A 50938-nucleotide genomic window follows, 5' to 3' on the forward strand; every position below is an offset into this window, starting at 1 on the left:
CGGGTGAACGGACCGCCGCCATGGTGCGGACGTCCTGACGCGTCAGGTCGGCGGTGCCGCCGACACGGGGGGCCTCACGTGATCCCGAACGTCACCCGATAGTCGCAGCGGCCCTTGCACGGCATCGTCGCCGAGTCGTCGAAGGCGTACGAATACGCGTACGGCGCGGCCTTCTTGAACACCTGGGTGTAGTCCGTGGGCCATTTCGACGGGATGCAGTTCTCCCGCCCGGCCCACTTGCCGCGGCAGCAGTAGGTGTCGCCGCCGAACGCGGTGCACGGGTTCTTGCAGGCCACCATCTGGCCGCCGACCTTGAGTTGCATCTTGCCCGGGCAGCTGACCGCCTTGGTGCAGGTGCCCTTGTAACAGCCGGAGGGACTGACGGGATCCTTGGTGCCGCCGCCCGAGATGTTGATGTACATCGGCAGGTTGTAGCCGTCGACCATGCTGACGTCGTAGAAGTCCATCCCGCCCCAGGCCGCGAGGGAGAACTCGCCGAGCGTGGTCGCAGAGCCCGTGCTGCCGGCGCACTGGAAGACGCCCCCGCAGTCGCCGGTCTGGCAGTGCCCCCGGCCGGCCGAGTTGAAGGAGCAGCCGGTGCGGCCCCAGAACCGGCCGCCCCACTTGTTCGGGACCTGCACCGAGACGGTCTGACCTGGGCGGAGCACCCACCCGGTCGCGGAGAGCGGATACTTGTCGCTCTTGTTGGAGGCGAGCCAGACCGTCTGGCTCAGGTTGTTGACGAACGTGAACAGCCGCTTGCCGGCCGCCGCCTTCGCCGTGGCGGACGACCGGCTCCCGCTCTGTTTCGCCGTCGCGGTGCGTGAGGCAGACGGCCGTGGCGAGCTGGTCGGCTTGTGGCTGGGGCGGGCGGTGCGCGACGGAGAGGCCGAGGGGTTCGCGGCCTCGTCCGCGGGGGCGGTCACCGGGGCGGACGACAGGCCGGCCGCCGACGCGGTCGTGTCGCTCTCACGCGGGGAGGAGGGCCAGACCAGGGCCACCACCGTCGCCACCACCACCGCCAGGACGAGGGCGTACGGCTGCCACGACCGTGCCATCCCCCTTCTGCTCCTCGTCGCCATCGTCACGCGCCCTTCCCTGTCCTCCGATGAGACCGGGAGCACCAGGCCTCTGAACGGGAGACCGGGGGCCGCAGACCCTGACAACGGAAACCGGCGAAGAAGTCCGGCGAATTTGTGTTATCCGCCGTCCGTCCGCCGGTCTCCTGTATAGAGAGAATGTCCTGGCTGTAGAGGATTGTCCCGGCCCGACGCACACGGGCGGCGCGGGGACGATGGACTGAGAGCGGAGTGCGATGCCCGGAACCGGCAGGGGCGGACCCGACACGGCGATGGTGGAGGCCGCGCGCGGCGGAGACCAGCGGGCGCTCGACGCTCTGGTCGCCGACTCCCTTCCGCTCGTCTACAACATCGTCGGCCGGGCCCTCAACGGGCACAACGACGTCGACGACGTCGTGCAGGAGACGCTGTTGCGGGTCGTCCGCGGGCTGCCCACCCTGCGCGACCCGGAGGCGTTCCGGTCCTGGCTGGTGGCCATCGCCGTCCGGCAGGTGCGCGACCGCGAGCAGGACCGGTCGGCCACCCAGAAGCGCCGTGCGGACCTCGACACCGCGGAGGAGATGCCCGATCCGGCCTCGGACTTCGCGGCCCTCACCATCCTCAGGCTCGGTCTCACCGACCAGCGCCGCGAAGTGGCCGAGGCGACGCGCTGGCTGGACCCCGACGACCGGGGCCTGCTCGCCCTGTGGTGGCTCGAGGAGACGGGAGAGCTCCGGCGTACCGACCTCGCGGGCGCCCTCGGCCTGTCCGGCCGGCACGCGGCCGTACGCGTCCAGCGCATGAAGGAGCAGATGCAACTCGCCCGCACCATCGTGCGGGCGCTGGGCTCCGGTTCCGGGTGCGCCGAACTGCGCGCGATGACGTGGAACTGGGACGGCGTGCCCAGCCCGCTCTGGCGCAAGCGTTTCGCCCGGCACGTGCGCGACTGCGCGGACTGCGGGCGGAGCGGTCAGGGCATGCTGCCCATCGACCGGCTGCTCGCCGGGATGCCGCTGTTGCCCGTGCCCGCGGGCTTCGTCCTGCAGCACCTCCAGGCCATCCCCCCCGCCGCCTCTGAGGCGGCCGCGCACGCCGCTTCGCACCTTCCCCCCGGGCGGAGCGGCGTGCACCGGGCTTCCCGCGCCTTACAGCAGGAGCGCCCACGTGGCGTGTTGTCCGCCCTGTCGCACGGTCCCGTCGCCGGCACGGCCGCCGTCGGAGCCGCCGCGATCGTCGCGGTGGGCGTGCTGGTGGCCGCCAACCTCTCCCCGCAGAAGCCGGCCGCCCAGGGTGTGGCGCCCCAGGCGGCCTCGACGGCGCTCCCGCCGAAGCCGCCGTCGCCTTCGGCGTCCGTCAAGGCTTCGCGCAAGCCGTCTCCCAAGCCCAGCAAGAAGGCCTCGCCCAAGGCGACCAAGCCGGCTCCGCCTCCTGCGGTCGTCGTGGCGAAGTCCGCGAAGAAGGGCGTGGGCGTGTGGGGCATGCCCGGTGTCAGCGCCTCTCTCAAGAAATCGGGAGCGAGCTGGTACTACACCTGGTCCACGACCCATGACGGGATCACGACCCCCGCGTCGGCGTCGTTCGTGCCGATGATCTGGGGGACCGACAGCGTCACCAGCCAGAACCTCGCCAAGGCCAAGGCCGCCGGGCCGTACCTGCTGGGGTTCAACGAGCCCGACATGGGCGGGCAGGCGAACATGACGCCCGAGAAGGCGCTGTCCCTCTGGCCGAAGCTCATGTCGGCGGGCAAGGTGCTCGGCAGCCCCGCCGTGGCGTACGGCGGGGACCGCGCGGGCGGCTGGCTCGACAAGTTCATGTCGGGGGCGAAGGCGAAGGGTTACCGCGTCGACTTCATCACGCTGCACTGGTACGGCGGCGACTTCAACACCGCGAACGCCACCAACCAGCTCAAGTCGTACATCCAGGCGGTGTACAAGCGCTACCACAAGCCGATCTGGCTGACGGAGTTCGCGCTCATCGACTTCTCGAACGGCACCCGGTTCCCGACGGACTCACAGCAGGCGGCCTTCGTCACCTCGTCCACGAAGATGCTGGCAGGCCTGCCGTACGTCCAGCGTTACGCGTGGTTCGGCCTGCCGGCCGACAAGAAGCCCGGCACGGGGCTGTTCACGACCACAGGCGCGGCCACGCCGGCGGGCCGTGCCTTCCAGGCGGCCCGCTGACGGTCGCCACCCAAAGGACAGGCGTGACCCGGATTCCGATCGAGGCTTCCGGGTCACGCCGAGGGATCGGCACGGGTCGCCGGGGCCCGCTCCGGTGCGATCAGGCGAAGTCCTCGGGGGCGAACGCCCTGGGCTCGACGAGGACCAGCCAGTTGCCCGTGTTGTCGCGCATGACCGCCTCGACGCCGTACGGCCTGTCGGACGGCTCCTGGAGGAACGTCACCCCCTTGGCGCTGAGCTCCTCGTAGGTCTTGCGGCAGTCGTCCACGGTCAGGCCGACGGCGTGCATCTGTCCCTTGCCGAGTTCTCCCCGGATGAAGTCGGCGGCCTCCGGGTCGAGGGGAGGGCCGGGGAGCATCAGCGTGATCTCGAGTTCGGGCTGATTGGGGTGCCCGATGGTGACCCAGCGGAAGCCCTCGCCCATGGTGATGTCGGTGCGGGCCTCGAAGCCGAGGTTGTCGACGTAGAAGTCGCGCGTCTTGTCCTGGTCGAGGCAGTAGATGGTGATGAGTGAGATGTTCGTGACCATGCGGCCAACGTAAGAGCCGCAGGTCGCCGGGGGCTTCTCTCAAATTGCGCGATCCGGACCGCCGCCGGGCGGTCCCGCTGTGCCGCGGGGATCCATCGGCCCGCGCATGAACAGGAAGCACCCGGGGATGTGCGGCCCGCCCCGGGCCGCCCATCGGTCGCGGTAGGCCGTGGGACTCTCGCCGACGAGTTGGCTGAAGCGGGAGGAGAAGGACCCGAGGCTGGCGAATCCCACCATCATGCACACCTCGGTCACCGTCAGGTTGGCCGAGCGCAGCAGGTCCTGGGCCCGCTCGATGCGGCGGCGGGTGAGATAGCGGATCGGGGTCTCGCCGTAGGCGGCCTCGAAGCAGCGGACCAGGTGGAACTTCGAGATCCCGGCGACCCGGGCGAGTTCGCTGAGATCGAGCGGCGCCTGGTAGTGCCGGTCCATGTGATCGCGTGCCCGCCGAAGGTGCGGCAGCAGGTCCATTCCCGGCTTCCCGGCCTTGGGCCTGCTCACGCCTGTCACGTGGACGAGCGTATGCGACCGCCGGCGACGGCGTCCCGCCCGTCTCGCAGACGAGGGGCATGTCCCTTGCCCAGGTCGTTCGCCGCGGCCGGTGCGCCGGGGCGTCGGCCCCACCGCAGGTCAGCGGTCGTATCGTTGGAGTTCCAAGTGTCTCGGGAAGGGAGTGGCGGCCGTGGGAGAGTTCTCCGTCGCGCACTGGCTGATCGTCGCCCTCGTGTTCGTGATGTTGTTCGGCGCCAAGAGGCTCCCCGACACCGCCCGGTCGCTGGGCCAGGCCCTCCGCCTGTTCAAGCAGGAGACCAGCCGGCTGGGGGACGACGACGACCCGGAGGCCCCGGCCGATCGGCGTCAGGATCCGCCCCAGGACGTGCTGTCTCAGCAGGTGTCGCCCCAGGTCGCGGCTTCTCATGATCCGCGTGCGGGATACGGCGTTGCGGGGCCGTCCTCCTCCGAAGTGCAGGAGGACCGGCTGCGGCCGGACGAGACCGTGTGACGCCGGGCCTCCACGAGCGTCTGTAACGAGATCCTCACCTGCGGGTTCCGGCCTGTGCGCCGGGGCCCGTACTCGCCTGCCCGGCGTCGGCGCAGGCCCGTGGCGACTGCTTCCGGGTCGTCGGCGATCCCCAACGAATCGGGCTGACTGACATAAGCAAACCCTGATATTTCAGGATCTGTCAGATTTCGCGACCTTCCGTCTGTCGAGCGGCTTCGTCCGAGACCAGGACCCCCCTCCTGGCCGGGGCCGCAGGCAGAAAGGCCAGGCTCGTGAAACGAGTCTTCGCCGGCATCGCCGCCGTCCTGTCCCTCATCGTCCTCAGCGTCACTCTCACCGCCGGGCCCGCGAGCGCCACCCCGCCCAACATCCCGTCCGCGAGCACGGCCGCCTCCCGGCTGGCCTCACTCACCGTCGCCGCCGAGTCCCACCAGTCGACCTACAACCGGGACCTGTTCCCGCACTGGATCACCGTTTCCGGGGCCTGCAACACCCGCGAGCAGGTGCTCAAGCGCGACGGCTCCGGCGTCGTGACCAACTCGAGCTGCGCCGCCACCTCCGGCACGTGGTACAGCCCGTACGACGGGGCGACCTGGCACGCGGCGGCGGACGTGGACATCGACCACATGGTCCCGCTGGCGGAGGCGTGGCGGTCGGGCGCCTGGGCGTGGACCACCGCGCAGCGCCAGGCGTACGCCAACGACCTGGGCGGCCCCGAACTCTGGGCCGTCACCGACAACGTCAACCAGTCCAAGGGCGACCAGGACCCCACGACGTGGAAGCCGTCGCTGACCTCGTTCTGGTGCACCTACTCGCGCGCCTGGATCCAGGTGAAGTACTACTACGGCCTTAGCGTGCAGAGCAGTGAGAAGACCGCTCTGACCACCATGCTCGGCTACTGCTGATCTCTGGTCACGGCTCGTACGGCTTCCGCGACGCGGGGCCGTACGAGCTCCGTAAGGCCGCCGGCGCAGGAGGTTCGGAGCTCCCGCGCCGGAGGAAGGAAGCGGCCATATCGCGTGGCGACCGGTCTGACCGCGTTTGGACTGGTCCTTACCAATCTGCCGGTAGCGTAGCTGCTGTTGCGAGAAAGGGGGCCTCGCGATGTCGGAGGCCTGTGACGTTGTGTACCGCCTGGTCGCCGCCATAAATGATCATGATCTTGACGCGGTGTTGCGCTGTTACAGCCCCACGGCCGCCGCTGTGGGCCCGCAGGGTGTGGCGGACGGCCCCGAGGAGATCGGTTTCTACCATTCACACGTCTGGGAGGGGTTTCCGGATCTCCGTCTCACCGTGTGGGAGGTGGTCCAGTCCGGGGATCTCGTGGTGCTGGAATCGACGGTCACGGGCACGAATCTGGGGTTCTTCCTCCTGCCGGGTGGCGGGGTGGCCGATTCCACCGGCAAGGGGATCAGCGTACGGTACTGCTGGGTCTTCACCGTCGAATCCGCCGCGATCGTCGCCCAGCGGGTCTACTACGACCAATTGGAGATGTACGCCCAGCTCGGCGCGCGCCTCGTTCTCGACGACCCGCCCCCGTACGACGCCGTGTGACGACCCCGCGCACGATCCCCGACCGACTTCCCCGTCCCCGGCGAACCCATGATCCACAGCCCCCCGTCCTTTGCGTGACTTATGTTCCCGCTGTGGTGTTAGCGGATGAAAGTGATGATGGGGTCGGGGATGCCGCAGTAACATCGGCCGATGCGATTCAGGCAGGGCGCGGTCCTCCTCGTCACACTTCTCCTGGTGATCGGCGTATGGGGCTGGGTGGCACTGCGGCCGGGCTCGTCCGCGACCACGCAGGCGGTCGCGGCCGGGGCTCCGAGCGCAGGCCCGAGCGCGACCCCCACCCGCAAGGCCTACCTGGATCCGCGGCCGACCCTCACGCGGGTCAAGCCCCGTCAGCCGCCGCCGAAGGCGGGCAATCCCAGCGGACGGGCCGCCGTGCCGGCCGAGGCGAGAGCGGTCGACAGTTCGCATCCGACGCGGGTCATCGGGAACGGCACCCCGGCAAGCTGTACGTCGAAGGCCGTCGTCGCGGCGGTCGCCGCGGGCGGTGTGATCACCTTCTCCTGTGGGCCCGATCCCGTGACCATCACGATGAGCGCCACGGCGAAGGTCCGGAACTCCAGCGCCCGGGTGGTCCTCGACGGGGGCGGCCTGGTGACGCTCAGCGGCGGCGGCAAGAGGCGGATCCTCTACATGAACACCTGCGACCAGGCGCAGCAGTGGACGACGTCGCACTGCGACGACCAGGAGCAGCCGCAGCTCACCGTCCAGAACCTGACGCTGGCCGACGGCAACGCCACGGGGCAGACGGTCGACGGGGGAGGAGGCGGGGCCCTGTTCGTGCGCGGCGGCCGGGTCAAGGTGGTGAACTCCCGGTTCGTCCGCAACCGGTGCGACGCCACGGGACCCGACCTCGGCGGGGCCGCCATCCGGGTGCTGGACCAGTCGCACGATCTGCCGGTCTACATCGTGGGCAGCACCTTCGGCGGGGCCTCGGGCCAGGGCGGGGTCTGCTCCAACGGCGGCGCGCTGAGCAGCATCGGGGTGTCGTGGGTCGTGCTCAACAGCGTCATGACGTACAACAGGGCGATCGGCAACGGCGCCAACCCCGCGCGCGGAGGCACTCCCGGCGGCGGCAGCGGAGGAGCCGTCTACACCGACGGCAACCGTTTCACGGTGCGGATCGCGGGCTCGGTCGTGCAGCACAACCAGGCGAGGGAGGGAGGCGGAGCCGTCTTCTTCGTCAGCAACGACCGCACCGGCACGATGAGCATCGAGGGCTCGAGCCTGCGCGACAATCCCAGTGCGGGGTTCGAGACCGCGGGTTTCCCCGGCATCTTCTTCCTGGGCGCGCGCAACCCGGCGGTGTCGTCCTCCACGCTCAGATGATTGGGCGACTGTATCCGTATATAGGCGTTTATCGGAAAAGCGGGATTTGTCGTTCTGGAGGTACTGATCCCCATGTTTGACGGGACATTGATCTCCGGAACGTGATGACCGCGACTGGTCACATCTAGCGTCGTCCTCGAACCGTCCATGACCTCGGGGGAGACAAATGCCGATCTGTACCGCCGTCCTCACCGCCGCGCTCCTGGCCGGACCCGCGGCCTCGCCCGCTGACCCGGTGCCTGCGGCGCACAAGAGCATCGCGAACAAGACCGCCAAACAGTTGCAGACGCCCGACAAGAACTCGGGCAAAAACGTGGCCCGTCATCCGGAGCACGAGCCTGCGGCCCCGCCTACGCAGGTGGACGACGACCCGGTCCAGGAGTCGAGCGCGTCGTCCGACTCGGGCGACTCGGACTCCGGGAGCGACGAGGCGTCCTTCCAGAAGTCGGAGTCCTGGTCCAGTGATCCCCACGCCGGCGGGGACTCGCAGGTGAGGGAGACGAGGGAGACGAGGAAGACGCGGAAGTCCGGGCACGGCCACCACAGGAAGAACGGCAAGAGGTCGTCGAGGCCGGAGGCCGTCGAGGGCTCCGAACCGAAGAGCGCGGTGGATGCTCCGGTTGCGCCGGCCGCAGGACCCGCGCATGATCCGGTGATCAAGCCTGCCCTCGCCCCGGCCGCCAAGCCCGAGGTGAAGCAGGCTGCGGTGGTGAAGCACGCCCCCGCCGCCAAGCCCGCGGTGGTCCCCGCGGTCAAGCAGGCTCCGGTGGTGAAGCACGCGCCGGTGGAGAAGCACGCGCCGGTGGTCAAGAACGCGCCGGTGGTGAAGCAGGCTCCCGTGATCAAGCCTGCCCTCGCCCCGGCCGCCAAGCCCGAGGTGAAGCAGGCTGCGGTGGTGAAGCACGCCCCCGCCGCCAAGCCCGCGGTGGTCCCCGCGGTCAAGCAGGCTCCGGTGGTCAAGCATGCCCCGGAGCCGAGGCCGGCGGTCGCACCGGCGGTCGAGACGCCGAAGTCGGCCGAGGCGCTCATGAAGAAGAAGATCGCCGGGCTGTCGAATGACACGGCCGAGCCCGAGGCGGGGCTGAGCCAGGACTCCAAGGAGGGCAAGGAGGTCCCTGCGGCCGACGCCGCCACGCTCGACATGCCGACGGCAGGCTCCAACCCGCGGGACGTCGTGATCAATCCCGCCGGGGTGCCCCTGCCCGTGAACCCATACGCCCTGCCGGCCATGCCCGGTCTGCAGCGTGCGGTCGCCAGGTCGTTCGGGCAGCACGGGCACCAGGGCCGCCACGTCGGCCTGCGTCACCCGGACCACAAGCGGGGCCACGGAGACGCGTGATCCTCGCTGTAGAGGGGGTGGGCCGGCTCCCGGCTCACCCCCTTCGTGTGTCCCGGGCCGCCGGCCAGCGGTCCAGGCGCGTGGTGGAGACCACCTCGGCGCGGTCGCCGGGGAGGACGACCTCCGCGACCTCGACCACGCGGCCCGTGGTGTCGATCGAGGTCTTGTGCACCACCAGCAGCGGCGTACCCGGCGTGAGGTCGAACAGGTGCGTCTCCGCCCGGCTTGGCCTCCGCACTGTCACCTCGTCGACCACGCGATCGATCTCCACGCCGATCGTGGACAGTTGGTGGTGCGTCCCTCCTGGCCAGGGCTCGTTCTCCGCGGACAGGAGGGCCGGATTGGCGGCGACGAGGTCGTACGGCAGCCAGGAGCGGACCAAGCTGAGCGGCGCGGCGTCCCCACGGCGCCCCGTCTTGTAGGTCCGCCGGAGCAGCCGCGTGCCCTCCGCGACGCCGAGGCGCGTCGCCAGGCCGGCCGTCGCGCGGGCGGTGTCGAACTCGATCTGGAACTCCAGATCATCCCTGGTCAGGCCGGTGTCACGCTCGGTCGCGCCGCTGCCGCGCCGCTCGCGCTCGGGCAGGAGGGCACGATCCTTCTCCCACTGGTATCGGTCCGATACCCGCCGGAGTCGTTGATGAGATTCCCCCATAAATCACCTTTTCCCCACATATCTCCGCGTATGTACGGCCAGGCCGATCGTGCGCATGTACGGCCAGGCCGGATCGTGCGCTCTCCGCGAAGCCGGCCGGTCGGCCCTGCTGAACACCGCGATGGAGGGTAAAACCGACAAAGAGGCCAAAAAGCGGCTTGTCGGGGGGCGGAGTCATGGATGGATGGTCGTTCCATGGGCAGCCGACGGCGATCGGCTCCGGAGACATGACGCTGGTCGCCGGTGGCTCGTTCTCCGTGTCCACCCGGAACGGGGACATCGTCCCGGGCGGCGCGCAGGGCGTCTACTACGCCGACACCCGGCTGTTGTCCCGGTGGGAACTGCGCATCGACGACGCCCCGGTCGAGGAGTTGCGCGTCCTGCCGTCCGAGCCGCACCACGCGACGTTCGTCGGCCGGGCCAGGCCGCGCCCGGGGCAGACCGAGAGCACCCTCCTCGTCATCAGGGACCGCTATGTCGGCGGCGGCCTGTGCGAGGACATCGTCGTGCGGAACCTGTCCGAGGAGCCCGCGGGGTGCGTCGTCTCCCTCAATCTGCACTCCGACGTCTGCGACCTGTTCGAGGTCAAGACCGGCCGCGTCCGCTTTCCCGCCGACGTCGAGACCACACTCGGGGGGCGGGGCCTGCGCATCCTCTCGGTGAGCAAGGGGAGGGGCGTCCACGTTCAGGCCGTCGACGGTGACATCCCGGTCATCGCCGCCCCCGGAATGCTGATCTTCCGCGTGGTCGTTCCCGCCAGGGGTGAGACCCGCCTCACCGTGCAGGTGAGCCCGATCATCGACGGAGTGGAGTCCGAGCCCTGGTTCTCGGCCTCGTGCATACCGGAGCATGGGGAGGCGGCGCGGCTCCTGTCGGAGTACGAGGTGCACATCCCCGTCGTGCGATCCTCGAACGCGGCTCTCTCCGACATCCTCGACCGATCGAGGATCGACCTGGGCTCGCTCCGGTTGTTCGAGGTGGAACACCCGGAGGAGCCGCCGAGCATCGCCGCGGGCGCGCCCTGGTTCATGACCCTGTTCGGGCGCGACTCCCTGCTCACGTCGTGGCTCGCCCTGCCGCTCGATCCCAACCTCGCGCTCGGGACGCTGCACCGCCTGGCCCGGCTCCAGGGCGTGAAGACCGACCCCCTCACTGAGGAGGAGCCCGGAAAGATCATGCATGAGCTGCGGTACGGCGTGCGCACCGCGGCGTCGGAATCGGGGGCGCAGGCCTATTACGGCTCCGTGGACGCCACCCCGCTGTTCGTCGTCCTGCTCGGGGAACTGCGCCGCTGGGGCCTGCATCACGAGGCCGTGGAGAGGTTGATCCCGCACGCCGACGCCGCGCTCGGCTGGATCGAGCGGCTCGGCATGCGCGACGGCCTCCTGTGGTACCAGCGCAAGACCGACCAGGGCCTGGTCAATCAGGGCTGGAAGGACTCCTTCGACGGGATCAACTTCGCCGACGGGTCGCTCGCCCGGGCGCCCATCGCCCTGGCAGAGGTGCAGGGATACGTCTACGCCGCCTACGTCGCCCGTCATCACTTCGCCAGGGAGTCCGGCGACGACGAGACCGCGAACCGGTGCATGACCAGAGCCGTCGAGTTGCGTGAGGCGTTCAACCAGAGGTTCTGGCTGCCCGGCAAGGGCTACTTCGCCACGGGACTCGACCGGGACGGCAGGCTCATCGACGGGCTCGGTTCCAACATGGGGCACTGCCTCTGGTCGGGCATCGTGGAGGAGGACAAGGCCGTCTCCGTGGCCGCCCACCTGCTGTCGCCCCGGATGTTCACCGGCTTCGGCATCAGGACGCTCGCCTCCGACATGGGCGCCTACAACCCGATGAGCTACCACAACGGCTCGGTGTGGCCCCACGACAACGCCCTCATGGTGGCCGGGCTCATGCGGTACGGCTTCGTCGAGGAGGCCCAGCGGGTGGCCACCGGCCTGCTCGACGCGGCCGGATCGTTCGGCGGACGACTGCCGGAGCTGTTCTGCGGGTTCGACCGGGCGGAGTTCCCCGTGCCCGTGCCGTACCCGACCTCGTGCTCGCCGCAGGCGTGGGCCTCGGCCACGCCGGTCCAGCTCGTGCGGGCCCTGCTGCGCCTGGATCCGCGCGCGCCGCACGGCAGACTCTGGCTCTCACCCGTCCTGCCCGAGGGCTTCGGGTGGTTGCGGATCTCCGGCATCTGGTTCGCGGGCGGCCGGATCACCGTGGAGGCGGCGGAGGGCAACACCACGCCCATCGTGACCGGGCTGCCGGAGGGGACGGAGCTGATCGTGGGACCCCGTCCGCCTCTCGCGGCGTTCGTCGCCCCGGCGCGCCGGGGCGTCTGACCGGCGTCCCGGCCCCGCCGTGCCCGCGCCGGGTCACGGACGCCTCCAGCGGGATCGACGGCTTGTTCAACCGCGTCCCAAGGATCCGGTGCGGGCCCTTCCGTGGGAAAGCGAGGGGATAGATGCTTATTGTGCCGTTTTGCGAACTTCGCGGAGCGGGTATGGCATTTTGCCTCATCGTGGAAGCGATATGGAGCCGTCCGGTCACCGTCTGATGCGAGGAGGGGTGGATGACCGACGTCGAGGTGAGCATCACGATTCCGGCCGGGGGTGTCGTCCTGGAGGCGGATGTCGTCGTCCCCCGCTCCGCTCATGCCGTGGTGTTGTTCGCCCACGGCAGCGGCAGTAGCAGGCACAGTCCCCGCAACCGCCATGTGGCACGGGAACTGCAACGGGCGGGGCTCGCCACGGTCCTCGCCGACCTGCTCACCTCCGAAGAGGATCGGATCGACGCCGCGACCGGCCGCATGAGGTTCGACATCGGCCTGCTCTCCGAACGCGTGTCGGCGCTGGTCGAGTGGCTTGCGGAGGACGAACTGATCGGTGGTCTCGGTCTCGGCCTCTTCGGAGCGAGCACTGGCGCGGCGGCCGCCCTCGTCGCGGCTGCGGCGCGCCCGGACACCGTGAAGGCGGTCGTCTCCCGGGGCGGGCGGCCCGATCTCGCCGGTGACGCCCTCCGCCTGGTCCGCCAACCGGTCCTGCTGATCGTGGGGGAGCGGGACCCGATCGTCATCGAGCTCAACCGCGAGGCGATGGACGAGATCGTCGGCGAGACCCGCCTGGAGATCGTGCCGCGCGCATCGCATCTGTTCGAGGAGCCGGGAGCGCTGGAGGCCGTGGCCGAGACGGCCCGCGACTGGTTCCTGCGGCACCTGGCGGGCGCGCCGGCGGGCTGAGCCGCCGAGGGCCGCTGGACCCGTTCCTCCCGGGCACGACTACGATCGGACGCCATGGAACAGCGGTTAATGAGCAGGTTCGGCCGGCAGGTGGGCGTCGTCGGCTTGGGGGCATGGCAGCTCGGAGCCGACTGGGGCGACGTCAGCGAGGCTGACGCCCTCGAGACGCTGAACGCCGCGGTCGACGCCGGGGTGAACTTCGTCGACACGGCCGACGTCTACGGCGACGGGCGCAGCGAGACCATCGTCAGCCGCCTGATCAAGGAACGGCCCGGCCTCACCGTGGCCACGAAGATGGGCCGCCGGGTGCCCCAGACGCCCGAGGCGTACACGCTGGAGAACTTCCGCGCCTGGAACGACCGGTCGCGGGCCAACCTGGGCGTTGACCGGATCGACCTGGTCCAGCTGCACTGCCCGCCCACCCCCGTCTACTCCGACGACCGGGTGTTCGACGCGCTCGACACCCTGGTGGCCGAGGGCCGGATCGGGGCGTACGGCGTCAGCGTCGAGACCGTCGGCGAGGCGCTCACGGCGATCGAGCGGCCCGGCGTGGCCAGCGTGCAGATCATCCTCAACGCCTTCCGGTTCAAGCCGGTGGACGAGGTCCTGCCCGCGGCCGAGAAGGCGGGTGTCGGGATCATCGCCCGCGTTCCGCTGGCCAGCGGCCTGCTGTCCGGCAAGTACGGCCCGGGCACCGTCTTCGCCGAGGACGACCACCGGAACTACAACCGGCAGGGTGAGGCCTTCGACGTCGGGGAGACCTTCTCCGGCGTCGAGTACGGCGTCGGTCTCCAGGCGGTGGACAGGCTCAGGGAACTGGTGCCGGACGGCGTCACCCTCGCCCAGTTCGCGCTGCGGTGGATCCTCGACCAGCCCGGTGTGAGCGTCGTCATCCCCGGCGCCCGCAACCCCGCGCAGGCCAGGGCGAACGCGGCGGCCGCGAGCCTGCCGCCCCTCTCCGCGGACGTGCACGCGGCCGTCCGGGAGGTCTACGACACCCTGATCCGGCCTCAGGTGCACCACCGCTGGTAGAAGCCCGCTGGTTGAACCGCCCCACGGGCGCCGCTCCGCGCGATTCGAACGCGCGGGCAGGCGCCCGTTCGCGTCGCGGGACCTCTCGACGGCCGCGGATGCATCTGATCGCGGGGGCCGGTCCGAATGACCTTGTGTGGCGGGCGCACAGCGGACGACGATGGGGCGAGTGCACGCCTATGAACGAGGGCGCTGCGATGGATGAGGGCACGCCGGAGGCCGGCCGGACGCCGATCTCCGGTGACGAACCGGGATACGGGATCGGAGCCGTCGCCCGGAGGCTGGGCGTGCCCGCGCCCACGCTCCGCACCTGGAACCTGCGATACGGCATCGGCCCCAGTCGCAGGAGCCCCGGCGGTCACCGGCGTTACGACGCGGGAGACCTGCGGTGCCTTGAGGAGATGAACCGGCTCATCCATGCGGGAGTCGCGCCGGCCGACGCCGCCAGGCAGGCGCTGAAGGTGCGGCGTCCCGGCGGCGGGCCGACGGAGGCGGACTGCGACGAGCAGGTGCCCGGACCTCCCGTGAGAGAGGGGGAGATCCTCTCCCCGGCCATGCTCGCCCGGGCGGCGATCGCCCTGGACGCGAGGACGGTCGGCGACGCGGTGGAAGCGGCTCTGGACCGGCACGGCGTCGTGCCGACGTGGGAGCGGCTGGTGTTGCCCACCTTCGCGGTGATCACCCGGAGGCAGGACGAAACGGGCCTCGGCATCGAGATCGAGCACATGTTCTCCGACCGCCTGCTGTTCGCGCTCAACTCGGTCGCCGGACGGCTGTCGCATCCGGTTCATCCACGGCCGGTCCTGGTGGCCTGCGCGGAGGAGGAGCAGCACAGCCTGCCGGCCCACGCGCTGGCTGCGGCGCTCGCCGAGCGCCGGGTGGAGACGCGGGTGCTCGGAGCGCGCACGCCCTACTCCGCGCTCGCCGAGGCGATGCGCAGGATCGGCCCGGCGGTGGTGTTCGTCTGGTCGCAGCAGGCGGAGACCGGTGACCCCGCCCCGCTGGGCAGGCTGCCGAGGCTCCGTCCCGCCAGCAGGATCCTCGTGGGCGGCCCGGGCTGGCAGGAGGGCCTCCCGCCGAGAGCGGCCCTGGTCACCTCGATGCCCGCCGCGATCTCGGCGGTCCTGTCCGCCCTGAGATGAGCCTTTGTGAAACCTCGTCACTGACGAGGTTGCGTCCCTTACGCACGAGCGGCTATGAATAGGTTTTGAAGAAGTTTCTCCGGGCAGGGGACAACTCATGGACGACAGCCTCGAGTCCCGCCTCGCCGCCGGGGACGCCGGCGCGGTGGGGGAGTGCTACCGCGCGCATGCCCCCGCGGTCCGCTCGTTCCTGCGGCGGCTCGTCCCGCACGAGGACGTCGACGACGTGCTCCAGGTCGTGTTCACCGAGGTGTGGCGGTCACGGCACCGGTTCGACCCCACGAGGAGCCTGCCTGCCTGGCTCTTCGGGATCGCGCGCAAACGGGCGGTGGACCATTTGCGGGCCCGCAGGCCGCAGACGTTGCCGCTGGACGCCGTGGCGGACCCGGCGGGCCCGGACGGGCGCGTGGAGGGGGAGGAACTGGCCGACCGCGACCGGATCCGCAGGGCGCTGGACGAGCTCCCGGCGGTCCAGCGCCAGGCAATCGAGCTCGCCTATTACGGCGATCTGACCCAGCGGGAGATCGCCGACAGGCTGCGGGTGCCGCTCGGCACGGTCAAGGCCCGCACGGCACGCGGGCTCCACCGGCTCGCCGCGCTGCTCCCGCGCGCGGCCGCGTGACCGGACCCGCCCACGGCGGTCCGGTCCGGAGACAGGGGAGGTGCGATCATGGGCGACGTCAGGCCGCGTCTCGCGGTCTCCAGCTGTCTGCTGGGCGAGCCGGTCCGGTTCAACGGGGGCCACAGCCGCGACAGGTTCCTCACCGGCACCCTGTCCGAACACGTGGATCGGGTGCCCGTCTGCCCGGAGATGGAGATCGGCCTCGGCGCCCCGCGCGAGACGCTCCGCCTCGAGCACTCCGCACGCGGACCGCGCCTGATGACCCGTTCGTCCCGGCTCGACCTCACCGACCGCATGACGGCCCACGCCGAGTCCCGCGCGGCGGGTCTCGACGTGGACGGCTACGTGTTCAAGACCAAGAGCCCCAGTTGCGGGCTCCATGGCATCCCGATCCACGCGGGCGGAGCCGGCACTCCGGGCGCGGGGGGCGCGAGAGTGGACGCCGACCGGCGCAACCGCGGCCTGTTCGCGGGCATCGTCGTCGGCGTCCACCCGTTGCTCGCGGTCGAGGACGAGGGCCGGCTGCACGACGCCGTGCTCCGTGAGGCGTTCGTCGAGCGGATCTTCGCCGTCGCGCGGCTCCGCGAGTTCCTGGCCGGCGACTGGCGGCCGCGCGACCTGGTGGCCTTCCACGCCGCCCACAAGATGCAACTCCTCGCGCACGCCCCCGCGCTCTACCGCGAGCTCGGCCGGCTGGTCGCCGAGGCGGGCTCGCGGCCGCGCGACGACCTGGCGGCCGCATACGGCCACGCGTTCCGCACGGCCTTGGCGACCAGGACGTCCGTCGGCCGCAACGCCAACGTCCTGGAGCACTGCCTCGGGATGGTCGGCGACCGCCTCGGGCGGGTCCGCCGGGCCGACGTGCTCGATGTGATCGGCTCCTACCGGGCCCGGCGGGTCGCGCTGAACGTGCCCGTGACCCTGCTCCGCCACCACGCGAGGGGCGAAGGGGTCACCTACGTCTCCGACCAGACCTACTTCCGGCCCTACCCGGACGACCTCGGGCTGCGCAACCACATCGCCGCATGACCCGGCCGCCGTGGTCAGGCGGACTGCGCGGCGTCTCCGGAAGGGCTCGCCCCCGATGGCGCGCGGCCGGCCCGTCCACCGTGGCCCGGTTCCGCCGCGGACTCGGCGGGCCTGCGGGATTCCCCGGGTTCCCCGCTCTCTCCGGGCTGCCCGCTCTCCTCGGGTTCCTCGGGTTCCTCGACCGACTCGAGACCGGCGAGGATGGTGGCCAGGATGTCGTGGAACTGCCGTATCTGGTCGCGTGAGAGCGGGTCGAACACCCGGCGCCGCACCTCGTCGACGTGGCCGGGAGCGGCCTTCTCGAGTGCGGCGAAGCCCTCGGCGGTCAGCTTCGCCATGGTGGTGCGGCGATCCTCGTCGTGCTTGATCCGCCGCACCCAGCCTTTCTCCTCCAGGCGTGCCATGGCATGCGAGAGCCTGCTGGCGGAGAACTGGGTCACCGAGGCGAGCTGAGTCATGGTCATCGTGCGGTCGGGCGACTCCGACAGGCAGACGAGCATGATGTAGTACGCGTGGGGGATGCCCGAGTCCTGCTGCAGTTGCCGTTCGAGGGCTTCCCAGAGCAAGTGGTTGGTCCAGATGTAGGCGCGCCAGGCCCCCTGCTCCTCCTCGTCGAGCCAACGCGTCTCCGACATGGGCTCAAGCGTACCGATGAGGTTGAGATTTCAACCGCCTTCCGGCCATCCGGTTCACCCGCTTCCGCCGCCCGGCCCGGCCGTACGAGGCGGGAGGGCGGCCGCGCGGTTTGAATCCCTCACGCGAGGAACTGTCGAAGCATGGACGCACTCGCGAAAGTCGACGCCTACTGGCGAGCCGCCAACTACCTGTCCGTCGGTCAGATCTACCTCATGGACAACCCGCTGCTCGCCGAGCCGCTCCGGCCCGAGCACGTCAAGCCCCGGCTCCTCGGCCATTGGGGGACCACCCCGGGCCTGAACTTCTGCTTCGCGCACCTCAACCGGGTCATCCGGGAGCGCGACCAGAACATGATCTACATCTGCGGGCCGGGACACGGCGGCCCGGCCGCGGTCGCGCACGCCTGGCTGGAGGGCTCCTACAGCGAGCGGTATCCCGACGTCTCCCAGGACGCGGAGGGCATGCGACGGCTGTTCCGGCAGTTCTCCTTCCCCGGCGGCATCCCCAGTCATGTCGCCCCTGAGACGCCCGGGTCGATCCACGAGGGCGGCGAGCTGGGCTACTCGCTCGCCCACGCGTACGGCGCCGCCTTCGACAATCCCGATCTCGTCGTCGCGTGCGTCATCGGCGACGGGGAGGCGGAGACCGGTCCCTTGGCCGCCAGCTGGCACTCCAACAAGTTCCTCGATCGAGATAGGGACGGCGTCGTCCTGCCGATCCTGCACCTCAACGGATACAAGATCGCCAACCCGGCCGTGCTCGCCAGGATCCCCGAGGAGGACCTGGTCAAGCTCATGGAGGGCTACGGCTACCGCCCCCACATCGTGTCGGGGGACGACCCGGGGGCCGTTCACGAGGAGATGGCCGAGACGCTGGAGTCCGTCTTCGACGAACTGGCCGACGGCGGACGGCTCCCCATGATCGTCCTTCGTACGCCGAAGGGCTGGACCGGCCCTCGCGAGGTCGACGGGCTGCCAGTCGAGGGCACCTGGCGGGCCCACCAGGTGCCGCTGGAGCAGGTCAGGGAGCGGCCGGAGCGCCTCGCGACGCTGGAGGAGTGGATGCGCTCCTACCGGCCGCAGGAGCTGTTCGACGCTCGCGGCGGGCCGGTCGAGGAGATTCTCCGTACGGTGCCGGACGGTCCGCGCAGGATGAGCGCCAACCCGCACGCCAACGGCGGGGAACTGCTGCGCCCGCTGGTGCTTCCCGACTTCCGCGACTACGCGGTCGAGGTGAAGTCGCACGCGTCCTCGCCCACCGAGCCGACCCGGGTGCTCGGCGGCTTCCTGCGGGACGTGTTCGCCGGGAACCCCGGGAACTTCCGGCTGATGGGCCCGGACGAGACGGCGTCCAACCGGCTGTCGGCGGTGTTCGAGGCCACCCCCAAGGCGTGGGACGCCGAGATCCTCCCCACCGACGAGCACCTGGCTCCGGACGGCCGGGTGATGGAGGTGCTGAGCGAGCACCTGTGCCAGGGGTGGCTGGAGGGATACCTGCTGACCGGCAGGCATGGCCTTTTCAACTGCTACGAGGCGTTCATCCACATCGTCGACGCGATGTTCAACCAGCACGCCAAATGGCTGGAGTCGACCCGGAGGATCGGGTGGCGGCGTCCGGTGGCCTCGCTGAACTACCTGCTGTCCTCGCACGTCTGGCGGCAGGACCACAACGGCTTCAGCCACCAGGACCCCGGATTCCTCGACGTCGTGATGAACAAGAAATCCTCCGTCGTCCGGGTATACCTGCCGCCGGACGCCAACACCCTGCTGTCGGTCGCCGACCACTGCCTGCGCTCACGGGACTACGTCAACGTGGTCGTGGCCGGGAAGCACCCCGTGCTCGATCTCATGACCATGGACGAGGCCGTCAGTCACTGCACCCGCGGAGTGGGCGTCCTCGACTGGGCGAGCAACGACGACGGCGTCGAGCCCGACGTCGTGCTGGCCTGCGCCGGTGACGTGCCCACCATGGAGACACTCGCCGCGGCGGCCCTGCTCCGCGCCCACCTGCCCGAGCTCAAGATCAGGGTCGTCAACGTGGTCGACCTCATGCGCCTCCAGCCGCCGTCCGAGCATCCGCACGGCATGAGCGACGCCGAGTTCGACACGGTCTTCACCGCGGACAAACCCGTCATCTTCAACTTCCACGGGTATCCGTGGCTGATCCACCGGCTCACCTACCGGCGCAACGGCCACGACAACCTCCACGTCCGGGGTTACCGGGAGGAGGGCACGACGACGACGCCGTTCGACATGGCGATGATGAACGACATCGACCGCTACCACCTGGTGATGGACGTCATCGACCGGGTGCCCGCGCTCGGCGGCAGGCAGGCGCACCTGCGGCAGCACATGGCGGACACCCGCCTCCGCTGCAAGCTCTACACGCGGGAGCACGGTGAGGATCCCGTCGAGATCCGCGAATGGGTGTGGCCCTACTGACCGCGCGTTCTCGGGCGTCGTTTCCGGGAAAGGACTCGCAGGCCGATCACCGCGTCATTAGGGTCATACGGTGATCGAGGGCATCGATGTGTCCGATTGGCTGCCGTCCGTGGAGTGGGACGGCGCCGTGTTCGGCTTCGCCCGGGCCACCGAGGGCGACCGGGGGGTCGACTCGGCCTACGCGGGCCACCGGGACGCCATGGACGCGGCGGGCGTGCTGGCGGGGGCATACCACGTGGCCAGGCCGGGAGGCGATCCGATCGCCCAGGCCGCGCACTTCCTCGGCCACGCGGACGCCGGCCTGCTCGCCGTCGATCTCCGCGTCTCCGACGGGCTCGCGCCCGCCGAGGTGGCCGCCTTCGCCCGGCGGTGGTGCGACGAGGTGCGCCGCCTCGCGGGAGTGCGGCCCATCGTCCGGACGATGCGCCACTTCGCCGCCGAGGGGAACTGCGCCGGGCTGGCGGACCTCCCACTGTGGATCGCCGCCCCCGACCGGCCCAGGGGGCAGCCCTCGGTTCCGCCGCCCTGGACGTCCTGGACGCTGCACCAGTACGCCAGCAGCCCGGTGAACCGCGACACCTTCGCCGGATCACTGGAGGAACTCTCGACCCTCGCCACGCGGGAGTAACCAAGCGAAATAGGGGTGGTGGCACCGGTAGCATCGGATGCGGGAGGAACCCGCCCGGCCGTCGAGGCATGGTCCGACGCGCGGGGCCCCCGTCAGATCAGTCCCGCAGCATCCGTACGCAAGGAGTCACCGTGTCTGCCGTCCTCGAAATACGCATCACCCTCGCCGGAGCCGAGCGTGTGGTCGCGGCGGGGACGACGGCGGGGGAGGCCCTGGGCGCCGACGGCAGAACGGTCATCGCGGCGAAGATCAACGGCGACCTGCGCGACCTGGCCGCCGAGGTGTCCGAAGGCGACGTCGTCGAGCCGGTCGCGATCGACAGCGCCGACGGGCGGGCGATCCTGCGCCACTCGACCGCGCACGTCATGGCCCAGGCCGTCCAGGAGATCTTCCCGGAGGCCCGGCTCGGCATCGGCCCGCCCGTGGAGAACGGCTTCTACTACGACTTCGACGTCAAGGACCCGTTCACCCCCGACGACCTCAAGCGCATCGAGAAGCGCATGCGCGAGATCGTCAAGCAGGGGCAGACCTTCCACAGGCGGCGGGTCTCCGACGACGACGCACGCGAGGAACTCGCGGCCGAGCCGTACAAGCTGGAGCTCATCGGGCTCAAGGGCGGCGCGGCAGGCTCCGACGACGGCGCGGACGTCGAGGTGGGCGGCGCGGAGCTGACCATCTACGACAACCTCGACCCCAAGTCGGGCGAGTTGTGCTGGAAGGACCTGTGCCGCGGGCCGCACCTGCCCACCACCCGGGTCATCCCGGCCTTCAAGCTGATGCGGTCCGGCGGCGCCTACTGGCGGGGCAGCGAGAAGAACCCGCAGCTCCAGCGCATCTACGGCACCGCGTGGGAGTCCAGGGACAAGCAGGACGAATACCTCCGCCTGCTGGAGGAGGCCGAGAAGCGCGACCACCGCAAGCTGGGCGCCGAGCTGGACCTGTTCTCCTTCCCCGACGAGCTCGGTTCGGGGCTGCCGGTGTTCCACCCCAAGGGGGGTGTGATCCGCCGCGTCATGGAGGACTACTCGCGCCGCAGGCACGAGGAGGCGGGCTACTCCTTCGTGAACACCCCGCACATCACCAAGGAGCACCTCTACAAGGTCTCCGGCCACCTCGACTGGTACGCCGACGGCATGTTCCCGCCCATGGAGCTCGAGGGCGCGCGGTACTACCTGAAGCCGATGAACTGCCCCATGCACAACCTGATCTTCAGGGCGCGCGGGCGGTCCTATCGCGAGTTGCCGCTGCGGTTGTTCGAGTTCGGCACCGTGTACCGGTACGAGAAGTCAGGCGTGATCCACGGGCTGACCCGGGTCCGCGGCCTCACCCAGGACGACGCGCACATCTATTGCACCCGTGACCAGATGCGCGACGAGCTGAAGTCGCTGCTGCGGTTCGTGCTCGACCTGCTCCGCGACTACGGCCTCGAAGACTTCTACCTGGAGCTGTCCACCAAGGACCCGGTGAAGTACGTCGGCTCGGACGACGCGTGGGAGGAGGCCACCGAGACCCTGCGCGAGGTGGCCGAGTCGGAGAACCTCGATCTGGTGCTCGACCCGGGTGGCGCGGCCTTCTACGGCCCCAAGATCTCCGTACAGGTGCGGGACGCCATCGGCCGGTCATGGCAGATGTCGACCATCCAGCTCGACTTCAACCTGCCGGAGCTCTTCGAGCTGGAATACCAGTCGGGTGACGGATCGCGGCAGCAGCCGGTGATGATCCACCGGGCGCTGTTCGGGTCGATCGAGCGGTTCTTCGGCGTGCTGGTCGAGCACTACGCGGGCGCCTTCCCGCCCTGGCTCGCCCCGGTGCAGGTCGTCGGCATCCCGATCGCCGACGCCCACGCCCCTTACCTGCTGGACGTCGCCAAACGGCTGCGGGAGCACGGCATCAGGGTCGAGGTCGACGTGGCCGACGACCGGATGCAGAAGAAGATCCGCAACGCGCAGAAGGCCAAGGTGCCGTTCATGCTGCTCGCCGGCGACGAGGACGTCGCCGCCGGCGCGGTGTCGTTCCGGTACCGGAACGGCGAGCAGAAGAACGGGGTGCCGATCGAGGAGGCGATCGCCGAGATCGTCGACGCCGTCGAGCGGCGCGTCCAGGTCTGATCGAACGGTCTGATCGAAACGGCTACGGCCTGCGTCCCGCTACCGGGGCGCAGGCCGTAGCCGCGTCAGAAGGCCCTCAGGAGGCCTCCTAGAAGTTCTCGTCCTCCGGCTCGGCGGGCTTGTCGCCCTCGCCGGGGAGGCGCACGTCGTCCACCGTCACGTTGACCTCGGTGACCCGCATGCCGAGCATGTGGCTGACCGAGCGTGCCACGTTGGCCCTGACGTCGGTGGCCACCTCCATCACCACGTAGCCGTACTCGATCACGATGGTGATGTCGACGGTCACCTGCTGGTTCAGGATCGAGGCCCGGACGCCCTGGTTGGCCCGCTTGGCGCCCAGCCCGATGCGGTCACGCACGCTCTCGAATGCGCGCTCGAGGTCGCCGCCGAGGTCCGCCACACCGGCGATCTCCAGGGCGGCGAGCGCCGCCACCTTCTCGACGACCTCGTCCGCCACCTTGATCCTGCCCCTGACCGCCACGGCGAAGCCGTCGGTCATCGCGGACGCGGTCCCCGGCTCCGGCAGGGTGAAACCGCCCTGAGCCGGCGCCTCAGTGGACGTCTGCTCCGTCGCCTCCTCGCCCTCGTACTCGTCATGCTGATCTTCAGCGTGCTCCTGGCCCTGCTCGACTGCGACGTCGGTCATTGTCCAACTCCTCGGCGATTACGGCCCCGCGTGCTCCGCGCAGCAGGAGAATTCTGCCCGAAGATCGAATGGTTTGTCCCGAACAATGCCCAGCACGCGTAGGAGAGATCCGCGAGTCATATGCTGCTTCACATGCGGCAGGCACGTCGGAACGAGGGGAGAGGGCGGCTGTGAGTTCAGAGCCCATCGAGCAGGCCGGCGCGGGGACGCCGGACAACTTCCAGCGCCTCTGGACCCCGCATCGCATGGCGTACATCAAGGGCGAGAACAAGCCGAGCGGGACGGGGGAGGGCGACGGATGCCCGTTCTGCGAGATCCCCAAGATGCCTGATGAGGACGGCCTGATCGTCGCCCGCGGCTCCGTCGTCTACGCCGTCCTGAACCTGTACCCGTACAACTCCGGCCACCTGATGGTCGTGCCGTACCGGCACGTGGCCGACTACGCGGACCTGGACGAAGCGGAGACCGCCGAACTGGCCGAGTTCACCAAGCGCTCGACGCTCGCCCTCAGGAAGGCCAGCGGCGCCCAGGGCTTCAACATCGGCATGAACCTCGGCGGGGTCGCGGGCGCGGGCATCGCCGCCCACCTGCACCAGCACGTGGTCCCCCGGTGGGGCGGCGACACCAACTTCATGCCCGTGGTCGGGCACACCAAGGTCCTGCCGCAGCTTCTGCGAGACACCCGTACGCTGCTCGCGGGCGCCTGGCCCGCGTCCTAGGCGGGTTTGCTCCGCGGGGCTGGGCGGGCTCTGCTCCGCAGGATAGGCGGGTTGCTGCGCGGGGCTAGGCGGGCTGCTCCGCAGGGCTGGGCTCGAGCGACGGGACGGTGCCCGGCGCCTGCTCGCCGAGTTCCAGCGCGCGGATGCCCGCGCTGAGCACGAGCGGGACGGCGAGAGCGAGGGCCATCGACAGGACGGCGGCCCCCGAGTCGTTGACCAGCATGCCCACCACGCCGCTGACGAGCGCACCGAGCAGGCCCGCCTTGAGCGTCGGCGCCCGTTCGAACGCGAGCGGCAACACGCCCGCGCTCGCCTTGCCGGGGCGGAGCAGCGCGAAGACGAGGAACGCGAAGGCGGCGATCACCACGGGCATCAGGTTGGGGCTGATCAGCGTGTGCAACATCGCGCCGAGCTTGCGCGAGATCACGGGAAGGAAGGTGCCGTCGAAGACCTGCCCGACGAACCGCCCCAGATGTGTCTGGTCGGCGGCCGGGCGGAGGTAGTCGAGGTAGGCGATGCCCATGACGAGCACGCCGCCCGCCACGCAGAAGGCGCCGAGCTTGATGATCGACACCCGCTTGCCCGCCACGATCAGCGCCGCCACGGCGATGCCCGGAACGAAGGCGATGACGCCGCCGAAGTCGCTGCCGACGCCCGGCCAGCCGTCCAGCAACATCGCGAAGCCGCCCAGACCGGCCACCAGGCCCACGGCGAGCGTCCTGCGGCCGGAGCGGACCAACCTGTCGGCGATCGCCGTCGTGACGAGCAGGACGGCCGTCGCGAGAAGGGCGAACGGGATGTTGCCGAGGCCGTAGTAACGGGCGCCGACCACTCCCGTGTAGCCCATCATGCTGTTGAGCTGGAGCGGCGTCCCCGTCAGCAGGTCGGCGAGCAGCACGACCGCCGTCACCCCCGCGACCACGGTCGGCGGCCCGAGCAGGCTGCGGCGCCACGGTCCGAGGAGGGCGACCGCGCTCAGCAGGACGGCCGTCACCAGGATCGCGCCGAAGAGAGTGACCGTCGGCAGCGGCGAACGGGCCCAGGGGAGGAGATTGACGAGGTAGGTCGAGGCGGGGATCGAGGCGAGCGTGATGGCCGAGACCCGGACGCCGCGCAGGCCGCTGCGGCGGCGCATCAGCAGGAACGCCGTGATGTAGAAGGCCACCTGCAGCACGGCCACAGTGGTGAAGAACACCCCGGTCCAGTCGCGGATCGTCTGCCCGGCCACGTCGGCCACCTTCAGGGAGTCGACCTGCTCGCCGACGTTCCGTCCGGTCGTGTGGCTCTCCATCGTCGTTCCCACGACGGTCGCCGGAGGCGTGACGGCCAGACCGGCGAGGATCGTGGACGTGAAGTCCGGAAGGATCACCATGTCGTCCCGATGGGTCGACCGGCTGCCGAGCGTGAGTGGCTGCGCGGAGCCGGCCGGGCCGGGCGTGTACTGCATGGCCGCCCGCAGGTGGGGGACCGTCCCGTGGTCGGAGAGCCCGGCGACGAGGACCGTGCTGGTCCCGAGGTGGAGGAGCGCCGGTCCCAGCGTCGCGTCCGCCGCCTTGACCGCCGCGCGGCGGGCCTCGGGGGTCAGCTTCTCGACGGTCGTGGTGACCTTGTCGTTCTCGATGTACGGCGTGATCAGGTCGCCGGCGTCGACCGCGACGACCTTGCAGCGGGTCCAGTCGGTCACCTGCGCCGGGGTGTCGGCGTAGACGTCGACCTTGCCCTGCCGGTCGGCCAGGGCGAGCGCGGCCCCGGGGCCGACCGCCATCGTGCACTGCCGCGCGTCGTGGACGGCCTGGCCGAGCGTGCCCGCGTACTGCTGGTCGCGGACGTCCCAGAGCCAGTTGAACTCCGGCACGACGGCGCCCTCGCCCTGCTTCTCCGGGGTGGGCGGCATGCCGCATTTGGCCCCCACGGCCGACCTGACTCCGGCCGAGACCGTGAGCCAGCCGTCATAGGGGCAGGTGATGTTGCCGACGGTCCGTACGGACAGGGAGCCGAGGGCACTCGACCCGGCCAGCTTCCAGAGGTTCGGGGTGTCGGTCTGGTTGATGTCGCTCCACATCAGACCGGGCACTCCGATGAGGACCACCTGTTGGCCTTGAGCGGCGTCGGTGGTCGCCTGTGGGGCCTGGACTTGGGCCATGGCCGCACCTGCGGGGGCGAGCACGCAGAACAGCGCCCCCACCACTAGCGCGATCAGCCGACGCCTCACGGTTGACCTCCTGGATCATGCACAAGTTCGCGCCCACGCTATCGGACCAGCCCACCCCTTGTGCGTGATCATGCTCAAGTTCGGCAGAAGGCCCCCTGACCTGCCCCAACACCGCGCGTGATCATGCACAGGTTCGGGTGGAGCCCTCGCGACCTGCCCGAACTCCAAGCGTGATCATGCACAGATTCGTGAAGTGCCCCCGCGATCTGCGAAGACATCGACCGTGATCATGCTGTGCCTGGTATCGACAGGGGTTTCCGCCTAGTGTCCTCTGCTTCGGAGCGATCCGGAGGAGTGCCGTTCTCTCTGGTCGGGGTCCGTTTCTAGGTTCGGAACCATGGAGGCCGGTAGGGCCTCATTAGGCCACTTCTGTGGGGATTGTGTGGGGAGTGCAGAGGGCGACATACGGCCGTTCCCGCCTGTAGCTTGGCAAGACGCGCGTTCCCTCAGAGGTGACCGATGATCGCAGACGCACTGCTGACCCCGGAGCAGCTAGCCGAGTACCTGAAGGTGTCACCAGAGTGGGTCGACAAGAACATCTATGACCTGCCGTTCGTGAGGATTGGCAAGTCGTACCGGTTCCCGAAGGGGGACATTGACCAATGGCTGAGATGGTCTGAGTACTGCGGCCTGCCTCCGAAGTTTTTCGGCAAGCAGGTCTAGGCAAGTACCTAGAACATCCATGCTCGGGCCGATCAGCCCAGGCTCTACTCCTTCTTGCGGTGCTTGGAGACTGCGCAGGCCACCGCGCCAAGCATTGCGATCATGGCGATCCGGAGGAGAACATCGCCCACGCGTTCGGTGCCAAGGTTGAGGGAGAAGAGGCCTCCAAGGATGAGTGTCCCCGTGCCAACGGCAAGGAAGACGTTACGTCCGGTTAGTCCGAAGAGCTCAAGCATGCGGGCGATGCTATGGCCCGCCACTCAGTCCGCACCAGGATGATCGCTTAGGCGATCGCGCTCACTCGGGCGGCTCAGGCGTTCCACGATTGGCACCCTCACGACCCGCCCGCCATGCGCAACCAGGTGCTCCGCCGCGGGTTAATGCGACGGTGATCGCGTGCATACCCTGACCCCCATGCCGGGTGGTGGCCAGTGTGCTTACTGAAAAGTAGACGGACATCTGGCCGGAGATCGCCGCGCCTGCCCAGAGCCAAGCTTTAGAGCTTTTCATTGATCGTTCTCACTTCTAATCGTCAGTGATCACTCGGGGGCTGATCCACGATCGGCAACGGGTGGAGCACCCCGCTGGATGAACGACATGGACCGCTGTCCATGGTCTGCTTGGCTTGTCCCAGGGCGATGGCGAGCGGGGTGATCAGGCCCTTACCTCAGCCATCTACGGCCGGCGACGACGAGCGGGCCCTTGACGATCACCTCGGAGCCGGAGCGCCCCTGCTGGGGGCAATTTCTGCATTCGTGTTGGCGGTAGCTTTTGCTCGTGCAGACGACATATCACCCCCGTTGGCCTCTGGTTCTCCTATCGAGCCTGGCTTTCCCCGTGCTTTTCGGAGTTGTCTTCGCAGCCGTGTCGCGTTCGGTCTTCGGCGCGGTGGTCGGAGCGCTTCTCGCCTTCGTGCTGGTGACTTTTAGAGTGAGACGTCGATCTCTGACGGTTCACGAGGATGGGATGACTGCACAACGGGATGCTTACAGGGTCTCCGTCAAATGGGCCGATCTGGTCGAGGTGCGGCGGGACAAGCTCGGGGGTCTGGTTCCCCTCGATGTGATGGTCTTCAGCCGCAGCGAGCTCGAACCGGTCGATGCGCGCGGCAAGGTGCGGCGTTCTGTCCCGCCGAAGGTCACAGAAGTCGGCGCTGATCGGCGAATCCAGGTCGGGGTCTACCTGCGCGACTGGCGTGAAAGCCCGATCGGACGGGCGGTTGCGGCTACGGGCTTCCAAGCTTGAGTGACGTTCGCTCGCGCGGCCCGAGCGCCTGGCGGCCGGGACCGGCCCTCAGGCCGCCTGCCCGGCCGGCGAGCAGGCTAGGGTCGCGAGGCCTTCGCCCGAACCCGTGCATGATCACGAATGATGTTGGGCCTGGTCAGGCGGCCACTTTACGAATCTGTGCATGATCACGCTTGGAGTTCGGGCAGGTCGCGAGGCATCCGCCCGAACCTGTGCATGATCACGCCCGGTGTCGGGGCAGGTCAGGGCACCTTCTTACGAACTTGTGCATGATCACGCCCGGTGTCGGGGCAGGTCAGGGCACCTTCTTACGAACTTGTGCATGATCACGCCCGAGAGAGAGGGTCAGCGGATGGCTAGGCGGGTGGGGAGGCTTTCGTTGCCGAGGCGGTCGAGGGTGGTCACGTAGTACGTGCCGGCGACCTTGCCCGCATAGCTGGGAGCGTGCGTGGCCGGGACGACGGCGATGAGGTTCCGGCCGTCGGCTGTGGCGCACGTGCCTGCACTGTCGACCCGGTAGATCCCATAGGAGCGGGCGCCGGACTGGGCGGCCCATGCCAGCGTCCGGCCGTTGTGCTTCAGCCCGCTCGGGGCGGCGGGAGCCTTGGTGCTCATCCCCTTGATCAGGGGGAGGAGCGCGGGCCTGGTGTAGTACTCCTTCACGAGCCGGTCCATGACCGAGAGCGGGTTCGTTCGGAGCTGGGAGGCGTTGAAGAACACGTCGCCCTTGACCTCGGGGTACTTCTGGTTGACCGCCAGGTGCGAGGGCAGCTCATCGGGCTTGGCCCAGGCCGGGATCGTCTTGGTGCCCACCTGGTAGAGCGCCTGGCCGATGTAGAGGTCGACGCCGGTGCCCTTGACCGCGTTCGCCCACCAGGGGACCAGGACGTTGTAGTCGGCGATCGCGTATCCCCGCGGCCAGTAGATCTGGGGGATCAGGTAATCCACCGAACGCGCCTTGATCCACGCCTTCGCATCCGCATAAATCGAGCTATATGCGGACATGCCCTTTGTATTCGAACCCGATGAAACTTCGGATTTGTTTCGCCAGATGCCGAACGGGCTGACGCCGAACTTCACGTACGGCTTCTCCGTGTGAACGGCCTTTGAGACCTGGGCGATCAGCTTGTTGACATTGTCCCGCCGCCAGTCGGCCAGCTTCATGCCCTTGCCGTACGTCTTGAAGGCGGCCGAGTCGGCGAACTGCGTCCCCTGCCCCGGATAGGGATAGAAGTAGTCGTCGAAGTGGATGCCGTCCACGTCGTAGCGCCGGGTCACGTCCTTCACGACCTTGGTGACCCAGTCGCGGACCTGCGGGAGCCCGGGGTTGTAGTAGAGCTTGCCCTCGTGCTTCACGACCCAGTTGGGGTGAAGGCGGGCGGGGTGGTTCGCGGGCAGTTTCGACAGGTCCGTGGTGTCACCGGCGCGGTAGGGGTTGAACCACGCGTGGAACTCCATGCCGCGCTTGTGCGCCTCCTGGATGAGGAAGGGCAGCGGATCCCAGCCGGGGTTCTTGCCCGCCGTGCCGGTCAGGTACTGCGACCAGGGCTCGAGCGAGGAACTGTAAAGAGCGTCCGAGGCCGGCCGTACCTGCAGGAACACCGCGTTGAACCGGCGCTTGGCCGCGAGGTCGAGGAGTTTGACGTACTCGGCCCGCTGCTGGGCGGGCGTCAGGCCGGCGCGGGAGGGCCAGTCCAGGTTGTGCACCGTGGCGATCCAGATGCCGCGCAGTTGCCGTTTGGCGTAACGGGCGCTGGTCGTGCACGACGCCGTGCTCGCGGGCTCGGCCATCGTCGCTCCAGATCCCGCCGCGGGGGAGCGGGGGGTCGCGGGGCGTGCCACGGCACGCGCGTCACCCGCCCGTGCCGACAGTTGCGTCCGCGCGGCGGCGGCGGCCTGCTCGACCTGCTCGGCCCGGGCACCCGGTCCGTAGGCGTACGCGACTCCCATGGCGGCGGCCGCGGCCAGGATGCCGGCGAGCAGCGGCCGGCTCACCCGTCTCCGCTCAGTCACGTGATGACCTCCCCGATTCCCGATGCATACCGCCATCAGTCTTGCACCGGCAAATCGATGGTTTCCCCGAAGAAAAGAAAGTCATCTCATGTTGCTGATGTGATAAAGCGAGACGCACGTCATGGAGTTCCCCGGGCGCCGGCCGTACGAAACTCCGGCGCCCGGGAAACACCTGATGATCGCTAGGCGGAGTCCGAGGCGAGCTTGTCCGCGAGGTGCGAGGGGAGCGGCTCGTACCGCAGGAAGACGCGGTGGAACGTCCCCGTGCCGTGGGACATCGACCGCAGATCGATGGCGTACCGGGTGATCTCCAGTTCCGGCACCTCCGCCTTGACCAGCGTGCGCCCGGTGCCCACGGGTTCGGTGCCGAGGACCCTGCCGCGCCGCGAGGACAGGTCCGACATGACGGCCCCGACGAACTCGTCGGCCACCAGGATGGACACCTGGTCGACCGGCTCGAGCAGCAACGTCGGCACCTTCGCCGCGGCCTCCTTCAGCGCCAGTTGGCCCGCGATCTGGAAGGCCATGTCGGAGGAGTCGACCGAGTGCGCCTTGCCGTCGTAGAGGGTGACGCGGATGTCGACCATCGGATATCCGGCGACGACCCCGCGCTCCATCTGCGCCCGCACTCCCTTCTCCACCGACGGGATGAACTGGCGTGGCACCACGCCGCCGACGATCTTGTCGACGAACTCCAGCCCGCCGCCCGACGGCAGCGGCTCGATCTCGAGATGGCAGACGGCGTACTGCCCGTGGCCCCCGGTCTGCTTGACGTTGCGCCCGGTGCCCTGGACCTTCCCGCCGAACGTCTCCCGCAGCGGCACCCGCAGCTCGACCTTCTCCACCTCCACGCCGTGCCGCTTGGACAGCCGGTCGAGGAGCACGTCGGCATGGGCCTCGCCCATGCACCAGAGCACGAGCTGGCGCGTTTCGGCGTTGTTCTCCAGCCGCAACGTCGGATCCTCGGCGACGAGACGGGCGAGCGCCTGACTCAGCTTGTCCTCGTCGGCCTTCGACTTGGCCTGGATCGCGACGGGCAGCAGCGGATCGGGCATGTCCCACGCCCTCATGAGCAGCGGGTTGTCCTTGTCCGACAGCGTGTCGCCGGTCTCCGCGCGCGTCAGCTTCGCGATCGCGCAGATGTCGCCGGCCACGCACTTGCCGAACGGCCGCTGGGTCTTGCCCAGGGGCGAGGACAGGCTGCCGACGCGTTCGTCCACGTCATGGTCCTCGTGTCCCCGGTCGGCCATCCCGTGCCCGGAGACGTGGACGACCATGTCGGGGTGGAGGGTCCCGGAGAAGACCCGCACCAGACTGATCCGCCCGACGTACGGATCGCTCGTCGTCTTGACGACCTCGGCCACCAAAGGTCCGGACGGATCGGCGGTGATGTTGGTCACCGGCTTCCCGTCGGTCGTCGTGATCTCGGGAAGCGGGTGCTCGATCGGCGAGGGGAAACCCTGGGTGACGATCTCCAGGATCTCCAGCATGCCGACGCCGGGCGCCGCGGCCAGGACCGGGTGGAAGGTGCCCCGCGCGACGGCCTTCTCCAGGTCGTCGATGAGGACCTTGGTTTCGATCTCCTCACCGGAGAGGTAACGGTCCATGAGGGACTCGTCCTCGCTCTCCTGGATGATCCCCTCGATCAGGTCGCCCCGGTACTGCTCGATCAGCTCGAGCTGGCCGGAGTCCGGTTCCCGTTCCGTACGGCCGCCGGCCCCGTACTCGAAGAACCTCTGGGACAGCAGGCCGAGCAGCCCGATGCCGTCCACGGGAAGATAGAGGGGGGCGACGCCGTCTCCGAAGGCCTCCTGGCAACTCGCGAGGACCTCGTCGAAGTTGGCGCGCGGATGGTCGATCTTCGTGATGATCACCGCGCGGGGCATGCCGACCAGCCCGCACTCTTCCCAGAGCATCCGGGTCAGGCCGTCGACGCCCTCGGCGGCCGAGACGACGAACAGCGCCGCGTCGGCCGCGCGCAACCCCGCGCGCAGGTCGCCGACGAAGTCCGCGTAACCGGGGGTGTCGAGAAAATTGATCTTGATTCCGTTGTGCACGACAGGGGCGACGCAGAGGTTGACGGAGCGTTGCTGGCGAACCTCCACCTCGTCGAAGTCGCACACCGTGGTGCCGTCCTCGACCCTGCCCGTGCGCGGTACGGTGCCCGTCGCCACGAGCAACGCCTCGATCAGGGTGGTCTTGCCGGCTCCAGAATGGCCGACCAGCACGACATTGCGCACCATGTCCGGCCGATCGGCCGCGGGTGCTCTGCCCGCGGCTCCTGTTGTAGCGCCGGTAGATCTTTCGGCCACGTCGCCTCCCGCGTCTCAGAGCGGTCGGGATGGGCACGTCGCACGCTCCCCGCGCCGGCCGCTCGTGCCGTCGCTGTCCGCGCCCATGGCCCCGCCCTCGCGGAGCGCGCGTGGGAGTCAACGTGGCGTTTCACTGCACGTCACCTCCACGCGGCCTGTCAGGCGCGTGTTCTTCACCCTTTACCCATGTGGCGAGGATCACAAGACTTTTCGACGGAATGTCCTTGCGAGCTCGCCGTGCTGTTCATGGCCTACGATCGGACGGCCATGTTGAGCATCCTGCGCCCTGCCGTCACCCGAATCATGACGCCGCTGGGCAGAACCCTCGCCCGGCTGGGCATATCGCCCGACGCCATCACCCTGGTCGGAACGCTCGGCGTGGTGGCCTCGGCGCTCTTCTTCTTTCCCCGCGGACAACTGTTCCTCGGAACCGTCGTGATCACCGTCTTCGTGTTCGCGGACGCGCTGGACGGCGTGCTCGCCAGGATGACGGGGAAGGGCAGCGTGTGGGGAGCCTTCCTGGACTCCACGCTGGACCGTCTGGCGGACGCCTCGGTCTTCTCAGGTCTCATCCTTTACTTCGTCCTCAAGGACGACCCGGAGATCGTCCTCGCGGGTGTCGCATTGTTCTGCCTCGTCGCGGGAGCATTGGTGTCCTACGCCAAGGCCAGGGCAGAAGGCCTGGGGATGACCGCGAACGTGGGCATCGCCGAGCGGACGGAGCGACTCGTGGTCGCGCTGGTCGCGGCCGGGTTGTCCGGGCTTGGCGTGCCGTACATCCTGGCGATCGGGCTCTGGCTGCTCGCGGCGGCGAGCGCCTTCACGGTCGTCCAGCGCATGGTCCACGTGTACAGACAGGCGGTGGTCAGATGAAGCGCGCGGCCGGCACCCCACCCGTCCGGGTGCCGCTGGGGGACCGTCTCGTGGCGGCGGCCTACTCGGTGGGCTGGGTCGTGGTCCGCCGGGTGCCCGAGAGGCTCGCCGCGTGGTTCTTCCGCTTCCTGGCCGACTGTCTGTGGCGCAAGCAGGGCACGTCGGTACGCCGCCTGGAGTCCAACCTGGCGCGGGTCGTGGGCGGCGACCCCGCCGACCCGGCCATCCGCGAACTGAGCCGAGCAGGGATGCGGTCGTACTTCCGGTACTGGATGGAGGCGTTCCGCCTCCCCTCGATGGACCGGGACCGGATCCTGTCCAAGACCCGCGCCGTCGACGGGGAGTTCATCTTCGACAACATCGACAAGGGCCGCGGGGCGGTGATGGCCCTGCCTCACATGGGGAACTGGGACCTCGCCGGGGCGTGGCTGGCCCACAAGGGGTATCCCTTCACCACGGTCATGGAGCGACTGCGGCCCGAGTCGCTGTACGAACGGTTCCTGGCCTACCGCCAGAGCCTCGGCATGGAGGTCCTGCCTCTCACCAGCAAGGGCGGCGGCAGCGCGATGGCCTTCGGCACGCTGGCCAAGCGGCTGCGCGAGGGCCGTCCGGTGTGCCTGCCCGCCGAACGGGACCTGACCGCCTCGGGCGTGGAGGTCGACTTCTTCGGCGCCAAGACCCGCATGGTCGCCGGGCCCGCGCTGCTCGCGATCCAGACGGGGGCCGCGCTGCTGCCCGCCGTGTTGTGGTTCGAGGGCGACGGCTGGGGCATCCGCATCTGTGAGGAGATCCCGGTGCCGGTGGAGGGGACCAGGCAGGAGAAGGTCGCCGCGATGACGCAGACCCTCGCCTCCGTCTTCGAGAAGGGCATCGCCGAGCATCCGGAGGACTGGCACATGCTCCAGCGCCTGTGGCTCGACGACCTGGAGCCCCGGCCTGTGGGAGCGCCGTGAAGATCGGCATCGTCTGCCCGTACACCTGGGACGTCCCGGGGGGCGTTCAGGCGCACATCCGGGATCTCGCCGAGGCGCTCATCGCCGACGGGCACGACGTGTCCGTCATCACTCCGGCCGCCGAGGACGCCCCGCTGCCGTCCTACGTCACCTCCGCCGGCCGCGCCGTGCCCGTGCCGTACAACGGGTCGGTGGCGCGTCTGGCCTTCGGCTTCCTGTCGGCCAACCGGGTGCGCAAGTGGATCAGGGAGGGCCGGTTCGACGTGCTGCACGTGCACGAGCCCGCCGTGCCGTCCCTCGGAGTGCTGGCCTGCTGGGTGGCGCGCGGCCCGATCGTGGCCACGTTCCACGCCTCCTACGAACGCTCGCGGGCCATGTCGGTGGCCGCGCCGATGTTGCAGAGCGCGCTGGAGAAGATCAACGCAAGGATCGCCGTCTCCGACGCTGCCCGCAGGACCCTCGTCGAGCACCTGGGCGGCGACGCGGTGCTGATCCCCAACGGGGTCACCGTCAGCAGATACGCCGAGGCCACACCCCTTCCCGGGTGGGGGCCCGACGGCGGCGTGATCGGGTTCCTCGGCCGGATGGACGAGCCGCGCAAGGGACTGCCCGTCCTGCTGGAGGCGTTCTCGCTGCTCGCCCCCGAGAGGCCGGGCCTGCGTCTCCTGATCGCCGGGCCCGGTGATCACGACGACGTGCTCGACCGGGTCCCCAAGCAGTACCGGGACCGCGTCGGGCTGCTGGGCATGGTGAGTGAGGCCGACAAGGTCCGCGCCTATCACTCGGTCGACGTGTTCTGCGCTCCCAACCTGGGCGGCGAGAGCTTCGGCATCGTCTTGACCGAGGCCATGTCCGCCGGGGCGCCGATCCTGGCCAGCGACATCCCCGCGTTCCGCCGGGTGCTCGGCGGAGGGCAGGCGGGGGCGCTGTTCGCGACCGGCGACGCCGCGGCGCTCGCCGAGGAGGCCGCACGTCTCCTCGACGACCCGGGCCGCCGGGCCAAGCTCTCCGACGAGGCCCGCCACGCCGTGCGCAAGTACGACTGGTCGACCGTCGCCCGTGACGTCCTACGCGTCTACGAGACCGCTGCCGCCGCGGACGCGGGGGTCGTGGAGGAGGTCGCGTGACGACCACCCTGATCCTCGTCATCGGCGTGCTCGTGGTGCTCGCCAGCGTCTACGTCTCCTGGCGGGCGGGCCGGCTCGACCGCCTGCACATCAGGCTGGAGGCCGCGCAGGCCGCCCTCGACGCCGCCCTGCTGCGCCGCGCCGCCGTCAGCCTGGAACTCGCCGGATCGCGCATCCTCGACCCGGCGACGTCGCTCGTCCTCGCCGCCGCAGCCCATGAGGCCCGTACGTCGGGCCCCGAGGAGCGGGAACACGCCGAGAGCGACCTGTCCAAGACCCTGCGGGCGGTCGTCGACCAGGAACGGTTCGACGAGAAGCTCACCGAGCATCTCGCGGGCCCGGCGTTGATGAAGGAACTCGACACGGCGGTGGCCAAGGTCGTCTACTCCCGCCGCTTCTTCAACAACGCCGTCGCGGTCACGCGTAGGGCGCAGCGGCGCTGGCTGGCGCGCACGCTCAGGCTCGCGGGGCACACGGACTACCCCCAGTTCTTCGAGATCGATGACGCCCCGCCGGAGTCTCTTGCCGCGGAGTAGTCCGATTTGACCGAATGTATGCGGACATCGTGCCGCCCGCCGGTAAGCTCATGCCGTTTCATGGCATGAGGACCACGTCTGATGGGCATGTTGTGCCTGCTCAGGGGGTCCCCACGGGAGGTGCTGAACAATGCGGGCAGTGACGGGCTTCACCCTTGCCCTAGGGGTCGTGCTGGCGGGAGCGGGGTGCTCGTCGGACGAGGAGCCCGCCAAACAACCACTGGCGGCCACGGCGTCGCCTTCGCCCTCCCCGTCGCCGACGGCGCCGCCCGAGCATCCGTTCACGGGGCGTGAGACCGCCGACCGCAAGCCCGTGCTGCTCGTGAAGATCGAGAACACTCATGCGGGCAAGCCCCAGATGGGCCTGCGCAGCGCCGACATCGTCTACGTCGAGCAGGTGGAGGGCGGCCTGACCCGGCTGATGGCCGTGTTCTCGTCGAAGCTGCCCGCCCAGGTGGGGCCGGTCCGCAGCGCCCGCATCTCCGACCTGCACATCCTGCCGCTCTTCGGCAAGCCGGCCCTCGGCTACTCCGGGGTCCAGCCGAAGATGATCCCCTATGTCCAGAAGGCGCCGCTCTTCGACGTCTCCGACAGCGCCGCGCCCTCGGCGTACAGTCGCGTGCCCGGGCGGGTCGCGCCGTACAACCTGTTCGCGAGCCCGAAGAAACTGCTGGCCAAGGCTCCGGACGCGAGCAAGGCGCAGGACATCGGCTTCGTCTTCTCCGACGAGGCGCCCGCGGGGGGAACCGCCAAGAAGTCGTACAGCGTGAAATATCCCGCGGCCAGGTTCTCCTTCGCCTGGTCGGCGCCGCAGAAGCGGTGGCTGGTGACCCAGGACGGGGCCAAGGACATGGCGGCGGAGGGCGGCCAGCAGGGTGCGCCCACGGTCGTGATCCAGTGGGTCAAGACCGACCGTTCGCAGTTCCACGACGTCAACGGCAGCTACACGCCCCTCATCCACAGCGTGGGTGAGGGCAAGGGCATCGTGCTGCGGGACGGCAAGGCGTACAACGTGTCGTGGTCGCGGCCCTCGGAGAAGGAGGGCACCACCTACACGATGGCCGACGGGAAGCCGATGCCGTTCTCCCGGGGCCAGGTGTGGGTCGTGCTGGCTTCGAAGAAGCCGGTCTCCCCGTGATGCAAACGGTACAAAGTTAGCGATCAACCCTGACAGAGTGGAACGTAAGGGGATGGACCGGCCAGGACCTACGATGGAGGTGACAATCGTAGGCCCGCCGACGTGAGGTAACACCGTGTCCAGCAGCACCCCCGAAATCAACGAGTCCGCCGTCGGCACCGCCCGCGTGAAGCGTGGAATGGCGGAGATGCTCAAGGGCGGGGTCATCATGGATGTCGTCACCCCTGAGCAGGCCAAGATCGCCGAGGACGCCGGCGCGGTGGCGGTCATGGCTCTGGAGCGCGTGCCCGCCGACATCCGCGCCCAGGGCGGCGTGTCGCGGATGAGCGACCCCGACATGATCGAGGGCATCATCGGCGCGGTGTCGATCCCGGTGATGGCCAAGGCGAGGATCGGCCACTTCGTCGAGGCTCAGGTGCTGCAGGCGCTCGGAGTCGACTACGTCGACGAGTCCGAGGTGCTGACGCCCGCCGACTACGCCAACCACATCGACAAGTGGCAGTTCACGGTGCCCTTCGTGTGTGGCGCGACCAACCTTGGGGAGGCGCTGCGCCGCATCACCGAGGGCGCCGCGATGATCCGCTCCAAGGGTGAGGCGGGCACCGGCGACGTCTCCAACGCGACCACCCACATGCGGCAGATCCGCGGCGAGCTGAAGCGGCTGACCTCCCTGCCCGAGGACGAGCTCTACGTCGCGGCCAAGGAACTGCAGGCGCCGTACGAACTGGTCGCCGAGGTGGCCAAGGCCGGCAAGTTGCCGGTGGTGCTGTTCACGGCCGGCGGCATCGCGACACCGGCGGACGCGGCGATGATGATGCAGCTCGGCGCGGAGGGCGTGTTCGTCGGCTCCGGCATCTTCAAGTCGGGTGACCCGGCCAAGCGTGCGGCGGCGATCGTGAAGGCCACCACGTTCTTCGACGACCCCGATGTCATCGCCAAGGTCTCGCGCGGCCTGGGCGAGGCCATGGTCGGCATCAACGTGGACGACGTCCCCGTCTCACACCGCCTGGCCGAACGCGGCTGGTAACCCCACCCACCCCGGCCTCGGGCTCAGACTCGGGCGTGATCATGCTCAGGTTCGTAGAAGGATGTGCTGAGCTGCGCCCTCTCGCGCCGTGATCATGCACACGTTCGGGGATGCACCGTCTGAGCTGGGCCTTTCTTGTTCGTGATCATGCGCAGGTTCGGGAATTGACGGTCTGAGCTGCTCGTTCGTTGTTCGTGATCATGCACGTGTATTCGGGGATTCCGTGGATGTGCATGATCACGGATGGTGTTCAGGCATGTCGGAGGCATGATCACCGAACCTGCGCATGATCACGCGGAAGGTTCGCGCAGGTGGGACGGCCTGAATGCGAATCTGTGCATGATCACGCCCGGAGATGGGGCTGGTCGGACGGCACATCTCCGAACCCGTGCATGATCACGCCGGAGGCGGGGGTGGGGGGTTAGGGTCTGGGGTGTGACGACGGACGACACGGGACGGCTGGCGGGGAGTCTGTCGCGGGAGCTCCGCGACCTCGTCATGCTGCTTCGCCGTACGACCGCGGGACAGCCGGTGACCGCCCAGCAGTACTCCGTTCTCGGCTCCCTCGAAGGCGCCCCGCGCCGTATGTCCGAGTTGGCCGAAGAGCACGGCGTGCAGTTGCCCACCATGACCGTCCAGATCAACCGGCTCGAGGACGCGGGCCTGGTCGCCCGGGGCACGGACGCCTCCGACGCCCGCGTCCGCACGGTCGAGCTGACCAGCGAGGGCCGGTCCCGGCTCCATGCCGTACGGCAGGCGAGGATCTCCTACCTCACCCGGCAGTTGGACAGGCTCACCGCTGAAGAACGGCGCGCCATCAGTGCGGCCCTGCCCGCACTGGCCAAGCTCGGCCGCGGCTGACCCACCGCGCCCGCCGCCGGTTTGGGGCGTCGCCCCGCATGGTCATACGCTGAATCGGCCACCAGATGAAGGGACTGCCGTGACCTCTGCGCCGAAGATCGGTGTGCTCGCCCTCCAGGGCGACGTGCGCGAGCACGTCCGCGCCCTGGAATCGTCGGGCGCAGGCGCGATGCCCGTTCGCCGCCAGGAAGAGCTCGACGCGGTGGACGCGCTGGTCATCCCGGGTGGAGAGTCGACCACGATGTGGAAGCTCGCGACCGCGTTCGAGCTTCTCGAACCGCTCCGGCTGCGGATCAAGGAGGGCATGCCCGCCTACGGCTCCTGCGCCGGCATGATCATGCTGGCCGACCGCATCGAGGGCGGGATCGAGGGACAGCAGACTCTCGGCGGCATCGACATGGTCGTCCGCCGCAACGCGTTCGGCCGTCAGATCGACTCCTTCGAGGCCGATCTCGACTTCGCCTCGCGGGGCCTGATGAGGGCCGTGTTCATCCGCGCGCCCTGGGTCGAGTCCGTCGGCCCGGAGGTCGACGTGCTGGGTCGCGCTCGACGAGAGGATGCGGTGAGCGATCCTGGGGATAGGATCGTCGCGGTCCGGCAGGGACCGCTGCTCGCGACATCCTTCCATCCGGAGCTGACCGGAGATGCGCGGGTTCATTCGTATTTTGTCGAAATGGTGAGGGAGTTCTAGGCGATGTCCGGCCACTCCAAATGGGCGACGACGAAGCACAAGAAGGCGGCGCTCGACTCCAAGCGCGGCAAGCTTTTCGCCAAGCTCATCAAGAACATCGAGGTCGCGGCCAGGACCGGCGGTCCCGATCCGGACGGCAACCCGACCCTGTACGACGCGATCACCAAGGCGCGGAAGAACTCCGTCCCCATCGACAACATCGAGCGCGCCCGTAAGCGCGGCGGCGGTCTCGAGGCGGGCGGCGCCGACTGGCAGACCATCATGTATGAGGGCTACGCCCCCGGCGGCGTCGCCATCCTGATCGAGTGCCTGACCGACAACCGCAACCGCGCGGCGTCGGAGGTCAGGGTCGCTCTGACCCGCAACGGCGGCTCTCTCGCCGACCCCGGCTCGGTCTCGTACATGTTCAACCGCAAGGGCGTCGTGATCGTCCCGCGAGCCTCGCTGACCGAGGACGACGTGCTCATGGCCGTCCTGGACGCGGGGGCGGAGGAGGTCAACGACCTCGGCGAGAACTTCGAGGTCGTCTCCGAGGCGACCGACCTCATCCCGGTCCGCAAGGCCCTGCAGGACGCCGGGATCGACTACGAGTCGGCAGAGGCGAGCTTCATGGCCACGATGAACGTCCCGCTCGACGAGGAGGGCGCCCGCAAGGTCTTCCGCCTCATCGACGCGCTCGAGGACAGCGACGACGTCCAGAACGTCTGGGGCAACTTCGACGTCAGCGACGAGGTCATGGAGAAGCTCGAAGAGGACTAGCGCCGGGCGAAAAGAGGTCGCGTCTGCGGCTGCGGGCGGCTTAGCTTTGTCGTTTGTGGACATTCGCGACCTGACGGCCGATGATCTCGACGCCGTGCTCGACAACCGCAAGCGCGCCTTCGGCCCGCTCTCCCCGGGCGACGTGGAGACGTGGCGTAAACGCTTCGAGCTCCTGCCCGAGGGGTCCTACCTGGGCTCCTTCGAAGGCTCCCGGCTGACCGGCACGGCACGGATCAACCGCTTCACCCAGTGGTGGCACGGGCGGGCGCTGTCCATGGGGGGCATCGCCGGCGTGACCGTCGCGCCGGAGGACCGGGGACGCGGCGTGGGCCGCACGCTCATGTCCGCCGTGATCGACCGGTGCGGCGAACTCGGGCACGTCACGTCCGCGCTCTATCCGGCCACCACGCCGCTCTACCGGAGCCTGGGCTGGGAGCACGCGGGGGCGCAGTTGACGGCCGTCCTGCCCACTGAGGCGCTGCGGGGCATGGGCGACGGCGCCTCAAGGGCCGTGAAGCTGCGCCGCATGGGCCCGGACGACGCGCCGGAGCTCATGGCGGTGCTGGAGCGGGTCTACGCCTCCACCCGTGCCAGCGGGCCGCTCGGCTGGGACGAGCCCACGTGGCGCCTGTGGCTCGACGACGATGACGACTTCTGCTACCTGGCCGACGACGGTTATGTGATCTACCGCTGGGACTCCGGCGACATCGAGGTCGACAACCTCGTCGCCGGCTCCGAGGCCACGGCGCGCGCCCTGTGGTCGCTCGTCGGCACCGCCTCGTCGATCGCGACGTCGGTCAAGGCCTCCGTCGAGCCCCACGACCCGGTTCTGTGGATGCTCCGCGAGCGGCAGTCGGACGAGGTCAGGCAGACGCGCTGGATGTACCGCCTGATCGATCTGCCCACCGCCATCGAACGGCGCGGCTTCCCCGCCGGGGTCTCCCTCGACGTGGCGATCGAGGTCGACGACCCGCAGCGGGCCGCCAACTCGGGCACCTGGCGCCTGGAGGTCGCGTCGGGATCCGGTACGGCTTCCGCCGCGGCGGGCACCGAGCCGGGGCGGGCGCCCAGATTCACGATCGGCGGCCTGTCGGCACTGTTCGCCGGAGTCCCCACGTCCACTCTCCGGCGTACGGGACGGCTCGCCGGCGGATCTCCCGAGGCCGACGACCTGCTGGACGCCGCCTTCAACTGCGCCGCGTACATGATCGATTACTTCTGACGCGAGCGAAGACGAGCCGATCACGGTAGAGTTCGGGGCCGAACAGATGTTCGGCGGTTCGCGGATGCCGCTGGGCGAGCGGACCAGGGGAGGCCTGCCGGTGCGGATGCCCGAGTTGCGAGTGCTGGGGGTCGACCCCGGGCTGACGCGATGCGGCATCGGCGCGGTCGAGGGCCGTCCTGGGGCGCCTCTCAATCTCGTCGCGGTGGGGGTCGTGCGCACTCCGCCCGAGGACGACATCGGCTCCCGCCTCGTGGTGATCGAGGCCGAGATCGAGCGGTGGCTCGACGAGGTCAAGCCCGACGCGGTGGCCGTCGAGAGGGTGTTCGCCCAGCACAACGTCCGCACCGTCATGGGCACCGCTCAGGCCTCCGCCGTCGCCATCGTGTGCGCCGCCCGCAGGGGGCTGCCGGTCGCTCTGCACACCCCCAGCGAGGTCAAGGCCTCCATCACGGGGAACGGCAACGCCGACAAGAAACAGGTGGGCACGATGGTGACCCGGCTTCTGCGGCTCGACGCGATGCCGAAGCCCGCCGACGCCGCCGACGCCCTCGCGCTGGCCATCTGCCACGTGTGGCGGGGAGGCGTCCAGAACCGGCTGGCCGAGGCCCTCGCCCGGTCGCGTGGCGGCGCCTCGGCCGCGATGGCCGCGGGGTACCGGCATTCGCCCGCGGCCGGCCGTACGGACGACCGGACGGGCCGGTGACCGTCCGATCCGCGATGGGGGCGGCACTCTGTCTGCGGGCTCTGGTAGGACTGGGGTCGGCACGCCGGCGCGGGCTGCCGAGGGTCCCGCGACGGAGATCGTGGCAGGGTCTCGAGACCGGCCATGACGTTCACGCCGGCGGGCCCGCGGGACGGCGTCACGGCCGTTCCGCCCGGGGTGGGAAAGGGACGGGCCGATGATCGCATCCGTGGCCGGTGAGGTGACCGCCATCGCGCCGGACGCCGCCGTGATCGAGGTCGGCGGGGTGGGCATCCTGGTGCACTGCACGCCCGGCACGCTCGCCTCGTTGCGCGTGGGCGAGGCCGCCCGGCTCGCGACCGCGCTCGTCGTGCGGGAGGAGTCGCTCACGCTGTACGGCTTCGCCGCGGAGGACGAGCGGGTCGTGTTCGAACTGCTGCAGACGGCCAGTGGGGTGGGGCCGCGCATCGCCCTTGCGATGCTGGCGGTCCACACGCCGAACGCGCTGCGTGTCGCCGTGGCCGGCGCCGACCTCAAGGCGCTCACGATGGTCCCCGGCATCGGGCAGAAGGGCGCCCAGCGCATCGTGCTCGAGTTGAAGGACAAGCTCGGCACCCCCGACGAGGCCGTCAACGCCGCCCTGAACGGCAAGGCCAAGCCTCCTGCCTGGCGCGAGCAGGTCCACTCCGGCCTGGTCGGGCTCGGCTACTCCGCCAAGGACGCCGACGAGGCGGTCGCCGTCGTCGGCGCGGAAGCGGACGCGGAGGTCGCGGCGGGCCGCGCGCCCCAGGTCGCGGCCCTGCTCAAGGCGGCACTCCGTGCGCTGAGCGTTCGATGAGGCCCACCATGCGGCACACGGACCGGGAGCGAGCATGAGCCTCGAACGTGATCTCGTGTCTCCCGAGCCGGAGAACGACGAGCAGACCATAGAGGCCGCGCTGCGGCCGAAACGTCTCGACGAGTTCATCGGCCAGGCGCGGGTCCGCGAGCAGTTGTCACTCGTGCTGGAAAGCGCCCTTCGCCGGAACCGGCCGCCCGACCACGTGCTGATGAGCGGCGGCCCCGGCCTCGGGAAGACCACGCTCGCGATGATCATCGCGGCGGAGCTCGGCGCGCCGCTCCGGGTGACCTCCGGTCCCGCGCTCGAGAGGGCGGGCGATCTCGCCGCGATCCTCTCGACCCTGTCGGAGGGCGAGGTGCTGTTCATCGACGAGATCCACCGGATGGCCCGGCCCGCGGAGGAGATGCTCTACCTCGCCATGGAGGACTTCCGGGTCGACATCATCGTCGGCAAGGGTCCGGGGGCGACGTCGATCCCGCTGGACATCGCGCCGTTCACGCTTGTGGGGGCGACGACCCGCGCGGGCCTGTTGCCCGCACCGCTGCGCGACAGGTTCGGGTTCACCGCGCACATGGACTTCTACCACGCGAGCGAGTTGGAGCAGGTCCTGAACCGCTCCGCACGCCTGCTCTCCGTCGACCTCCCGGACGAGGGCGCCCATGAGATCGCCCGGCGGTCTCGCGGCACGCCTCGAATCGCCAACCGGCTGCTCAGGAGGGTCAGAGACTTCTCGGAGGTCCGCGCCGAGGGTGTGATCACCAGAGAGATCGCCTCGGCCGCACTGAATCTTTACGAGGTCGATGCCGAAGGGCTGGACCGGCTCGACCGGGCGGTTCTCGGCGTCCTGCTCCGGAAGTTCGGGGGCGGCCCGGTGGGCCTGTCCACCCTCGCCGTGGCGGTGGGGGAGGAACCTGAGACCGTGGAGGTCGTGGCCGAGCCCTTCCTGGTACGGCAGGGTCTCATCGCCCGCACTCCGCGCGGCCGGGTCGCGACGGCGTCGGCCTGGGCTCATCTCGGTCTGACTCCGCCTCCTGACGCATTCGGCGCGTCCGTCCTGCCAGGTCTGTTCGACGAGGCCTAGACGAGCATGTGGACGGGGTGACGCGTGCCGTACAGGGGAGGAAATGAAAGGGAAAAGTCCCAGGAAAAGTCGTGCACCTGTGATGTATGGGCCTTGTGGGATCACAAATCGGTTTCGAAGGCTATGAAACAGGAACTTTCCCGCGAGCCAGAACGTGTGCTCGTTGCCGGGTCAAGAACGGCTCGCATACACTGCGTGGCTTGACTGGCCGCTTACGCCGACCCGTGTAGCGTCGCGGCGGCCACGTGGCAATGCGCATCAAACCTCCGGCGTCAGCCGGGTTAATCACGTAAGGAAGGGTGGCCCCGTGGGTAGCAACCCGCTTGGGACGTTCCTGCCGCTGATCTTGCTGGTAGTGGTCTTCTACTTCCTCTTGATCCGTCCGCAGCGAAAGCGGCAGCAGGAGCAGGTACAGATGCAGAACAACCTGGCTCCCGGCGCCCGAGTCATGACGACGACCGGGCTGTTCGGCACCGTGTCGGCGATCGACGACGACGACGTCATCCTGGAGGTCGCCCCCGGAATCGAGACCCGGTGGGTCAAGGCGGCGATCGGCCGTGTGGTCACGCCCGCGGAGGGAACCTCTGATGAGGAGGCCGACTCGACCGTCGTCGACACCCCCGACACGACGACGGACGGCGATGACTCGAGTAGCAAGCAGTCCTGAGTAGGCTGATCGCACACCCTTTGACGAAAGAACTGACCACCAGTGGCCCCACCGACCAGTAGCCAGATCAAGCCGGGACGCACGCTCCTGGTACTTCTGGCGATCATTCTCGCCATGGGCGCGACGATCGCCCTACAGAAGGCGTTCGTCCCCAAATTCGGCCTCGACCTGGCCGGTGGGACCACGGTGACGCTTTCGCCGGCCACACTCGACGGGAAACCGCCGTCGGACGAGAGCCTCGACCGTGCCGTCACCATCATCCGGGCGCGTGTCAACGGCAACGGCATCACGGACGCCGAGGTCGCCAAGGCGAACTCCAACATCGTGATCTCGCTCCCCGGAGTGGGGCAGCGTGAGGCGGTGGCGCGAGTCGCCACCACCGCCGAGCTGCGGATGCGCCAGGTGCTCGCGGTGGCCGCCGCGACGAACCAGCCGGTTCAGATGCCGACGGCGGCTCCGACACCCAGCGGCTCGGGCGCTCCGAGCGCCACGCCGACCGGCGGATCGACGCCCACTCCCAGCGTGAGCGGGACGCCTGCGGGCAGGGCACTGTCCTCGGCCCTCGCCGCGCCCTCGCCGTCCGCAACCGCGGACGCCAAGGGCGGAGCGAAGAGCGACGACAAGGCGAAGGGCGACGCGAAGGGGAAGGCCGAAGCCACCCCGACGCCGCCCGTTCCCCCTCCGGGGGCCACCGAGGACCCGCTCGCCGGCGCGGACACCAGCGGCATCGACCCTGCGTTGCTGGACAAGTTCCGCGACATCGACTGCACCGCCAAGGACCGCGGTCAGGGCACCGCGGACGATCCGAACAAGCAGATCGTGGCATGCAGCCAGGACGGCACGGCGCGGTACATCCTCGACAAGGCGGCCGTGCAGGGCACCGAGATCAGCGGAGCCTCCGCCGGCACCGACCCGACGACGGGTGAGTGGATCGTCCAGGTCACCTTCAAGTCCAAGGGCGCGACGGAGTTCGCCGACATCACCCGGCGGATCACCACGCTCACGGCGCCGCGCAACCAGCTGGCGAACGTGCTCGACGGCGTCGTCGTCGTGGCCCCGACGATCGAAGAGGCGATCCCCGGCGGAAGTGCCCGGATCTCCGGCAACTTCACCCAGCTGACCGCCAACGATCTCGCGGACCAGCTCAAGTACGGCGCGCTGCCGCTGAAGTTCAAGCAGAGCGAGGTCGTGTCGGTCTCCTCGACGCTCGGCCAGGACCAGCTCCGTGGCGGCCTCATCTCGGGCGCCATCGGCCTGCTGATCGTCATTCTCTACTTGTTGCTCTACTACCGGGGCCTCGGCCTGATCGGTGTGGCGAGCCTCGGCGTGGCCACGGTGATCACCTACTCCACGGTGGTGCTGCTGAGCCATAACGCGGGCTTCCGGCTCTCGCTGCCCCACATCATCGGCCTCGTGGTCTCGATCGGCATCACGGCGGACTCGTTCATCGTCTACTTCGAACGCATCCGTGACGAGATCAAGGAGGGCCACCGCACGTTGCGCTCGGCCGTCGAGGTCGCCTGGCGCCGCGCGAGACGGACGATCCTCGTGGCCGACGCGGTCATGTTCATCGCCGCGATCGTGCTGTACTTCCTCGCGGTCGGCGGCGTGGCGGGCTTCGCGTTCGCGATGGGCCTGACCACACTGATCGACATCGTGGTCGTCTTCCTCTTCACCAAGCCGCTCATGTCGCTGGTGGCGCGGATGAGGTTCTTCGCCAAGGGCCACAAGCTGTCCGGACTCGACGCGGAGCGCATGGGCCGTACGAGCCCCGCCGAGCAGACCCTGCAGGAGGCGTGATGCCGGGTGTTATCAGTCGCCTCTACCGCGGCGACATCAACATCGACTTCGTCGGCAAGCGCAAGATCTGGTACGGCCTGTCGGCCTTCCTGCTGATCATCTCGATACTCGGCCTCGTCCTTCACGGACTGAACCTCGGTGTCGAGTTCAGGGGCGGCTCGGTCTTCGACTTCGCCCGGACGCCCGGGTCGAGCGTGGAGCAGGTCCGGTCGACCGTCGAGGGCGCGGGCCCGCACCAGGTGATCGTCCAGCAGGCGGGCTCGAAGAACTGGCGGGTCACCACGGAGAGCCTGGACGTCGATGGGGTGTCCAAGGTCCAGAAGGCGGTCGCCGAGGAGTACAAGATTCCCGAGGCGCAGGTCAGCTCTCAGGTGATCGGGGCCACGTGGGGCGGTGAGGTCTCACAGAAGGCCTGGCTCGGCCTCGTGGTCTTCATGCTCGCGATCATGCTGTACCTCTCGGTGGCCTTCGAGTGGCGGATGGCGCTCGCCGCCGTCGTCGCCCTCGTGCACGACCTCGTGATCACGGCGGGCATCTACGCGTGGTCCGGCTTCGAGGTCACTCCGGCGACCATGCTGGGCTTCCTGACGATCCTCGGCTACTCGCTGTACGACGCGGTCGTGGTCTTCGACATGATCAAGGAGGTGACGGGCAAGCTCGGGACGTCGGCCAAGATGACCTACACCCAGGCGGCGAACAACGCCCTCAGTCACACCCTGATCCGGTCGCTGAACACCTCGCTCGTCGCGATCCTGCCTGTGGCGGCGATCCTGTTCATCGGGACCACGCTGCTCGGCGCAGGCACGCTGAAGGACCTGTCGCTGGCCCTGTTCGTCGGAATGCTCGTCGGCACCTACTCCTCGCTGTGCGTCGCCACGCCGATCCTGGTGACGCTCAAGGAGCGGGAGCCGCAGTGGCAGGCGCTGGCCAGGCGGGTCGCGGCCCGGCAGGTCTCCGCCGCCAAGGCCGCCGCGGCGACCGCGGGCGGGAGCCGTACCGGCAAGGAGCCCGTCGCGGCGGGTTCCCAGAACGGCGCCGCGGGATCCCAGAACGGCACCGTGCCCGGTGGGAAGCAGCGCAAGAAGCGTTAGCCGTCCGGACACTCGGACACTCGAGCGCCCCCGCCGCCCGCAACGGGCAGCGGGGGCGCCGCTGTTTTCGGGCGGCGTCCGCAGCGGTCCTTGGTTGAGGGGGCGGTGGGTCTGCCGGGTTTGACCGAGCAGCAGGCGGCCTGCCGTACGGGGAGGGCCCGCCGGATGTGCTCTAGGGTGGGCGTCGTGACTGACTGGAGCGCCCTGATTAGGGACATTCCTGACTACCCGAAGCCGGGGATCCTGTTCAAGGACATCACCCCGCTCCTGGCCGACCACGCGGCGTTCACGCAGGTCGTGGATGAGCTGGCCGACGGCCTCGTCTTCGACAAGGTGGTCGGCATCGAGGCGCGGGGGTTCATTCTGGCCGCGCCGGTGGCGTACCGGAGCGGCGCCGGGTTCGTCCCTGTCCGGAAGGCGGGCAAACTGCCGGCTGCGACGCTTGAGGCCTCCTACGACCTCGAGTACGGCTCGGCGACCATCGAGGTGCACGCGGACGCCTTCGCGCCCGGCGAGCGGGTTTTGATCGTCGACGACGTGCTGGCCACGGGCGGGACGGCCGAGGCGACCGTGGAACTGGTCAGGAGGGCGGGCGCGGAGGTGACCGCCGTGTCGTTCCTGATGGAGCTGTCGTTCCTGTCCGGACGGGACCGGCTGCCCGGTCTGGAGGTCCGCGCGCTGCTGAGCGTGTGAGCCCGATCGCGGGGCCGCCCGATCATGGGCGCGAACAGTCGGCGGAGAGTGCTGTGGCGGCACGGATACACTGAGGGATCTGGACTCGACGTGAGGAGTCTGTGTGCCCCGTGATGTGGTCGTGCCTGACAGCACGCGGGCTGGACGCGGGACCGACCCGCGCGAGGCCCCCGAGCCGGCCGATGTGCCCGCTGACGCGGTGCCCGACGCATCGGGGGGCGCGGAAGAGAGACCGGCGCCGGCCGCGCGACGACGGCTGACCCGGTTCGGGGGGCAATGGGGTGCTATGAATCCGGTGCTGGAGCCGCTGTTCAAGACGGTCCGGGCGACCCATCCCAAGTCCGACATGCGCCTGATCGAGCGCGCCTACGACATGGCCGCCTACCATCACCGCGACCAGAAGCGGAAGAGCGGCGACCCGTACATCACCCATCCGCTGGCCGTGGCGAGCATCCTGGCCGAGCTGGGGACCGACGACGAGACCCTGTGCGCCGCCCTGCTGCATGACACCGTCGAGGACACCGCCTACAGCCTCGACGAGTTACGGGGCGACTTCGGCGACAACATCGCCCTGCTCGTCGACGGCGTGACCAAGCTGGACAAGGTCAAGTTCGGCGACGCCGCGCAGGCCGAGACCGTCAGGAAGATGGTCGTCGCGATGTCCCGCGACATCCGGGTCCTGGTCATCAAGCTCGCCGACCGGCTCCACAACATGCGCACGATGCGCTACATGCCCGAGCACAAGCGGCAGCAGAAGTCCCGGGAGACGCTCGAGATCTTCGCGCCCCTGGCCCACCGGCTCGGCATGAACACCATCAAGTGGGAGCTGGAGGACCTCGCGTTCGCCATGCTCTATCCGAAGCGGTACGACGAGATCGCCCGGATGGTGTCGGAGCGGGCGCCCAGACGTGACCTGTTCCTGCAGGAGGTCATCGAGAAGGTCTCCGCCGAGCTGCGCGAGGCCAAGATCAAGGCCACGGTGCGCGGGCGGCCGAAGCACTACTACTCGATCTACCAGAAGATGATCGCCAAGGACGTGGCCTTCGACGACATCTACGACCTGGTGGGCATCAGGGTGCTCGTCGACACGGTCCGCGACTGTTACGCGGCGCTCGGGACGATCCACGCACAGTGGAGGCCGGTACCCGGGCGGTTCAAGGACTACATCGCCATGCCCAAGTTCAACATGTACCAGTCGCTGCACACGACGGTCATGGGACCCGAGGGCAAGACGATCGAACTGCAGATCCGCACGCGGGCGATGCACAACCGCGCGGAGTACGGCGTGGCCGCCCACTGGAAGTACAAGGAGGAGACGAACGGCTCGGGGCCTGCCAAGGCCAAGCAGGTCAACGACATGGCCTGGTTGCGGCAGTTGCTCGACTGGCAGAAGGAGACCTCCGACCCGGGCGAGTTCCTGGAGTCGCTGCGTTTCGACCTGTCGGTGTCCGAGGTGTTCGTCTTCACGCCGCGGGGGCAGGTGATCGCCCTTCCCGAGGGTGCGACGCCCGTGGACTTCGCGTACGCCGTGCACACGGAGGTGGGACACCGCTGCATCGGCGCCCGCGTGAACGGGCGACTGGTGCCGCTGGAGTCCCGGCTCGGCAACGGGGACACGGTCGAAATCTTCACCTCGAAGTCGCCGGACGCCGGACCGTCGCGTGACTGGCTGAAGTTCGTCAAGAGCGGCCGAGCCCGGAACAAGATCCGTCAGTGGTTCTCCAAGGAGCGCAGGGAGACCGCGATCGAGGCCGGCAAGGAGGCCATCGGGCGGGCGATGCGCAAGCAGGGCCTCCCGCTCCAGCGCCTCATGTCCGGCGAAGCGCTTCTGGCACTGGCGCGCGACCTGCGCTATCCGGACGTGTCCGCGCTGTACGCGGCGGTGGGGGAGGGCCATGTCGCGGCCCAGTCCGTCGTTCAGAAGCTCGTACAGGCGCTGGGAGGGGTCGACGGGGCTGAGGAGGACCTGGCGGAGGCCGCGGTCCCTACGAGGCTCAAGGGGCGCTCCAGGGCCAATTCGAACGCCGGCGTCATGGTGGCGGGCGATCCGGACGTGTGGGTGCGGCTGTCCCGATGTTGTATGCCGGTACCCGGCGACGACATCGTCGGATTTGTCACGCGAGGTCACGGAGTTTCCGTACATCGGACGAGTTGTCCGAACGTAGAGCAGTTGAGTGCGCAGGCGGACCGCCTGGTTCAGGTGTCATGGTCGCCGCAGGACGATTCGCTCTTCCTGGTAGCGATCCAGGTCGAGGCCCTGGACAGGCCTCGCCTGTTGTCCGACGTCACGCGGACGTTGTCGGACCACCACGTGAACATCCTGTCGGCATCGGTGGCGACCTCACGGGATCGGGTGGCCGTCAGCAAGTTCACCTTCGAGATGGGTGATCCCAAGCATCTCGGCCACGTCCTCAAGGCCGTCAGGACCATCCAGGGCGTCTATGACGTTTACCGCGTCACCAACTAACCCAGATCCGGCCCCTTTCTTTCCCCCTTGGGCGTGATCATGCACAAGTTCGGAAGAAGGTGCAGTGGCCTGCCTGGACTCAAG

Annotated in this window: 46 protein-coding genes; 36 read left to right on the top strand and 10 right to left on the bottom strand. The window is 69.2% G+C overall.

Going from position 1 to position 50938, the window contains the following annotated elements; all coding sequences use genetic code 11:
- Positions 1-74 precede the first annotated feature (74 nt).
- A complete protein-coding gene (locus Pmi06nite_RS36715; protein WP_203957829.1) occupies positions 75-1058 on the bottom strand; it encodes a thaumatin family protein in 984 nt (327 codons plus the stop codon).
- Between the two features lie 257 nt (positions 1059-1315).
- On the opposite strand from Pmi06nite_RS36715, the gene Pmi06nite_RS36720 reads away from it, so the two are divergent.
- The gene (locus tag Pmi06nite_RS36720) at positions 1316-3238 is read left to right on the top strand and encodes a sigma-70 family RNA polymerase sigma factor (RefSeq protein WP_203957830.1); all 1923 of its coding nucleotides are present in this window, start codon (positions 1316-1318) and stop codon (positions 3236-3238) included.
- Positions 3239-3338: 100 nt separating this feature from the next.
- On the opposite strand, the gene Pmi06nite_RS36725 is transcribed toward Pmi06nite_RS36720, so the two are convergent.
- Together Pmi06nite_RS36725 and Pmi06nite_RS36730 are read right to left on the bottom strand one after the other, a co-directional pair.
- Positions 3339-3767, bottom strand: coding sequence for a VOC family protein (locus tag Pmi06nite_RS36725; protein ID WP_203957831.1), 429 nt, complete (start codon positions 3765-3767; stop codon positions 3339-3341).
- Positions 3768-3806: 39 nt separating this feature from the next.
- A complete protein-coding gene (locus Pmi06nite_RS36730; protein ID WP_239114454.1) occupies positions 3807-4277 on the bottom strand; it encodes a helix-turn-helix domain-containing protein in 471 nt (156 codons plus the stop codon).
- A 172-nt stretch (positions 4278-4449) separates the two neighbouring features.
- Here Pmi06nite_RS36730 and tatA point away from each other — a divergent pair, with 172 nt between their 5' ends.
- The 5 genes from tatA (at position 4450) to Pmi06nite_RS36755 (ending at position 9010) form a co-directional block, all read left to right on the top strand.
- Positions 4450-4770: a Sec-independent protein translocase subunit TatA gene (gene tatA, locus Pmi06nite_RS36735; RefSeq protein WP_203957832.1), complete on the top strand. Its 321-nt coding sequence runs from the start codon at positions 4450-4452 to the stop codon at positions 4768-4770.
- A gap of 272 nt (positions 4771-5042) precedes the next feature.
- Entirely contained in the window at positions 5043-5675 is a 633-nt protein-coding gene (locus tag Pmi06nite_RS36740; protein WP_203957833.1) for an HNH endonuclease family protein, read from the top strand.
- 199 nt (positions 5676-5874) lie between these two features.
- Complete coding sequence (locus tag Pmi06nite_RS36745; protein ID WP_203957834.1) at positions 5875-6324, top strand: ester cyclase; 450 nt, start codon at positions 5875-5877, stop codon at positions 6322-6324.
- Between the two features lie 150 nt (positions 6325-6474).
- Positions 6475-7671: a hypothetical protein gene (locus Pmi06nite_RS36750; RefSeq protein ID WP_203957835.1), complete on the top strand. Its 1197-nt coding sequence runs from the start codon at positions 6475-6477 to the stop codon at positions 7669-7671.
- A gap of 166 nt (positions 7672-7837) precedes the next feature.
- On the top strand, positions 7838-9010 hold the full coding sequence (locus Pmi06nite_RS36755) for a hypothetical protein (protein WP_203957836.1): 1173 nt from the start codon (positions 7838-7840) through the stop codon (positions 9008-9010).
- A gap of 34 nt (positions 9011-9044) precedes the next feature.
- On the opposite strand, the gene Pmi06nite_RS36760 is transcribed toward Pmi06nite_RS36755, so the two are convergent.
- Positions 9045-9662 carry a UTRA domain-containing protein gene (locus tag Pmi06nite_RS36760; protein WP_203957837.1) on the bottom strand — a complete coding sequence of 206 codons (618 nt, stop codon included), beginning with the start codon at positions 9660-9662 and terminating at the stop codon, positions 9045-9047.
- A gap of 176 nt (positions 9663-9838) precedes the next feature.
- Between Pmi06nite_RS36760 and Pmi06nite_RS36765 the strand changes: the two genes are divergently transcribed.
- The 6 genes from Pmi06nite_RS36765 (at position 9839) to Pmi06nite_RS36790 (ending at position 16719) form a co-directional block, all read left to right on the top strand.
- Positions 9839-11998 carry an amylo-alpha-1,6-glucosidase gene (locus Pmi06nite_RS36765; protein WP_203957838.1) on the top strand — a complete coding sequence of 720 codons (2160 nt, stop codon included), beginning with the start codon at positions 9839-9841 and terminating at the stop codon, positions 11996-11998.
- Between the two features lie 230 nt (positions 11999-12228).
- The gene (locus Pmi06nite_RS36770) at positions 12229-12894 is read left to right on the top strand and encodes a dienelactone hydrolase family protein (protein WP_203957839.1); all 666 of its coding nucleotides are present in this window, start codon (positions 12229-12231) and stop codon (positions 12892-12894) included.
- 54 nt (positions 12895-12948) lie between these two features.
- A complete protein-coding gene (locus Pmi06nite_RS36775) occupies positions 12949-13926 on the top strand; it encodes an aldo/keto reductase (protein ID WP_203957840.1) in 978 nt (325 codons plus the stop codon).
- A 197-nt stretch (positions 13927-14123) separates the two neighbouring features.
- Positions 14124-15068: a MerR family transcriptional regulator gene (locus Pmi06nite_RS36780; RefSeq protein WP_203957841.1), complete on the top strand. Its 945-nt coding sequence runs from the start codon at positions 14124-14126 to the stop codon at positions 15066-15068.
- A gap of 97 nt (positions 15069-15165) precedes the next feature.
- A complete protein-coding gene (locus tag Pmi06nite_RS36785) occupies positions 15166-15690 on the top strand; it encodes an RNA polymerase sigma factor (RefSeq protein WP_203957842.1) in 525 nt (174 codons plus the stop codon).
- A 48-nt stretch (positions 15691-15738) separates the two neighbouring features.
- On the top strand, positions 15739-16719 hold the full coding sequence (locus tag Pmi06nite_RS36790) for a YbgA family protein (RefSeq protein ID WP_203957843.1): 981 nt from the start codon (positions 15739-15741) through the stop codon (positions 16717-16719).
- Between the two features lie 14 nt (positions 16720-16733).
- Here the strand turns inward: Pmi06nite_RS36790 and Pmi06nite_RS36795 are convergent, their stop codons facing one another.
- Positions 16734-17354, bottom strand: a complete 621-nt coding sequence (locus tag Pmi06nite_RS36795; RefSeq protein ID WP_203957844.1) for a MarR family winged helix-turn-helix transcriptional regulator — start codon at positions 17352-17354, stop codon at positions 16734-16736.
- Positions 17355-17495: 141 nt separating this feature from the next.
- Between Pmi06nite_RS36795 and Pmi06nite_RS36800 the strand changes: the two genes are divergently transcribed.
- The 3 genes from Pmi06nite_RS36800 (at position 17496) to thrS (ending at position 22532) form a co-directional block, all read left to right on the top strand.
- The gene (locus tag Pmi06nite_RS36800) at positions 17496-19796 is read left to right on the top strand and encodes a phosphoketolase family protein (protein ID WP_203957845.1); all 2301 of its coding nucleotides are present in this window, start codon (positions 17496-17498) and stop codon (positions 19794-19796) included.
- Positions 19797-19866: 70 nt separating this feature from the next.
- Positions 19867-20424: a glycoside hydrolase family 25 protein gene (locus Pmi06nite_RS36805; protein ID WP_203957846.1), complete on the top strand. Its 558-nt coding sequence runs from the start codon at positions 19867-19869 to the stop codon at positions 20422-20424.
- 131 nt (positions 20425-20555) lie between these two features.
- Positions 20556-22532, top strand: a complete 1977-nt coding sequence (gene thrS / locus Pmi06nite_RS36810) for a threonine--tRNA ligase (protein WP_203957847.1) — start codon at positions 20556-20558, stop codon at positions 22530-22532.
- A gap of 88 nt (positions 22533-22620) precedes the next feature.
- Here the strand turns inward: thrS and Pmi06nite_RS36815 are convergent, their stop codons facing one another.
- The gene (locus tag Pmi06nite_RS36815) at positions 22621-23178 is read right to left on the bottom strand and encodes an Asp23/Gls24 family envelope stress response protein (RefSeq protein ID WP_203957848.1); all 558 of its coding nucleotides are present in this window, start codon (positions 23176-23178) and stop codon (positions 22621-22623) included.
- Between the two features lie 170 nt (positions 23179-23348).
- On the opposite strand from Pmi06nite_RS36815, the gene Pmi06nite_RS36820 reads away from it, so the two are divergent.
- Entirely contained in the window at positions 23349-23897 is a 549-nt protein-coding gene (locus Pmi06nite_RS36820) for an HIT family protein (protein WP_239114455.1), read from the top strand.
- 64 nt (positions 23898-23961) lie between these two features.
- Here Pmi06nite_RS36820 and Pmi06nite_RS36825 read toward each other — a convergent pair whose 3' ends face one another.
- Complete coding sequence (locus Pmi06nite_RS36825; protein WP_203957849.1) at positions 23962-26109, bottom strand: hypothetical protein; 2148 nt, start codon at positions 26107-26109, stop codon at positions 23962-23964.
- Between the two features lie 459 nt (positions 26110-26568).
- Between Pmi06nite_RS36825 and Pmi06nite_RS36830 the strand changes: the two genes are divergently transcribed.
- Positions 26569-26772, top strand: coding sequence for a helix-turn-helix domain-containing protein (locus tag Pmi06nite_RS36830; RefSeq protein ID WP_203957850.1), 204 nt, complete (start codon positions 26569-26571; stop codon positions 26770-26772).
- Positions 26773-26816: 44 nt separating this feature from the next.
- Here the strand turns inward: Pmi06nite_RS36830 and Pmi06nite_RS36835 are convergent, their stop codons facing one another.
- Complete coding sequence (locus Pmi06nite_RS36835) at positions 26817-27008, bottom strand: hypothetical protein (RefSeq protein WP_203957851.1); 192 nt, start codon at positions 27006-27008, stop codon at positions 26817-26819.
- A 601-nt stretch (positions 27009-27609) separates the two neighbouring features.
- On the opposite strand from Pmi06nite_RS36835, the gene Pmi06nite_RS36840 reads away from it, so the two are divergent.
- Positions 27610-28017, top strand: a complete 408-nt coding sequence (locus Pmi06nite_RS36840) for a hypothetical protein (protein WP_203957852.1) — start codon at positions 27610-27612, stop codon at positions 28015-28017.
- A 345-nt stretch (positions 28018-28362) separates the two neighbouring features.
- On the opposite strand, the gene Pmi06nite_RS36845 is transcribed toward Pmi06nite_RS36840, so the two are convergent.
- Both Pmi06nite_RS36845 and Pmi06nite_RS36850 read right to left on the bottom strand, forming a co-directional pair.
- Positions 28363-30030, bottom strand: coding sequence for a glycoside hydrolase family 10-like protein (locus Pmi06nite_RS36845; protein WP_239114456.1), 1668 nt, complete (start codon positions 30028-30030; stop codon positions 28363-28365).
- A 182-nt stretch (positions 30031-30212) separates the two neighbouring features.
- Positions 30213-32342 (bottom strand): elongation factor G-like protein EF-G2, encoded by a 2130-nt coding sequence (locus Pmi06nite_RS36850; protein ID WP_203957853.1) that lies wholly within the window; start codon positions 32340-32342, stop codon positions 30213-30215.
- Between the two features lie 267 nt (positions 32343-32609).
- Between Pmi06nite_RS36850 and pgsA the strand changes: the two genes are divergently transcribed.
- From pgsA to Pmi06nite_RS36940, 18 genes are all read left to right on the top strand, one after another.
- On the top strand, positions 32610-33215 hold the full coding sequence (pgsA, locus tag Pmi06nite_RS36855) for a phosphatidylinositol phosphate synthase (RefSeq protein ID WP_203957854.1): 606 nt from the start codon (positions 32610-32612) through the stop codon (positions 33213-33215).
- Positions 33212-34168 (top strand): phosphatidylinositol mannoside acyltransferase, encoded by a 957-nt coding sequence (locus tag Pmi06nite_RS36860; protein WP_203957855.1) that lies wholly within the window; start codon positions 33212-33214, stop codon positions 34166-34168. Before pgsA ends, Pmi06nite_RS36860 begins: the two co-directional genes overlap by 4 nt.
- The gene (locus Pmi06nite_RS36865) at positions 34165-35295 is read left to right on the top strand and encodes a glycosyltransferase family 4 protein (RefSeq protein ID WP_203957856.1); all 1131 of its coding nucleotides are present in this window, start codon (positions 34165-34167) and stop codon (positions 35293-35295) included. Before Pmi06nite_RS36860 ends, Pmi06nite_RS36865 begins: the two co-directional genes overlap by 4 nt.
- Positions 35292-35831: a hypothetical protein gene (locus tag Pmi06nite_RS36870; protein WP_203957857.1), complete on the top strand. Its 540-nt coding sequence runs from the start codon at positions 35292-35294 to the stop codon at positions 35829-35831. Before Pmi06nite_RS36865 ends, Pmi06nite_RS36870 begins: the two co-directional genes overlap by 4 nt.
- 130 nt (positions 35832-35961) lie before the next feature.
- On the top strand, positions 35962-36969 hold the full coding sequence (locus Pmi06nite_RS36875) for a DUF3048 domain-containing protein (RefSeq protein WP_203957858.1): 1008 nt from the start codon (positions 35962-35964) through the stop codon (positions 36967-36969).
- A gap of 115 nt (positions 36970-37084) precedes the next feature.
- Complete coding sequence (gene pdxS, locus Pmi06nite_RS36880) at positions 37085-37996, top strand: pyridoxal 5'-phosphate synthase lyase subunit PdxS (protein ID WP_203957859.1); 912 nt, start codon at positions 37085-37087, stop codon at positions 37994-37996.
- Between the two features lie 435 nt (positions 37997-38431).
- Complete coding sequence (locus Pmi06nite_RS36885; RefSeq protein ID WP_239114457.1) at positions 38432-38857, top strand: MarR family winged helix-turn-helix transcriptional regulator; 426 nt, start codon at positions 38432-38434, stop codon at positions 38855-38857.
- Positions 38858-38936: 79 nt separating this feature from the next.
- Positions 38937-39548 (top strand): pyridoxal 5'-phosphate synthase glutaminase subunit PdxT, encoded by a 612-nt coding sequence (gene pdxT, locus Pmi06nite_RS36890; RefSeq protein WP_203957860.1) that lies wholly within the window; start codon positions 38937-38939, stop codon positions 39546-39548.
- Between the two features lie 3 nt (positions 39549-39551).
- Positions 39552-40307, top strand: coding sequence for a YebC/PmpR family DNA-binding transcriptional regulator (locus Pmi06nite_RS36895; protein WP_203957861.1), 756 nt, complete (start codon positions 39552-39554; stop codon positions 40305-40307).
- Positions 40308-40362: 55 nt separating this feature from the next.
- Complete coding sequence (locus tag Pmi06nite_RS36900; RefSeq protein ID WP_203957862.1) at positions 40363-41529, top strand: GNAT family N-acetyltransferase; 1167 nt, start codon at positions 40363-40365, stop codon at positions 41527-41529.
- Between the two features lie 115 nt (positions 41530-41644).
- Positions 41645-42235, top strand: coding sequence for a crossover junction endodeoxyribonuclease RuvC (gene ruvC / locus Pmi06nite_RS36905; protein ID WP_203957874.1), 591 nt, complete (start codon positions 41645-41647; stop codon positions 42233-42235).
- Positions 42236-42431: 196 nt separating this feature from the next.
- On the top strand, positions 42432-43052 hold the full coding sequence (ruvA, locus tag Pmi06nite_RS36910) for a Holliday junction branch migration protein RuvA (RefSeq protein ID WP_203957863.1): 621 nt from the start codon (positions 42432-42434) through the stop codon (positions 43050-43052).
- 34 nt (positions 43053-43086) lie between these two features.
- Complete coding sequence (ruvB, locus tag Pmi06nite_RS36915; RefSeq protein ID WP_203957864.1) at positions 43087-44136, top strand: Holliday junction branch migration DNA helicase RuvB; 1050 nt, start codon at positions 43087-43089, stop codon at positions 44134-44136.
- Positions 44137-44443: 307 nt separating this feature from the next.
- Complete coding sequence (yajC, locus tag Pmi06nite_RS36920; RefSeq protein ID WP_203957865.1) at positions 44444-44803, top strand: preprotein translocase subunit YajC; 360 nt, start codon at positions 44444-44446, stop codon at positions 44801-44803.
- Positions 44804-44917: 114 nt separating this feature from the next.
- On the top strand, positions 44918-46603 hold the full coding sequence (secD, locus tag Pmi06nite_RS36925) for a protein translocase subunit SecD (RefSeq protein ID WP_203957866.1): 1686 nt from the start codon (positions 44918-44920) through the stop codon (positions 46601-46603).
- Positions 46603-47694 carry a protein translocase subunit SecF gene (gene secF / locus Pmi06nite_RS36930; protein WP_203957867.1) on the top strand — a complete coding sequence of 364 codons (1092 nt, stop codon included), beginning with the start codon at positions 46603-46605 and terminating at the stop codon, positions 47692-47694. Before secD ends, secF begins: the two co-directional genes overlap by 1 nt.
- Positions 47695-47859: 165 nt before the next feature.
- Positions 47860-48387 (top strand): adenine phosphoribosyltransferase, encoded by a 528-nt coding sequence (locus tag Pmi06nite_RS36935; protein WP_203957868.1) that lies wholly within the window; start codon positions 47860-47862, stop codon positions 48385-48387.
- Positions 48388-48673: 286 nt separating this feature from the next.
- Positions 48674-50854, top strand: coding sequence for a RelA/SpoT family protein (locus tag Pmi06nite_RS36940; protein WP_203957869.1), 2181 nt, complete (start codon positions 48674-48676; stop codon positions 50852-50854).
- The last annotated feature ends 84 nt before the right edge of the window (positions 50855-50938 follow it).

It is taken from the genome of Planotetraspora mira (assembly GCF_016863275.1).
Lineage (GTDB): Bacteria > Actinomycetota > Actinomycetes > Streptosporangiales > Streptosporangiaceae > Planotetraspora > Planotetraspora mira.

Coding starts and splice junctions, on each gene's coding strand:
- Pmi06nite_RS36715 (WP_203957829.1), bottom strand. CDS start 1,058: ATGGCACGGTCGTGGCAGCCGTACGCCCTCGTCCTGGCGGTGGTGGTG.
- Pmi06nite_RS36720 (WP_203957830.1), top strand. CDS start 1,316: ATGCCCGGAACCGGCAGGGGCGGACCCGACACGGCGATGGTGGAGGCC.
- Pmi06nite_RS36725 (WP_203957831.1), bottom strand. CDS start 3,767: ATGGTCACGAACATCTCACTCATCACCATCTACTGCCTCGACCAGGAC.
- Pmi06nite_RS36745 (WP_203957834.1), top strand. CDS start 5,875: ATGTCGGAGGCCTGTGACGTTGTGTACCGCCTGGTCGCCGCCATAAAT.
- Pmi06nite_RS36750 (WP_203957835.1), top strand. CDS start 6,475: ATGCGATTCAGGCAGGGCGCGGTCCTCCTCGTCACACTTCTCCTGGTG.
- Pmi06nite_RS36755 (WP_203957836.1), top strand. CDS start 7,838: ATGCCGATCTGTACCGCCGTCCTCACCGCCGCGCTCCTGGCCGGACCC.
- Pmi06nite_RS36760 (WP_203957837.1), bottom strand. CDS start 9,662: ATGGGGGAATCTCATCAACGACTCCGGCGGGTATCGGACCGATACCAG.
- Pmi06nite_RS36765 (WP_203957838.1), top strand. CDS start 9,839: ATGGATGGATGGTCGTTCCATGGGCAGCCGACGGCGATCGGCTCCGGA.
- Pmi06nite_RS36770 (WP_203957839.1), top strand. CDS start 12,229: ATGACCGACGTCGAGGTGAGCATCACGATTCCGGCCGGGGGTGTCGTC.
- Pmi06nite_RS36775 (WP_203957840.1), top strand. CDS start 12,949: ATGGAACAGCGGTTAATGAGCAGGTTCGGCCGGCAGGTGGGCGTCGTC.
- Pmi06nite_RS36780 (WP_203957841.1), top strand. CDS start 14,124: ATGGATGAGGGCACGCCGGAGGCCGGCCGGACGCCGATCTCCGGTGAC.
- Pmi06nite_RS36785 (WP_203957842.1), top strand. CDS start 15,166: ATGGACGACAGCCTCGAGTCCCGCCTCGCCGCCGGGGACGCCGGCGCG.
- Pmi06nite_RS36790 (WP_203957843.1), top strand. CDS start 15,739: ATGGGCGACGTCAGGCCGCGTCTCGCGGTCTCCAGCTGTCTGCTGGGC.
- Pmi06nite_RS36795 (WP_203957844.1), bottom strand. CDS start 17,354: ATGTCGGAGACGCGTTGGCTCGACGAGGAGGAGCAGGGGGCCTGGCGC.
- Pmi06nite_RS36800 (WP_203957845.1), top strand. CDS start 17,496: ATGGACGCACTCGCGAAAGTCGACGCCTACTGGCGAGCCGCCAACTAC.
- Pmi06nite_RS36815 (WP_203957848.1), bottom strand. CDS start 23,178: ATGACCGACGTCGCAGTCGAGCAGGGCCAGGAGCACGCTGAAGATCAG.
- Pmi06nite_RS36830 (WP_203957850.1), top strand. CDS start 26,569: ATGATCGCAGACGCACTGCTGACCCCGGAGCAGCTAGCCGAGTACCTG.
- Pmi06nite_RS36835 (WP_203957851.1), bottom strand. CDS start 27,008: ATGCTTGAGCTCTTCGGACTAACCGGACGTAACGTCTTCCTTGCCGTT.
- pgsA (WP_203957854.1), top strand. CDS start 32,610: ATGTTGAGCATCCTGCGCCCTGCCGTCACCCGAATCATGACGCCGCTG.
- Pmi06nite_RS36860 (WP_203957855.1), top strand. CDS start 33,212: ATGAAGCGCGCGGCCGGCACCCCACCCGTCCGGGTGCCGCTGGGGGAC.
- Pmi06nite_RS36875 (WP_203957858.1), top strand. CDS start 35,962: ATGCGGGCAGTGACGGGCTTCACCCTTGCCCTAGGGGTCGTGCTGGCG.
- Pmi06nite_RS36895 (WP_203957861.1), top strand. CDS start 39,552: ATGTCCGGCCACTCCAAATGGGCGACGACGAAGCACAAGAAGGCGGCG.
- ruvA (WP_203957863.1), top strand. CDS start 42,432: ATGATCGCATCCGTGGCCGGTGAGGTGACCGCCATCGCGCCGGACGCC.
- ruvB (WP_203957864.1), top strand. CDS start 43,087: ATGAGCCTCGAACGTGATCTCGTGTCTCCCGAGCCGGAGAACGACGAG.
- secD (WP_203957866.1), top strand. CDS start 44,918: ATGGGCGCGACGATCGCCCTACAGAAGGCGTTCGTCCCCAAATTCGGC.
- secF (WP_203957867.1), top strand. CDS start 46,603: ATGCCGGGTGTTATCAGTCGCCTCTACCGCGGCGACATCAACATCGAC.
- Pmi06nite_RS36935 (WP_203957868.1), top strand. CDS start 47,860: ATGTGCTCTAGGGTGGGCGTCGTGACTGACTGGAGCGCCCTGATTAGG.
- Pmi06nite_RS36940 (WP_203957869.1), top strand. CDS start 48,674: ATGAATCCGGTGCTGGAGCCGCTGTTCAAGACGGTCCGGGCGACCCAT.